The sequence below is a fragment of the Pseudomonas siliginis genome, assembly GCF_024072275.1.
GTDB classification, from domain to species: Bacteria; Pseudomonadota; Gammaproteobacteria; order Pseudomonadales; family Pseudomonadaceae; genus Aquipseudomonas; species Aquipseudomonas siliginis.
In genome coordinates this window covers 1,892,810-1,948,707 of record NZ_CP099598.1, presented here as the reverse complement: position 1 = coordinate 1,948,707, position 55,898 = coordinate 1,892,810, and the positions used below count along the sequence as shown (strand labels likewise).

Sequence of the window (55,898 nt, the reverse complement as noted above, 5' to 3'; positions counted from 1 at the left end):
ATGCTGCGCAGCAACGAACTGCTCGACAGCCTCAAGGCCGGCCATACCGATGACAACGTGCCGCAGCCGTTGCAGGTGATCTTTCGCCCGAGCGTGCAGCCGTACCTGATTTCGCTGTTCCGTCAGGACCCGGCGCAGGCCTTTGCCCAGTTGAAAATGCCGGCGCTGATTGTCCAGGGCAGCAACGACATTCAGGTCGGCACCGAGGACGCGAAGCTGCTCAAGGCGGCGAAACCGGACGCGCAACTGACGGTGATCGACGGTATGAATCACGTGCTGCGCATCGTCCACAACGACATGAAGCGGCAATTGGCCTCCTACAAGGACCCGAATTTGCCCCTGGCCGCCGAACTGGGCGCCGCCGTCATCGAATTTATTGACGGAATTCGTGCAAGTTAACTGCGTTTTACCCTCCAGCCTCACAGAAAACGGCCGATAAGCCTTTGTCGCCAGCGCAACGTCTGGCGGCAAGCAGGGCTTGGACAGGATCTCGCCGTTATGACTGAAACCCAGACTTCACCCGACACCAGCGCTGAAAAAGACGCACCGCCAGCGGTCGAACTGCCGTGGGCGGACGTTCAGGCCGAGCACCACAAGATGCTCCGCCTGGCGCCGCTGCAGACCGACCGCAATACCGGCGGCCGGCCGTTGCGCTTTGTCGAATTCGGTTACGCCGAGCGCAACAGCAAAGAGCGCAGCCTGATGCGCATGGCGATCAAGCTGCCCAACCAGCGCGTGCGCAAAGAGCAGAATCATCTTGATGTGTGGGTCGACCACGCGAGCAAACGGGTGAGCTTCGGTCCCGATAGCGGCTTGCAGATTGAACCGCTGAATCGCGGTATCGGCCGCTTCATGGCTGCGCAAGGCATCAATTGGGCGAAAAAGCGCTGGCCCGGCTACACCGTCGACGGCATGGACCTGAACAACAAGGACGCGCTCAACGAAGACACTCGCTTGCGTCGCGACCATTTCCTGCGCGTGCACGGTTTCGATGTGGCTTACGCCGATGCCCAGCATTTGAAAGGCAGCATCAAGGCCGTGCAGGTCGGTGATCTGCTGGGTGACTGGAACAGCGAAAAGCTGCAGATCGTCGAAATTCTTGAAGCCGCGCAGATGCTCCAGCAGGCCGAACAGAACCTGGCCGAGCAGGAAGTGAAACTGAAGAAGCAGGAAGAAAAAGTCAGCAAGTTCAAGCGTGAAGACGCCGGGCTGCGTTTCACCATTACGTGTCTGGTGGCATTTGCGGTGTTTCAGGCGGGGTTGTTGATCTGGATTGCTACGCACCGCTGAGGGCTTGAGCGCGTACTGATCGTTCCCATGCTCTGCGTGGGAACGATCTGTCACAACCTTAGACGCGGGACGCGAACAGGGCCTGATGCGCGCGGCACTGCTCGGCTGTCAGCATGAACACGCCATGCCCACCACGCTGGAACTCCAGCCAGGCGAAATCGACTTCCGGGTACAACGCCTCGACGTGCACCTGGCTGTTGCCCACCTCGACAATCAACAAACCTTTCTCGGTCAGGTGATCCGCCGCTTCGGCGAGCATGCGCCGGACCAGATTCAGACCATCATCACCGCAGGCCAGACCGAGTTCAGGCTCGTGCTGATACTCGTCCGGCATGTCGGCGAAATCTTCCGCATCGACGTAGGGCGGGTTCGACACGATCAGGTCGAAACGCTGACCCGGCAAGCCATCGAAGCCATCACCCTGCACCGTGTAGACGCGCTCATCGACGCCATGGCGCTCGATGTTCTGATTGGCCACTTCCAGCGCCTCGAACGACAGGTCCGCGAGCACTACCTCGGCATTCTGGAATTCGTAAGCGCAAGCAATGCCGATGCAGCCGGAGCCAGTGCACAGGTCGAGAATCCGCGTCGGTTCGTTGCCGATCCATGGCGCAAAGCGGTTTTCGATCAGTTCACCAATCGGCGAACGCGGGATCAACACGCGCGGGTCGACGATGAACGACATGCCGCAGAACCAAGCTTCACCGAGCAGATAGGCGGTGGGAACGCGATCCTCGATGCGGCGCTTGAGCAAGCGCTGCAGATTGACCAGTTCGTCATCTTCCAGCGCGCAATCAAGATAGCTGTCGGCGATTTCCCAAGGCAGGTGCAAAGCGCCCAGCACCAGCTGACGCGCCTCGTCCCAGGCGTTGTCGGTGCCATGACCGAAAAACAGATCCTCCCCATGGAAGCGGCTGACGGCCCAACGGATGTGGTCGCGCAGGGTACGAAGTCGGGAAGTGATCACGGCGTAGAACTCCAGAAAAAACGACTGGCGATTCTAGCAGCCAAAACGCGCGACGACGACGCAGGAAAAACCACGCGGTTCCGGTAGGAGTTTTCTTTTTTTTGCATCAGGCATTGAACGGAACGTGTAACTTGACAAGGCTGCAGGCCAAGAACGACGGCGCCTACGATGGTAGCGATTCACAGAACCGCTCAGCCAGAGGACAATGTCGCAAAAGCCCCACCCCGAGGAGCCCCAGAATGTCCGTTCCAAAAACGATGTTTCAACTCAGCGGCCGCGGTTACGCAGCGGCCACACTGAGCCATGCCACCGTGGTCATCATCGATGCCCAGAAGGAATACCTCAGTGGCCCGCTGGCCCTGAGCGGCATGGACGCGGCCGTCGCGAACATCAAACAAGTGGTTGCCGCAGCCCGTGCCGCCGGTCGGCCGATCGTGCACGTGCGTCATCTCGGCACCGTGGGTGGCCTGTTCGACCCGCAGGGCGAACGTGGCGAGTTCATCCCTGGTCTGGAACCACAGGGTGATGAAACCATTATCGGCAAACTGCTGCCGAGCGCGTTCCATGGCACCGAACTGCTCGAGCGCCTGCAGAACCTCGGCTCGCTGGACCTGATCGTTTGCGGTTTCATGAGTCACTCCAGCGTCAGCACCACCGTGCGCGCGGCGAAAAACCTCGGTTTCCGCTGCACCTTGGTCGAAGACGCCTGCGCGACCCGCGATCTGCCGTTCAAGGGCGGCGTGCTCAGCGCCGAACGCGTGCAGGAAGCGGAAATGGCGATCATGGCCGACAACTTCGCCACGCTGGCCAAGACTCAGGACCTGATCTGATCCTGCCCTTGCGAGCGGTGCGTTGGCGCCGCTCATCCGCTATATCCGCTGATTTGCCGCAAATGCCATAGCCTCAGGAACAACCCGGTCAACTCCCGGTCGAAGGGCCGATACCATTGAGGAAGGTCGGAATGAAGTTATCCGATGGATTTGACGCACGCCGTTTGCGGCCCAAAGGCCAAAGCAACTGGCGTTTTCGATTTGGCGCGGCGATCTCGGCCATTCTGGCGACGTTCGGCGTGCTGCTGGCGATGGCCGGGGCAGCCAGCCTGCTCGGCCGCCCGCCGGCGCTGGGTGACCTGAACGCATCACCGCTGGGCTCGGCAATCATGCTCGCCGTCGGCTTGCTGTTTCTGTATTTCGGCGTTGCCCTGTGGCGCCGCTGCCGCCGTCGCGCACGGCAATCGCGGGAACTGAACATGGCCCCGCATCTGATGAAAAAACACGACTGACCCAACGGCCTGGCTTTTTGCCGGGCCGTTTTCTGTCGACTTGGGTAAACTGGCCGCCCTTCGCGGAGGCTGACATGCAAGACGACGATTTTTCTCTGTTCAAAAGTGCGATCCAGGGCGTCAAGCCGATCAAGCACGACCGCGCCGACACCGGCAAACCCAAGGCTGACCGCGCGCAGATCGCCAAGCTGCGTCAGTCCGCCACCGTGCGCAGCGACACCACTATCATTGATGGCTTGTCCGACCAGTTCGTGATCGACGTCGGCCCGGAAGACGAACTGATGTGGTCCCGCGACGGCGTGCAGGAAAGCCAGATGCGCAAGCTCAAGGTCGGGCAGATCCCGTTCGAAGGCAGCCTCGACCTGCACGGCATGAGTGTCGAGAAGGCCCGCGAAACCCTTTGGGCGTTTCTCGCTGAGGCGACCAAATTCGAAATCCGCTGCGTGCGCGTGACTCACGGCAAGGCCGTGCGCCTCGATGGCAAGCGGCCAATGATCAAAAGCCATGTCAACACCTGGCTGCGCCAGCACGCCCAAGTCCTCGGCTTTTGCTCCTGCCAGGCCCGTCACGGCGGCGCCGGCGCGGTTTATGTGATGCTGAAACGGACGATGATGGAAGGTCGCGACGAATAATTGCGTTACACCAAATTTGCGGGCTGCGAAAACTTCCACAGATAGTTCGATAGATCTAGAACAGAATCATACCCCGGTTCTAGAAAGCCAAGGCAATAGTAAAAAGCCCGCATATCTGCGGGCCCGGCTAAAAAAGTACTAACTATTTATCTTCTGCGATATCTTTCATTATCAACGGAACCAACGTCGTCTGCGCAGCATAAACAGAAGCAACTGGAGATAGATGGCTATTATCAAATGTAGTCATTCCAGTTTTTCGATCAGAACCTAAATAAGTTCTGCATCCTTTATCAGTACACAACAGGTCAATCATCGAAACATACTGAAATCCACCCTGCCCATCGCCATACTTGCTTTTGAGCACAGCTTCGGAATCAAGAACATGCTGGACGACGCCATCTTTTAAGTAAGTCGGCGTGGACTCCCAATGTCTCTGTAATATGATCTGATTAAGCCTCCCGTCCCACAACGGGACTGGGCCCATAACAATTACATGCTTGACGCCGTAGGAGGTCAATGCAGTCGCGAGTTGAGGGAGACTGGCGGAGACATCGTGCCAGAGTACCTGACCTATAATTACCACATTAGGCCTTTGATCCTTTATCGTCTGAATCGCAAACTTATTGGATTTTTTGCAATATTCAGTAGTTGAAGCGTCGATTTCCGGAAGGTTAGGCAAACAACCGGAAGTAGCCACACTGAGAACCCCAATCTCTTTAGGTAACTCGTGTGTCACTCCGTAAATATATTGTTGCGCGTGTGAATCCCCCCAAAAAACAAGCTTCTTGGATTTGTCTGACTTGAAACATTTTTCTGCAATATTGGAAACTGGAATATTTGTGGCTGAACCTTTGAGAAAAGCATCCATATTGTACCAGTCACAATCGTACCTGAACTTACCAGGAATGTCCTGTTTCATAAAATATTGCCAATCAGGTTTTACATTTGCAAAGTACTCCGCGAACTGCTCTCTTTCGTCTTGACGAGATGGAAACCCATTTTTAGAAATGGTCGCCGCACCAATACTTATAAACACCAGAGCCCCGCAGATCAGAAGTCTGAACGCTGTGCGACCGGATATTTTTTGGCGCATAGGTATTTCGATAAACCTATAGGTCAACCATGCGAGAACTACAGATAAAACTACCATAGCACTGCGCAGTGGGAAGTCGGGTGTGCCTGAGAAAAAAATGTAAGTAAAAGAGAATATCGGCCAATGCCACAAGTAGAGCGGATAGCTGATCAAGCCAATAAAGACCAAGAAGCGTGACGACAATACTTTTTTATTAATCCAAGCGTCAGGCCCTGAAAATATTAATAGTGCTGAGCCTATGACGGGAAGCAGCGCCCAATAACCAGGAAATTGTTTATTTTTATCAATAATAGATACTGCTGTAACGACGAATGTTATACCCACAAACGAGGCCGCATTACGAAGAACCTGAGATCGAATTTTACACGAATGGGGCGATCCGAACACCGTATTGTAAGCTAACAAGCTACCAAACAGTAACTCCCAAACCCGGTATTGAGGTAGAAAAAAAACGCCCGCTGGTGTGTCGGAGATATAAAGCAAGCCGAATCCAAATGAACATAGGCCAACGAATGTTACCGCTATTGCATACGCCAACCTAGATGCGACTTTGGAAAGAACGATTATAGAAATTGGGAAAAAGAGATAGAATTGCTCTTCGACGCCCAATGACCACAAATGCATGAGAGGTTTAGTCTCAACGGTTGCGTCAAAATAACCCGACTCGGAATACATCATTAAATTCTGAACAAAACTTAAACCAGCGATCATATGCTTGCAGAGAACTTTAAACTCTGCCCCCATCATGATCACCCAGGCTGCGATAAACGACGAAAGCAGAACTATCAGGAGCGCTGGGAATATACGCCTCACACGCCGCACGTAGAAATCATAGACACTGAAACTATTTGTCGATACACCCTTGAATATAATATTGGATATCAGATACCCGGAAATCACAAAAAATATATCTACACCTACAAACCCACCCGCAAGCACGGTCGGGAACGCGTGATATATAACTACAGCAAGAATTGCGAGCGCTCGCAGCCCATCGATATCGGGACGATAACTTAAAGGTCGAACATAAAGATTATTCTCCCTCTCCGACAAAGCCTCCTTTGAACTCAAATTTTGCGCAGCACTAGAACCCATTAAATTATTTCCTTGTCAAATAATTAGCAGCACATCGCGCTGTAAAACGAAGGCTAAAAAATTGGCGAATTGTACTTTCCGAACGAAATAAATTCCAATAAAATTCAAGATAAACCAATTCCGAACGGCGCCCAACCGCCCTGCACATGATTGCAGACGCTTGAAGCACTAACTTCCAACACCCGCGTGAGCTTCACTTTGCTTTTGATAGTCGGCCGATTATTAGACACCTGTCCATCGATCACCTCGCATCTGCGGCGAAATATGATCACAGGAGCGGCTTGCACGAGCAAAATTCATAGTGCTGTTCCTCCACCCACTGAGCGCGCTCGGTTTCGAGCACAGACCTGCGGACATTCAGCTCCCCGAGCGGCTTTCTCTGGATGCGCTGATCTATTTTGACAAAAATGAGGACAAACCACCAACTCTTCTCTCAGGCCAGTTTTTGGCCACCTGCATCGGATCCTGCGTACGGAGAGAAACATTTCATGCACTGCTAAGCGACGATTCGTCCTCCCTCAGAAAGAAAAGCTCCAGGCAAAACTTATGGTAGGTCGATAAATCCGAAATTTATGCTGTAGAATTTACCAGCACATGCCCAACACCTAAAAGCTCGAGCACGTTACAGAGTTTAAAATTAAAACATCCGGAAATTAAGAATGGACACTGGCAGTTACAAGAAACCACATACTTCTAAAATCAAAACCATGCTTAAAGCCTTTAAGCACCATGAAGAGCTTTCTGCATTTTTTTTAACTTTACTTATTATTTTCACCACCCAATTCTGCATAGGCGCTATTAAATTCGTTGGCGATGCTAACGCCTACTGGCATTACAGCTCTTTCATTCTAGACTTGGATTTTCCAAAAACCATGCGAGGATATTTTTATCCTCTGGTGCTCGCCATTCCAAGATTTATAGCGAATTCGTGGCCCTCGTCCGGCTACATTGGATTTTATGTCATACAAGCGCTACTGTTCTCCTACATTTTTTCCACATTGTTACCCTATGTATTCACACGACTTATCGGAGGGAAACTCTCGATCTCCCGCCGAATACTTCCACCACTTCTCGTTGCGATATTTTTTCCAGGTCTAATGGCCTATCCGCTAAGTGATCTCCCGGCGCTATGCATGATCGTGACGAGCCTTTACCTAGCCTTAAGAGCGTCTAAACAGAAAAACCTGGCCTCATCGTTTCTATTTTTGTTTTTAGCAGGCATCACCGCTTATGGCGCCTACAACATTAGAACAATATATTTGTTCCCATTACTAATTTTAATCCCAATCATCCCGGCATTATTACTGAAGAAAAACAGTCACATCGAAAAACTTCTGCTAACAGCTTCTTTTATTGCCGGAGCGACTTTTGCTTCGTTGCCACAGATAATAATCAACTTTAAACACCTGAACTCGCCGTCACCATTTGTCATAACGGATAACAAAAATACTTCGCTGTACGCCAATCAGTTAAAGTGGGGAGTTACCATACAAAGGTATGAGACTGGATACAACTCAGAAACCGGGGGTATATATCCGATTTATTACATAGACCCTTTGGGCGAGCGTTTATTTGAAAATGCAAATCTTGGCGAAGGCGTTATTACTGTTCCAAAAATCCTTACTGCCATTGTCAATCACCCGCTTTCGTTTTTGCAAATTTATACCAAGCATTTCATCAATGGTATGGATGTCAGAGATCCGGACCCGTACACATCAACATCATCAAAGGATAGAAATTTCCGTTCTTTTACGAGCTTGTCATTGTCTGTACTAGGTGCATTTTTCTTAGTACTCGTGGTTGCCAGATCTGAAACGGGCCGAAATCCTTGGCCTCAAATACTGTCAAAAGTCACTTGGCTCGTTTTATTGTTGCTACCTGTTTTGGCGATCACACCAGGCGCGATAGAAACCAGATTTTTCCTACCATTTCACTTGATAGGCTATTGCGCCATTTCTTACGGTTTCTCAAAAAATCTGAAGAATAAATTTAGCACTAAGGAAGCATTGCTCGCTGTAGTAATATATTTGACATTAGTCTTGTCTTTTTATAACAGCGCTAGAGAGTCAGTGCAACATCCGAATTCAGCTATCAAAAAGGAATATTTTGAATAACGTATTTCTTTAGCCTCTATGTTCAATTGAAGCGCCGATCACATCAGTTGACTGATTCCGTTAAAGGAAAATCGTGGGAACTGAACAACGAGCCGGGCGCACGCTCGCGAGCGCGGTCCTTTTACCGAGAGCCGCAATCCCGTCGTAAGACTTCCCAGACCTCAAGAGGGCTGCCTCAATGATTGTCAGCGGAACGTGGCACAGTTCTAGACAAGGCCAACCTTTATTCAGGGGCTTAGCTTCGTCAGAATTCATCGCTTCGAATACTCCGCCGTCGGTATCCTGGTGCGTCTCCCTGCCCTGAAAGGTGACACTCACGAATCGGCTAAAGCTCCGCAGGGATTGCAATTTCGACCGAGGGCGCAACGCAATGCGCCCCTGGCAGACCTAGTGCCCCCCATGTGCAACAGCCACCTCTTCCACAAGGGGTCGCGGGAACCTCACACGGATGTCCGCCCCCGGCTTGCGCCGCTCCAGTCAGGTGCATGACGACACGCTTCTCCGACAAGCCGATCGTGGTCATTGAGGCGCAAATATCCAATGTCCCACCTATAAGCGCTGAGTGATTACCGTGTTCGGGCTGCCAATCAAGATTTTTGAGTTTGTCTAACACGCAAGAATGACTGGCAACAGCAGCCAAGCGGCCCCTGCTGCACTCAATATCAGGGCCAACTGGCAATACAACTACGTGCATACTTACGCTACCATAAGCCCCATGACATGCATGAACCTCGATTTCATCCCGAATCAGTTTGGCCGTAGCGTGCAAATGCCGCTTCGACTTATGCCCGTTGGATCAATCACATTCATGACTGAAGCGAAGCCGGGGCGCTTGACCAAATCCTGATTGGTACTGACAGGAACCGTCCCTCCTCTAGAACCCATACGGAATAAAGCTCTGTGACACTGGAACAGAATTACACCGCCATGTTTAGGGGTATTCAGTAGGTTCTCAGGGTCAATGAAATCAGGGAGTTAGCACCGAGGAAAACCCAGAATTTCACGCTGATACCGAGTCATTGGTACAGAGATTGGTACGGGATTCATATCCGGCATACGTCGAAAAAGCCCCGCATTGTTTGACATGATGCGGGGCTTTTTCATTGTTGAATCATCGCTTGACCGTAAATCGAATGGCGGCTATCGGCCAGAAGCGGACGTAATGGCGTTTGTGTAGTATCTGCCTCTCTTCCTACCTATATGAGATGCCGATGTCTAGCCGACACTCCCCATCCCCTACAAGAGCTGTCCTAGACCTGCAGAACGCACGTTCGCTTTTGGGAAAACGGCTGAGCGTGCTGCTGCACGACCAGTATTATTTCAACGACGAGAAAGGTCTGGGAGACATAGGTTCTCTAGAGTGGCGTTTTGGCGAAGGAGAAGTTCTATCCATGTATCTCTTGAGTGATGGCGAGAGAGTAGGTGCGGACTTGTTTCCTTCTGATACGCCGGCTCCCTTCGAGATAGAGCCAAACGTGACCTGCTCCTGGAAGAGGGAAAACCTGCTTGCGGATCTGTCAGCAACCCACCTTGAGAACACAAAAATTTGCGCAGTTGAGGGAATTCTTGACTCTTTCAACGGACAAGAGCCTTGGCTGGCCGGATTCAGAGTTACGTTCGAGACCGGTGACTCGTTGATCTACCTTAACCAGGGCGACGATGCCGTCGTATTGATTAATGCGCTACCGCCAGTAAGTGTAGGCCTAGAAACCCGCTTCGTTACCTCAATTTAATGACAGCTATGGGTCGATCTCTCTCCTTCACGAAGGGCAGCTTTTGGCCGAAAGCGGCCGCTGGCTGGCTCCGATGATGGATTGGGCGTAGCCCCTCGTTTGCCCCGCGGCCACGCTGGCTCATCCCTCGAAACCACAATGCTTTGTAGCAATTTCTAAGCATGCATCGTTTACCGCCCACAAAGCGCAGTACCGGTACTATGCTCTTTCTTTTTCGACAGGAGTCGATGCTATGGCAGACGAATATTCGTTATCGGACGTGCTGGAGAGGATGTACCAGAATCAGCTCGGTCTGGAAGCAGCCTTGATGGAGCTCACGCTTCATGCTGAACAGCAAGGTTTGGCCGAGGTCGGCGACAACGTCCGGGGGGCCTTGTGGGCGATTGGAGAGAATGCCGGACACATAAAGCAGGGCTTGGCAAAGCTCCGAAGCAAACGTCTCTAAACCGCCACACTCCGATTGTGCTGGAGTGTGGCCGTGTATCTGTGTGGAATGCCTGCAGCAATTGGCTTTAACGGGCGCTAACGACCACTTGCATAAGTGCATACTTGGCATTGAACGGCATAGTTTGGCCTATGGTTTGCCCCATTTTTGCCCAAACTCTATCGACCACTACAGAGAGGCCAAAGCCTGCCCTCACCAGCACAAGGATCTACAAGCACCATGTACGACGTTTCTGCAATGGAGTCGGAACTCCAGGATTCGATGGCTGTTGTTAAGAAGAAAATAAGAACCACATTTGCTGCCGCATTCAAAAATGTTTACTGCAGCGATTTAGTGCCCGACCAGTTTTCAGACCAATCCCCCCCTATTGACTTGGTCTCCCTCGTCAGTATTGCAGATCTTAAACATGTGTTTAGGGGCGCGGGCTTCTACGTCATCCTTTCAGATCGTGCCGTAGACGGAAACATCTGCAGCCTACAACGAGGGACACTTCGTGCGATCTACCGCGGCGAATGCGGAGGAGTACGAAGGCGTGTTCAAAGCCACTTATTCAACGCGCAGTACAACGCGGACTACAAAGAGCGCTCCTCCAATTACCTTGCCAAGCCGAAGAACGAAGGAAAGTCTTTCTATGAGCCTCACTGGCCTCATTGCTTGAAGCTCGATAAAGGTGGGCCGAGCGGGGTCAACATTGATGAGGCACCTCACAGCGGCCACAGGTGGTTTGTACTTGTGCATCGAATGGAGGGCAGCTCCCAACCGTTACGGCAGATTGCGGAGCTCGCATTCGACGACGCTTTCGGGCATCCGGCTGGAAGTCGCGACGTGCGGTAACTGGGATGATGTAACGAGTGATATAGATAGGGATTCGAACCCGACCTGCTCACTCCATAGCCCGCTAGAGGCCGCAATTACCGGCAGTTTCGAGGCGACTGCAAGGCCAGAAACGGCCCATAGCGGGCTACGACTTGCCCTAAATTTGCCCTAAACCTTGCAGCCGATCTCGGAGTACATTCATGGCGCAAATTAAAGCAGCGTAGTAGCCTGAGGCCACCCTTACCCGAAGAGAGCTACGATGACGACACCTATCAAGCTTGGCGAGTCCCCCCTTTTCAGGGCAGCCCTTCTTGTGCCAATTATGTCTGGCGCGCTGCTATTTGTTGCGTCATCTATTTCAAACAATAATTTTACCATGTGCTTTTCATCAGGCTGCATTAACAATTTCTTCGAATTATATAAATTCCCTTTATCAATCCTAGGCCTTTCTGTTCCACTAACAGCAATCGTAGCAGCACTTCATCGGTCAGAGGAGGCGCATCTACAAATTGAAGAAACACTCAAACAGAACACATTCAACAACCACATAAAACACCAAGAAGAATTTTTCAAACTATTAGAAAAAATCGAATCAAAATGCTCTTGCCGATTTACCGACCCACTAACCTTATATCGACGCATATTCCCAAAAAACAACTATTCATATTTCACGTTCACTGCACATTCTAAAAAAGAAACCGTCGACCCCAACACCAATAATTTTCTCGAATCATTACGAATACAGACATTCGACTTCAAGACAGTCTTGTATAATCCTGCCACGGATGAAAGTGCGTTGATCGCCCTCTTAATCGATATTCAAGAACTGGTACAAACCTTACACATTCAACCATCGGCTGAAACACTAGAGCAGTTCAAAAATACCAAATACGTATGGCCTGAAGACGCCGCACGAAAAGCCACCGACAACTTAAAAACCATACAAAGAGAACTCTACGCATTTGGATTTTATAAATCTAACGCTCGCAACGATAGAGAGGCGCTAGCGACGTACATTCGACTACCAAACTCTCACAATACGTATATGAACAATACTAAACACGCAGCTCAACTCGCCCTAGAAATTGAAAAAGATATTTAGGCACTTGTACAAGCATCGAAATCAGAACATTCCCCCTAAAGCGGAAGGCCCTCAGTTCATAATCACCAACTCGCCACGCACCTCGGCCTTACCCTGGCGCTGATTGGAGTAGCAATAGCAGATGCCCATCGTCTCGAAACGGAAGCCATCGAACAAACGAAGACTGCCCGGATGATCATTGGTGCTGACCATTACCTTGCCTCTGCTGCGCCGCATGAAGTCGGCCATACTCCGATTGTGTTGGAGTAATTCAGCTTTTAGGCCCCTGCCCCTCGTCTTTACTGGGTTAGGACGCCAATTTGGTTCGCATGCATTTATGCATGATTGGCACTGAGTGGCATTGTTTGGCGTACGATTTGCCCCATTTTTTCCCCATTTCAGCCGGACGATGATTGGGCGTCAGAGCACTACCCATCGACGGACCTCCCGCACTATTGCAGAACACACGTTCAGGAATTAGCATCCACCCCATTCCAAGGTGCAAGCCCGCCAAGCCCCACAAGGGTGATTCTGGGCAGATCTTCATCTTCTCCAGATCGATCTCTGGGTTGCTTTGAATCAACCGGGAACTCAACTTCAAAAACTGATTTGGGTACCTACTAATGTTGAAGCACCTCGCCGATTGCTTAAAAATTATTGCTACATCGCCTCAGCTACGACTGCTTTTGTTCCCAATATCATTCTCCGTTCCAGTCTTAACCTTCGCTTTGCTGATCTGGGTGTGCCACCAGGCGTAGTCACAAGCAAAACGCTATTTCATCAATTGATGAGCTTCCCCATCCTGCAGCTGTTACAGCGGGGGTTATTGACTCTGATTCAAAAATTTCCAGATCGCTGTGAAATTTCGCAGCCTGGGTCAACCAGCTAGGGTAGGATTGGATCAGGGCGATTCTCGCTAAGCGAGTACGTCCTAGGGGGGTGACTCTCCTGACTGCGACTCCGTCAAGTCGCTTAAGGTGATTGTGTGCGAGCCCGTTCCCGGCTGGGCCGATCGGATACCTCTAACACTCGAGCCGATGCTTGCGGCCATTCGCGGTAAGCCAAAAGCAAGCGCCCGGCAAGGCGCTTTATAAATAACCAACCCTTAAAAGTTGGCAGCGCTGTCAGCACTTCGCAGGGCTATTGCCATGTTTAAGTTGCAGACTAAAGCAGTACGGGTGGAAGTCAGTCTTTGGGCGCTAGCTTTTATAGTTGGCGGCCTTTTAGACAGATTTGTTTCCTAGGCTGACGGGGGGAGGGATACCTCCCCCCTGATCCTGGCAATCTAGTCTAGAAGCTCTTTCGCAGTTGCGACACATCGGTCCCTGCATCTGCGCAGGTCATACTCAAAAAGCGATTTGAGCCCCCTCAACCGGTAACAGCCATTCACAAACGATCTACATTTGCCTACGCAGCGGACTCGGTAGCCAAAAATTCGGAATCCTTACAATTCCCTAGGAATTGCTTCCATTCGAAATTCGTGTTGAACCAAGCGCATCTTGAATACTGGAATACCAGCTACTGCGGCTTCTTGTATTATGAGACTCTCGTCGCTTTCGCTTATTTTTGATCCTAGATATACAGCCTTTAGAGGCGCTCTATAATTTCTTGGTGGCTCCGAAGCGCTATCGGCTAAGACAAGCCGCCATTCCTCTTCATAGGACCAATCTGGTGATTTATGAAGTGCCGCGATTACTCCGAACAAATTATTGAAAGCACTTTTCGTTTTGACTCCAACCAATAAATCCGAAGCTCTAAAAACACCACTGTACCTTACCGGCCAAAGTGCCAGCCCCAGCAAACTTTCCAATGGTAGGCTTTGGAAGTCATATTCCATTGCGAAACCAGAATGGTTATTTGCATAATGAGCCCATAAAGGTAGCGAGTCTAAGCGCTCAGTTAGAGAGCAAATTTTATAAGAATTTTGAAGTTTAATGTTTAGCTCATTAACAGTTTTAGCCACAAAACCTGCATGACTTTCCTTAAACACAGCAGCAATAGCCAGCAATTCCTTTCCATCTACTTCTGCCAATTCATCCGATCTACTTAGAAGAAGTCTCACCACTTCAAGAACCGGGTCTGCAGCGTCCAAGATAGCGGAGCGTTCACTTTGGGAAATATCTTCAATTCCGTCCAATAACAGCTCAGCGTGGGTTGATCCGAAATGAGGATCAAAGTCCACAGCGGAGTCATAAGGGTCATTAAAATTGCTAGCAAATGTGAGATGAAGGGTAGCGTCCCTTAGATTATCAAGTGAATACTTATTCACCTCGCGAAACTTGTATAGCCTCGTTGGAAACTTTGAGTATTTCATTTCCTGAGCCGCACGTATATTTTCTAACGGAAGCTGTGGCACACACATGAGCCGCATCAAATCTTCGATCCAATCCTTCGACATTACGTCCTTCCAAATCAAAGTCAGTTAAATTTTCTAACGGGCGATTATTATCTTAATCACAATGGCTATATCATGCTGTCTAGCTCATCATGGTGTATTCACATCGTTTCCGCTATCCGCAAGTGACAATCCATAACTGATCGAGCCTAGTTGTGTAACTTTGACTCATCATCTCCCGCCGCATGCCCCAATCTGGGTTGCTCGGCACACTCGCGGACCGGAGCGTACCCCTACCCCACCGTCCATTGATCTCGTCCAACACCGCCATCACCCTTGTTGCCTCAGTGGGTTGAGAAATGGCAAACAGATCATCCGTGTATTCACCCGGCTGGCATAGACTCAGCAATAGGACTTCCGCCTTGCTGTAACTGAATCCAGGACGGAACACGCGATCAAGTGCATCGACCGCTGCCGTCGTTAAGAGCCGAACGTCATCCGTTGGGTACGGTAGATCGATCACCACACCGTTTGCGTATTTAGCCTCATCGGGATTGAACATGCCGGTGCGAATGCTGACGCGGATCTTCTTGCACAGCGACTTCTGTGCCCGGAGCTTCTCCGATGCCCGCATCATGTAGGTTGCCACGGCTTCCTTGATCGGCGGCAACTCCTTCAGTCTTTTGCCGAACATCCGGCTGCAGCAGATCTCCTGCTTTGGCGGATCCGGCTCGTCCAGCTCCAGGCACGGCGTGCCGGCCAGCTCCCGCGCGGTTTTCTCTATCACCACGCTAAAGTTTTTTCTCAACGTCCACGGGTCGGCCTTGGCCAGATCCATGGCGGTCTTGATCCCCATGCCATCCAGGTGCATTTTCATGCGCCGGCCTACTCCCCAGACCTCAGCGACATCCGTGTTGCGAAGCACCCAGTCGCGCTTGACCGGATCGCAAATATTCACGACACCACCGGTTTGCGCCTGCAGGCGCTTGGCGGTGTGGTTGGCCAGCTTGGCCAAGGTTTTGGTGTGAGCGATGCCGACACCGACCGGGATGCCCGTGCAGCGCAGCACCTGGCTGCGGATCTTGCGGCCGAGGGCGTCTAGGCCATTAATGCCGGTAAGGTCGACGAAGGCTTCGTCGATGCTGTAGACCTCAACGGCCGGCACCATCGATTCGATCAGCGTCATGACACGCTCACTCATGTCGCCGTATAGCGCATAGTTCGAGGAGAACGGGACGATGCCATGCTGCTTGAGCTTGTGCTTGATCTGGAAGTACGGCTCGCCCATTTTCACGTAGGGCTTGGCATCGTAGCTCCGCGCGATGACGCAGCCGTCGTTGTTCGACAGCACCACGATAGGCACCTTCGCCAGGTCAGGACGAAACACGCGTTCGCAACTGGCGTAGAAGCTGTTGCAATCGATCAGGCCGAATACCGGCAGCGTCTTAGACATGGCTGCGCACGCTGCTGGTGATCACACCCCAAATTGCCAGCTCATCACCCTCAAGGACATACCGTGGCGGATACTTGGGGTTTTCCGACATCAGTATTACGTCGCTACCGCGAAGGCACAGACGCTTGCACACGGGTTCGTTATTCAACAACGCAATAACTATGTGGCCGTGAGCTGGCTCGATTGATCGATCGACAATGGCCAGGTCCCCTTCGTAGATCCCGGCACCCTGCATGCTTTCACCGGTGAGCGACACCAGATAGACATGCGGCGCACGAATGTTCATCACCTCATCCAACGATATCTGCGCTTCGATGTGATCCGCTGCCGGCGAAGGAAAGCCGGCCGGGACTCGGAAGAGACACAGCGGCACCTTCAAGCCGCCCTGACTGATGGGACCTAGAATTGAGTAACTCATGACGCACGACTTCCAGAACTGTACGAATATACAGTTAACTTTCTGAATGGCTTGCGGTCAATTTTTGTAGGAAATATCAGATAGGCGGGCGGGCAATGTGCGGACGACTTTCGCAGTACAGCGGCATCCACGACTTCGTTGCCGCATTGAGCATGCCCAACGCGCTCGTCAACCACATCGGGGATTTGCCGCTCGAACGCTACAATGCAGCTCCCACAACACAGCTTGCGCTCTTTCACCAGGAGGAAGGATTTCTGCATGCAGACATGGTCCACTGGGGATGGCGGCCCCATTGGGCGAAAGATCGTGCAGCCCCCATCAATGCTCGGGTAGAGAAAGTCGCGCACGGCCCATTCTTTCGTGCCATCTGGCCGCATCGAGCTATCGTCGCGATCAATAACTGGTTCGAGTGGGTGGATGAAGGAGGACCTAAAAAGCAGCCGTACTTGATTCGCCGCCGGGACCGGTCGCCCATTCTGTGTGCTGCGATTGGACAATATCCAAGCGCCGGGCGGGAACCTACCGAGCATGACGGCTTCGTAATCATCACCGCTGACAGTGCCGGTGGGATGGTAGATATCCATGACCGGCGTCCGGTAGCGCTCTCACCCGAGCTAGCGCGTGAATGGCTGGATCCAGCCACACCCAAGGAGCGCGCCGAAGAAATGGTGCTCCACCAAGGTGAACCGACAGATGTATTTGAATGGTTCAAGGTGGATCGAGCGATTGGCAATGTTCGCAACCAAGGGGCTGCGCTCATCGCTGCAGTGACTCCAACGCCGGGCTAACCTACTCTGCGCACGTTGACTGCTAGCAACACGATTTACAACTTTCGTGTAAATAACAGATTAACTGTTTAGACGTGGCGATTACTTGCGAAGCCAGTAATAACAAGCACTTCGCTTTACCACGACCGGAAAAAGACCACGCCTTACTTACATACGTATGTACGTAATTTCCACTTTGCGTGTAATAAACAGATGTAGGACCAACTCGAAAAATAGGTCAGATCATTGATATACACCCATTGCCCGACACCAGCTTGCGATATACACCCATTGCCCTAATCCCCGACCGCCATATACACCCTTAGCCCTAGCACCATGAAGGTGATGGGGGGTCCATACACATTCAGCCCTACTACAACTTCCCCGAGTGAATTCGCAGCAGCAGACGTAATTAATCTCGATCAACCATTGACGAATACCGCTATAAACATCTAGTTTAAAAACAGATCGACCTACTCCTTTCCGCTACCGCGCCCATAAGCGCGGCACGTTTCTTTGCGAGAATAAAAAATGAATGTTCTGATTCTTCTGATGGCGACTGTCGAGTTCCTTATAAAACTCACCGAGCTGTTGCAGCTGTGGGGTATTGGATGCCCCGTATTCGCACCCTGGTGATCAGAACAGCCCACCCAACGCTGCCGGCTCAAAATTCATGATCACCAGCTCGCCACTGACTTCGGCCTTCCCCTGTCGCTGGTTGGTCGTGGTGTAGCGAATGTCCAAAGTCTCGAAGTGGAATCCTTTGAACACGCGGCGGATATCGGGATGGTCGTTGATACTGACCATCACTTTGCCTTTGCAGCGGCGCATGAAGTCGGCCATCCGCTCGTAGTTCTCGAATGGAAAGTCCACGCCATATCCGGCGGTCTGCCAATAAGGCGGATCCATGTAGTGGAAGGTGTGGGCACGGTCGTAGCGTTCGGCGCATTCAAGCCATGGGAGGTTTTCGACATAGGTGCCGGACAGGCGCTGCCACGCGGCCGAGAGGTTTTCTTCGATCCGTAGCAGATTGATGGCCGGCGCGGTGGTCGCCGTGCCGAATGTCTGACCGGAGACCTTGCCGGCAAAGGCATGGTGCTGCAGGTAGAAGAATCGGGCGGCGCGCTGGATGTCGGTGAGGGTTTCGGGGCGGGTCATTTTCTGCCATTCGAACACCTGACGGGAGCTGAGCGCCCATTTGAATTGGCGCACAAACTCTTCGAGGTGGTTCTGCACGACGCGGTAAAGCGTGACCAGGTCGCCGTTGATGTCGTTGAGGACTTCGACCGGCGATGGCTGGGGCTTCATGAAGTAGAGCGCGGCACCGCCGGCAAAGACTTCAACGTAGCATTCATGTGGCGGAAAAAGCGGAATGAGGCGATCAGCCAGGCGGCGTTTGCCGCCCATCCAAGGGATGATGGGTGTAGACATTGAGAGCAAGACCTTTACTGTATGAATAAACAGGTGCTAGGCTCGCCGCGCTTTGTGCACGGAGCAAGAGCCTTGGCTGGACTTGCAGGGACAATCTGCAGGGACGGCGGTCGGACTGGATGTTGACGCATCCAGCACGACCGCTCTTTTCACTTCGGTGATTTCAACGGTTGCTAGCTCGTTCTTGCTAATTCTCATGAGTGTCCTAGCCTTTTACGGCCATCACTCAGGAGCATCAGAAATGTCGAACGGAATATTTGCAGTGGAATTCAGATCCAACCTGCCAGACAACGGAACTGGCGTAATCGTCATCAAGGACGGATCTGTTAACGGAGGGGATGAAAACTTTCTGTATCGTGGTCACGTACCCACAACTTCAGGAAGGTTCTCGGGTCAATTTCAGGTTTCCAAATGGAAGGATGGAACGACCAGTGTCACAGGGTTCGACAACTACACCCTTGAGGCCACTGGGGAAATTAACTATGAGAGTGGCGAGGTTTCTCTTAACGGGAGCGTTGCCGGCCACCCAGGCAGCCGCTTGGAACTGACTGGGCGAAAAATCGCTGACGCGTTTTAACATTTCTATGAGAGCTGTAGCTCATTGCATATGGGCTTGCAGTCAGCTCTCATCTCATTCGCGAAACTTCATTTGCGTATGCCTGACAGGCCGCGAGGGCAATCAGCCCCCGGTCGCCGTCATCGGTGACGCCGATAATTCGTTGAGCATGCGCTGGGTCAAGTTCGGCTCTTGTGGGGCCATGAACCACGCCGCCGGTGGCGGTGGAGGCTGACACCGATCCGTTGCCGGCGCCGGCGGTGGCATCGAGTAGGACTGACAGGCGCAGATCAGCAGTGGCAAGGCGGTCGCGCAGGCGACCTTGATCACGTTGGGCATCGCTCAAGGCTCGGTAATGGGTTTGTTCGCTGGTGGCCAGGCGCTGCTCGAGCGCAAGGCGTTTGTCCCGCTCGGCACGCTGCTGCGCAACCGTGGCCAGAGCCAACTGATTAAGTGTTTCGGTGTGGAGTCGGGCCTGCTCTGCGAGCTGTTTGCCGTAGCGCCAATCCTGTACTTGCCAGGTAATGGACGCAGAACTACCGACTAAGACGACCAGCAGCACGCCTTTTGCCAGCAGCCGATACGGCACAGGGATCAGTTCGCCGAGACGCATAGCACCGCCCTCGCCCGCCCCCACAACTCCAGCCGATCCTGCAGGCCATTGAGGCCGCCGTTGATCCTGCGGGTGATCGTGTTGAATTCGTTTTGATCGGCCAGCGCGTTCAGCCCATTCACTGACCAGAACCATGCGGCCGACTCGGCGGCCCACTGCGGCAGCTCCAACAGTTCAGGCGTGCGCAGCAATCGCTCATCACTGAAAAGCGCCAAGCTGCAGCGCAAGTAGTTGTCGTGACCGGTGACCTGGATCAGGCCTCGACCGCGATAGCGCTGGCCATCACCATCCGCTGCCGGCGTGTTGCCGAGTTTTGCAGCCAGGTTGCCGGTGTCGTACTTGCTCAGGTACAGATCGCCGCCCAGTTCCCGAACGTACTGCAGCTGACCCGACTCGTGACCGACTTGCGCCAGGAACGCGGCTTGGCGTTTCGGCGTGTTGATCTGCCGATTGGCCATGGCTGCGTTAAGGGCGGATACAAAAACGCCCGCTTGGCGGCGGGCGTTGGGCATGATGCTTTGCAGCTGTTGTTCAGTGATGCACATATAAACTCCAGACATAAAAAAACCGCACTCAGGCGGCGATGGGGTGCGGCTATTGCTTCTCGATGTTCACCACCTTGAGCGGTGGTTTTGGCCCTTTCTTTTTCTTGCCCTTGGATTTACCGGCTTTGCCGGCATTGCATTCGACCGTGGTCGACCAGCCGGACTGGGTGAACACCTGCTCGACCGAATCCGCCAGGTATTCACCATCAAGCCCTACCTTGAACCCTTGAGCGATGATGGGACGCTCGGCGAAGATGTCCGTGCGACCGGGCATCTCAAACCGCACATCGGCGGTCGAGCGGTTGAACGCTGAGAGACGGGCCTTGGCGGCCGCTTCAGCAGCCGTCTTGTTTGGATAGATATGGCGGTCGGTATGCACTGCCGGCAGCCCGTCCGGAGCATCGTCGTTGTCGATGGTGACCACCGCCAATTTGCCGTTCTTTTTGTCCTGATGCTTAGTCGCCACCGCCTTGTGTGAGTTGCGATCACCGAGACTGAATTGCCAGCGGCTAAGGTCACTGCGGGTCAGCGCGATAGCGCCAAATGCTTTGCCGCTGGCAGTCTGACCACCTTGGCGCGGCATCACCAAAAGCTTGCCGTCAGCGACCTTGGCCGTGCAGTCGTACTGCTTGGCCAGACGCGTGATGAAATTGAAATCGGACTCATTGAGCTGGTCGACCCGAGCGACCTTGGTCGATACCGGACACACCGGCGTCCAGCCATTGCGCGCGGCGACGTCAGCCACGATCTTCGACAGCGGCACGTCTTCCCAGCTTCCGCTACGGATGGTTTTGCCGCTGCCACGCATGTCGCTGGCCTTGCCCTTGATCACGATGGTATCCGGCGGCCCTGACACCTCGACCGTGTCGACGGTGTAACTGCCCATACGCCTCAAGGCCGTTTCGGCATAACCCAGGTAGATCTCGATGGTGCTGCCACGCCGTGGCAGTTGCACCTGCCCGTCACGGTCGTCGATACGCAACTCAAACTCATCGGACTCCATGCCCGGCTTGTCAGAGGTACGCAGCTGCAACAACCGATCATTGATCTTGGCCGTGACGTCGGCCCCATCGGCGACGATTCGAAACATCGGAGTCATGGATTTTTTCCAATAAAAAACCCGCACAAGGCGGGCAAGAAAAACAAGGTGTCGTTACGCGTAACGCGACGCGGCCCCGGCGAAGGCATCTCCCCGGGTCAATCCCACAAGCTGACGCCTTCATTGGTCGGGCTGGGCAGATCCGGCAGGACGATAATCACGCCCGACCGGAACGGCTGAGGTTCATCGGCCAGCCCTTGATTGGCATCGAGCACGGCTTCGACGCTGCCGTTCAGATGGCCGTAAACGTTGTTGCAAATGACATCGAGCATGTCGCCGTCAGACGTCCTGCATGTCGTCGCCATATCGCTCAAACTCCAAAGTGAACCCCTGTTTGCGAGCAATCCCGCCGTGCAGCAGTGCGGACTGTTCCTCGTTGATGTTTTTCAGGCACCACGTCCCGATCACCTCGCCATAGCCGGTGGTCAGGGTCAGCGGTTGCAGCCTGGCCCCAATGGAACGCAGCGTGTCGAGCTGCTTTAAACCGCCTTTGAAGCCCGGATAGATCGTGCCCTTGAGCGTCAACTTTTCATCGCCCATACCGATGGCCTGCTTCGCCGGCCGGCGCGTCAGCCGCTCCTGCGAAGCCCAGCGGAATTCGGTCGAACGGCTCAGCTCGTCGAAAGCCGCCGTGTCCAGGTTGAAGTAATACGGCTCAATCTTCGGATCGCGCGGCTGAATGATCATCAGATGCGGGAATGGCTTGACCGCCTCCGGCGCCGGCGTGGCCTCCACGGCAAAGGAACTGGTGGGCACGATGTTGGCCAGCGACGGACTGACCTTGCCGGCGACATTGTTGATCGCCGTGGCCGCCTTGCTCGCCTGCTCCTTCAAAGTACCCAGCCGATCCTGCACTTCAGCCGCCGCGCGGGTGGCGCGGCCGTACACCGCTACCACCTGACCGACCTTGGCCTGAGCCGCGTCGACGCCGCGCATCACTCGCTGAAGTTTGGCGCCGATTGCCGGGCCAACAAACGGGATGTTTTCCAGCTCGGATGCGGCGCCGGTCAGTTCGCGGATCGCGCCGTTGACCGGGGTCAGCATGCCGTCAGCACTGCGCCGCCCGGTTTCCGCTGCCTCGACCAAATACTTCAGGCTCGATTGCATTTGCTCCATGTAAGCCATGAAACCTCCTTACAGGTGGGGTTCGTCGTACAGTTTGGCGGCGTTACTCTTCGCCGCATCCGCCATCATTCGCTGCATGTGCGGCATCAGATCCTGCGCCAAGGCTTGTGGGTCCTTGACGTCGCCCTGCACTGTGACCGGCATGTTCAGCGAGTACTGAAACTGCTGATCCACCTTGGCCGGAACCGGTTTTTCTGGCTCCTTGGGTTGAATGGCGAGCGCCGCCGACTTGAGCGGCGCCGTCACCGCCATCGAGCGCGCGACATCCCCCAATACCGGACCTTGCTGGCCCGCCGACGCCATCATGAGCGGCGTGACTGGCACCGGCGCCTTTGCCGTTTGTTCGGGCTTTTCATCCTCACCACCGAACAACGACTTGCCCAACGACCCGCCCAGCGCCGCACCGCCCTGACTGCCCAGGTAAGCACCGATCATGCCGCCGATAGCCGTGCCGATGATCGGCACAACCGAACCGATGGCGGCGCCTGCTGCTGCACCGGCCATGGTGCCGGCCAGGTTGCCCGCGGCCGAACCGTAACCTTCGGCTTTTTCGTCCTTGGTTTTGGCGTTTTGAAAGGTTTCAAAAGCCATCGCGCCGGACTCCAGCAGCGTGCCGCCAGGAATGACTTTGGCCGCCTTGCCGAACTTACCGACCTTACCGACGGTTCCTGCGACGACGCCGAGCTTGGACAATGCCCCACTTTGAACGGAAGGGACTGATGGCGATGGGAGCGAAACAGGGGAACGAGGCACAGACGGGCGAGGACCTCTCGAACTCGGCAACGTCCGGCGCCGAGCGCTGCGGCTTGACCCACGTCCACGTCGGCGTGATTCGCCCGGCGCTTCCACACCGCCACCCATAGCGCCCGTATTGACGACGTAAACCTTTTGCACGCCGTCGTAACCTGCATCACTTGCAGTACCAAGGCCACCGCCTGTTGCCGCTTCCTTCACCCGAGAAACAACATCCAGGCCAGTCCCGCCACCGCGCGACCCACGCGCAAGGTTGAGCAGCCCCTTACTGATCTTGATCGCGTTGAAGATACCTTTTAAGGCGATCAGCCCCGCCCCGACCGTGGCGATACCGGCAACCACCCCGGGCGCGCTATCCGTAAGCGACGTGATGCCTTTAGTAACCTTGGTCAACGACTCGGCCACGGTGTCCGTCACCGGGCGCAGGGCATCGCCGATGCTGCGCATGGCGTCATCCATCGACTGGGCCATTTCCGCCCATTTCTGCGATGACGACTCGCGCCGCTCGGCGAGATTCTTGTCGAGGATCCCGGTCGCGTCACGCGAATCGTTTTTGAGCTGGCTGTACAGCGCCTTGTTCTGCATGTAGGCCGACAGTGCAGCCTTGACCTGCATGTCGGCGAACAGGTCGCCGGTGCGCAAGGATTCTTCCAGCGAGGCCATCATGGCCTTGGCCTTATCGGGATTGGCTTCCTTGCTGATTTTTGACGTCGCCTCGGCCATGGCCGCCGCACGCTTAGGATCGGTCGCCTGAATGTATTTCTGAGCCAGCGCCATACTGGTCTCAAGCGTCGACATACCGTTTTGCAAACCGGTCTGCATCGATCCCTTGTAATCGATCCCGGCTTTTTCGTAGGCCTTGACCGTATCGGTCGAACCGATTTTGCCCATCCAGTTTTTCAGGTTGTTGGCCGCTTCATCCGAACTGCCGGCCTGCTTCATCTGCACCTGCAACATGGCACCCAGTTGCGTCACCGCATCCAAGCCGGTGATGCCGTTGCTGGCCATGTTGGCCAACAGCTCCGGAAACCACTTGGCCATGTCGGCCGCTTCAAAGCTGCCCGCCTGCCCTTGGTAGGCGATCGCCTCCAGCGCCTGCTGCATCTGCTTGGGGTCGGTAATCTTGGCGTTCTGCCCCAAGGCGTTAATCATCTTCGCCGTGTCGACACCGCTGGATCCCTGCCCCACGACAAACTTGGCCGCGACAGGCGCGTATTCCAGCGCCTTGCTCAAGTCCATGCCGGCGCCGACCAACTGATTGACCACGTCGGCCACATCGTTGCGCGCCATGCCGGTGTCGCGTGAAGTGTCGATGATCTTGCGCGACATCTCCTGTTCTTGCGGCTTGTTGGCAATGCCGGCCTTGATCGCGATGTCACGCACAATCGCGCCAAAATCCGCGCTGACCTTGGTCGGTACCGCCATGGCACCGACACCGACCACCGCTGCACCGACGGCGCCTTTCATGCCCTTTACGCCAGAATCAATCTGCTGATGCCCCTTGGCTTTCAGCTCGGCTTTGTTGGCCGTCTGCCCCATCGAGCGATAGGCTTTTTCCAACCGGCCGACCTCGACCCCCTGCTTTTTCAAGCTGTCGAGGTTCGAGTTCAAACGGTTGAGTAATTTGGACGCGCCGGCAGCGCCGGTGTCGTGAGCCTTTTTCCATTCTTCGCGCAGGCGGATGGTGTCGCCAATAGTGCGCTGCAGCACGCGCGCTTTATTGCCTTCTGCCTCGAGGCGCTTGATGCGCCCGGTCACGTCCTTGAACGCGGCGCCGACCGTGGAACTGACGGCGCCGCCGATCACCAGCCCGAGGGCGAGTTTGTTTGCCATGTCATGGCCCCCATGTGCCCAGCACTACCAAAGGTGGCTCAATCCGTGAGCCACCACACCATATCCGCGAACGGCATCGACTGGATCTCAGCGGCGGAAAATCCGGTTTCCGCCGCCAGACGTTTCGCCGCCGACTTGATTACGCTGGGGTTAAAGCCTGTCTTCGTTGTCCATGCGAAAATAGCCGGCCTGCAAGCGGTTAAAATCCACCAGCTTCAGCCCCTCCAGATCAGCGACAGGCGCACCGGACAACGCAGCAAACAACACCAGCTCGCGCTGCTCATCGTCGCCACCCACCTCACGGTTGGCCGCCCGCACGTCGCCCACGGTCGGCGAACGCAAGGCCAGCTTGTCGACGGTCACGCCGTTGATTTCACTCGGACACGACAGCGTTACCAGCACTTGATCGGTGGTCAGCGACAACCATGCCGGCATCGAGTCCGAATAATCGGTTTTCGGTACCAGGTGCGAATACGCCGTCTGCACGCGGCGATAATCCGTCAGCTTGAGGCCTTCCAGATCCTTCAGTCCGACCTCGGCGAGACCTGCGAACAGCATCAGTTCGCGCTGTTCATCATCGCCGTTGGCAGCACGATCAGCCGCGCGCACTTCACGCACGGTCGGGTTACGCAGGTTCAACGTCTCGACGTCGATGCTATTGGCTTGGCTTGGGCGGGTCAGCGTTACGACGGCACCGACTGCACTGAGCGAAAGCCAGGCCGGCAGGTTTTTAGCAATTGCTTGAGTCATCTGGATCTATTCCTTACAGGCCAAGTGCCTGGCGCACTTCAAGCAGTTGGTCTTTGCCGTCGATCACCTGAATACCGGCGACCATGTCGATCTCGTACATCAGGCGCCCGTCGATTTCGAGCTTGTAGTACGTGACCGCAACGGCGTGTTTGATCTCGGCCGCATCGCCGGCTTTCCAGTCACCCAGATCGACCTCTTTGAGCCGACCGCGCAGGGTGGCAACGACTGCCGTTACCGCTCCCTTCTGGCCCTTGAAGGCACCACGGAACGTGGCGTTGAACGCGGTGCCGTCAGCCAGGCCGAAGTATTTGAGCGACTCGCGGCGCACGCCCTTGGTGACAAACGAGGCTTCCATTTTTTCCAGTCCCTGATCCATCTCGATGGGACCGGCCATGCCGCCCCCACGGTACTCGTCGGTCTTGGTGGTCAGCTTGGGCAGCGTCAGGCTCGGCACGTCGCCGGAGAAGTTCACGCCGTCGACGAACAGGTTGGTGTTGTACAAAGTCTGAGGAATCATTGGTTACGCCCCCTTAGGCTGCTTCAAGCACTTCAGTCATCCACTGATCGGTGACTTCAAAAAGGAAATTCGGGTTTTCTGCAGGCGGCACGTCGGTGAAACGGATGCGCCAATACACCTTGCCCTGGGCGATCTGGCTGGCCGTGTTCCGTTCGGTGTCGGGGAACACTTCAAAGTTGATGATCGCGCCCTGCGCTTTTAGGTCGCGCATGAATGCATCCAGACCGTTGGTGACATCCGTCACGTATGTCTTGGTGATCGAGCGGTCAACCGCCCACTTGTGCCCGGCCTGCACCGCGTCCATGAGGATGAACAGCGTGCGAACGCGGGTAACGAACGCCCACTTCGGATCGCTCGACAGCGTGCGGTTACCCCACAGGCGATAACCGTCGTCGCGAATGATCGTGGTGATATTGGCGTTGTTGAGCAGGTTGGCCCGGCAGGTTTCGTCGCCGTCCAGGTACTCGACCGCGCGGCCGGTGCCGGTGATGCCGGTCAACTCCTTGTTCGAAGGCGAAGCCCAGAAACCGTATTCAGCATCCGTCCACGCAAACAGGCCTGCCGCCCAAGCCGAGCCGGGTGCATCGACCGTCGAGCTGGTGACGGTGTCCCAGTACTTCACACCCGGGTCGACCATGAACAGGTTGCGACTGCCGAAGTTCTCGGCGTAGGCAATAGCAGCCTCGTCGGTCGTACCCGGCCCGTCGATGATGCCGATGGCACGCAGCTTCTGCGCCACGCTGTCGATGGCCGTGGCCACCGCCTGAGTCGCGGTGTGGCCCGGGGCGATCAGCAATCGCGGCTGGGCGTTGAACAAGCTTTTGCCGTCGAGCAGCGCCTGTAGGCCAGTACGCTGCCCCGACTCCAGCACGCCGCCGATGATCGCCGAGGTTTGCAGCGCAGGGTCTTCCAGCTTGGCTACACCGATGGCGACGATCACCGCCTTGGCTTTGACGTAGATGGCCTGACAGGCCTTGGTGATCGCCGAGTCGGCGCCGAAGGCGGCAATGGCTTCGCGCTCGGTGGTGATCAACTTCAGCTCGCCCGCCTTGGCCGTACCGCCGCCGAGGACACCCGGGGTGAAGGTGTCACACAGACCGATAATCGACGACGACGGCAGCGAGATGGTGCGCGCGCCAGTGTCGACCGAGGTGGTCGTGACGCCGTGGAAAAAACTCATAAGGGTCAGTCTCCAGAAACGAAAAAGCCCCGCATAAGCGAGGCTGTGAGGGTGTTGGTGTTACGCGATACGGAAACGAAACGCCCCGTCAGTGCGGGGCGTTTATTGGGTTTGCTCTATGAGCCAAGGCGGCGCGATCGGGCGATGGTCGACTAGCGGGAACTCCCCCGCCTCCGGCCAATTGCGCAAGGCGCGGCGGTACACCTGAAGTTCGGTGTATTGATCGGGAAATAAAGTCGTTTCCACGCTCGCCTCCAGCTCGTCCCGGTGGCGAGCGACAACGCCGTCAGTAGCGGCCAGCTGCACGTCGCGCCATGACCGTTCAACTTCCGCGAAATACTCAGAAGATGGCACGGGCGGATCGATGAGCAAAGGATAGCCATCGTCACCCCAGCCGATGACTTTTCCCTGACCCTGCCCGGCCATAAGCGCGGCATGCGCTTCGGCGGTGATTTCCACCACATCCCCGGGCATTGATACGTGAATAGCTGAGTCGTAAAACCCGCCTGTAGATTTCGAAGCAAACATAAGGCCTCCCTAGTAGCCGACGGCGATCCAAGTAAATTGATCAGGGTACGTTGCCGCGGCGTTTCGATACTTGAACCCGGTTGCCGTCAGGTAGTTGTTATGGAAGCTGACACTTCCCTCATTCTGCCCAAAGACCAGCGACATCGGCCCAACCGGGAAGGCGATCGGAAAGGTGACCAAGTAATCAGCCGCCGCTGCCATCGCGGAACCCCATTGAATAATCAGACCGCCCGGCAGCTTCTGATAGCCGTTAGCCGCAAGAGCTGACAGGCCTGTGCCACCGACTGCGATCCAACCTGTTCCCGAAGAAACGAACTCTGACGCAACACCCTCGCTAAGCACGAGAGTGGAAAACCCAGCCGGGGCGCCATTAGGCCCGGAAAAGTTGCCGTTGACGGACGCCACCGTAATCTTCCAGCTGCCCGCTGATGCCTGAATATAAAACTTTGTCCCAGCAGGCAGTAACGTCAGATCGGGCAGCGTAAGGGTAATGTTCACCCCGTTTGCATAGATGTACTTACCCGCATCCGCAGCCGTCAAAATCGTGCTTGCCGAGTAAGCAACGTATCCGGCCAGACTGCCCGACGCCCGACGCACAAACTCGGTCGTAGCGAGCTTCAGGGAGCTATCAAACTGGGCCGGCGTATTCGCCGTAGGATTAATCAGCGCCGGCGAATTGATGGGCGCAAAGCCTTGCGTGACGTTCTGAAACACTAGCGCCGTGGTGCCCAGCACAATCGCCCCGTCGGTGATCAACTGCCAGCGCGTGTCGGCCAATGTTGCGCCCTGCTCGACCGATACCAACAGCGCCGAGGTTACCTCTGTATTCGAGTCTGCATCTGCCGCACGCGACCAACCGGCCGCCGCCGCCACCCAAATGCCATTGTCCTTGGCGGCGTTCTGGTTTTTCACCAGTACCCGGTCACCGACAGCCAGTGCCACACCGTCAATGGACTGAAGCCCGGTCAGCGCAATGTTGGCCGTTGTCGCGACACGCACCGACTGCTTGCTGTCGAGTTTGTACAGCTCTTCCAGAATCTTTGCGTCGACATACTCACGCGTCGCCAGAACCACCGACGGGTCAATCTTGAGCTGAATGTTGCCGGTGCTGGTGACAATGAAGTTCATCCGCACGATTTGCGTGCGGCCCGAGCCTTGCGACAGCAGCGGCTTGAAGCTTGGCGCACAGTTGGCCACCGCCACCAGATCGCCGTCCGCATCATAGAGGCCGATTTCGCGGATCCACTTACCACCCTCATCGGCCGGGATGATCTGCTCGGCGATGATCACCGCTGGGTTGACCGGGTCGATCTTCAGCTGGTTAAGCGGCTTGCGACGCCACTCGTTGATCAGTTTGGTTTGGCTGGCCGATGGGACCGGATTGGGCGGATCTGCCAGCCCGTTCGGGTTGGCATCACCCACGCCCATTTGTGTAATCAACCAGGGAATGCCGAGCGCGTCGGCGTTCGCCTGCTTGGCCATCCCCACATTCGTGAGGATCGCGAAAAACTGCGAATTCGCATCAATCATAATAAACGTCCAGGGTATCAATGGTGTGTTCGCGGCCGACCACGCCAAAGCTGCCAGTGACCTCGATGTCACGCATAACGGGCGGGTAAACGTCGATTTCGTCGCCTTCGTAAAGGGCCACGGCGATATTCAAATCGCCTTGAGTTTCCAGGCTGATCGCCAGCCCGGTCAGTTGCCGGGTGACGGGTTTGGCATCGTCGATCAGGCGCTCAAGCTCCTGATACATTTCTTCCGTGATGCCGGTATCCAGCACCCCGACCTTCAGCGCGAAGGTGCCCGGCACGCCTTCCGGCACGGTCTGGAACCACTCGACAATCTCGATCAGGTAGCCAAGCGGCTCGACTACCCGGCGCAAAGCGCCGATGGTGCCCTTGTGTTTGTGGATGTAGAAAGACGCCTTGATGGCCGCGCGCTTGGTCGCCTCAGACCATCGGTAGTCCCAGCGATCGACCGACCACGCCCACGCCAGATGCGGCAGCAGGTGCACCGGGCAGGTGTCGGAGTTGTAGAGGTCGCGCAGTGGGACAATCGTCTTTTCGAAAAACGCGGCCTCCATGGCCCGTTCCAGTTGCGTGCTGTTGAGCGGCAGTAGACTTTTCATATCAGCCCGCCAGCCTCACGCTGTAGCGCGTACAGAACGCCGCTTGCGCCTTGGTCGGGGCCAAGTCCTGCCAACCGACCAACTCAACCCGGGCAACGCCGGCAACGTGCAACTGAGCGTCAACAGCAGAGCGTGCGACCTCGACGCCCAGCCGCTTGCGTGGATTGATCCAACTGGCCAATCGGCTTTTCGCTTCGGCCAAACTGGCATCCGCTTCCGGGCCGGCGCCGGCCATGTGCAAGATGGCAACAATCTCGTAGCGGATCACCTGCGCGCTCTGCACGGTCACCCGATCACCAACCGGGCGCACGTCATCGTCATTCAGCGCAGCGGCCACCGTCGCCAGCAGCTCCGGCGGCGCTTCACCCTCCCCATCAAACCCCAGCACCGTTACCGTAACGTAGCAAGGCGCCGGGCTTTCAGCCGTGGCATCTGCCACCAACCCCGAGGCATTACGCGCGTGCAGGATGTAGCTGTTACGCGGGCCGGCCGTGGTCAAGCCCTCATAGGCCAACTGGATGCGCTCGCGAAACGGGTCGTCGTCTTCCATGACCTTGGGCACCGGCGGCACCGCCAGCAGATCCTCGGCCTGAATGACTAGGCGCTGCAGATTGACGTTGGCCCCCAAGTGATCGAGGTCGCCGCGAATGGCGTGCGCCAGCAATAGCGCCTTGCCGGCGTCATTGACCCGAGCGCGGTTGCCGACCTTGTTGTAAGCCCCGACCTCAAGCACTTTGACCACTGGATCGCTTTCCAGCGCGGCCGTCCAGTTGCCACCCATGTACCCGCGAAACACGCTCAATCCGTCCTGATAAACCTCTTCAAAGTCCAAAGGCTCCAACACGGTCGGCGCCGGCAACGACGACAGATCAACGGTACTCATGCGGCCACCTCCAACGTGACGCCGTCGCCCAGGTACTTCCCGACGATTTGCAGATTGATTTGCCCACCAATGACGGAGAGGACACGCACCTGGTCGAGTTTCAAACGTGGCTCCCAGCGCCCCAAAGCGCGGGCGACCTCAGCCTGTACGGCGCTTTTCCAGCCCTCGTTAACGGGCAAATCGACAAACCGCCGTAGCTTGCTGCCGTATTCCATACGGTGCCGGCGACTGCCCAGCGGCGTGCTCAAGATGTCGGCAATGGATTGCCGCAGATGCTCGATGCCGGATATGGGTAGGCCGGTGTGGCGATCCATTCCGATCATCGATGTCACTCCTTGAACGGCTCGTATTCTTCGCTGGCTTTCAGGAACTTGACCGCCTCGATGTCGGAGGCCGGCACCACGACCGTCGCCTTCTCCACCGGATAGGATCGGTCGGTACCGGGCACGATCACCAGTCGCGACGTGTAGAGCTTGTCGCGGAATTTCAAGGACTCAGGCGATGAGTAAGTTGAGGATGAAAATGCCGGTTCCGAGGACGTTTGCGCCTCGGTTGAGGTCGTATCGATCTTGGCCATGTGGTTCTCCAGGCATGAAAAAGCCCGCACTGGGCGGGCTTTGGTGAGTTGAAATTAATGAGTGTGGTGATTGCTGTTGCCGGTGGCATCAATGATTGCGCCGGCGCTGGTGATGCCCTTGGTGACATGCAAAGCGCCATCGATCACCACCGCCGCTTTCAGATTGATGTTGCCGGTGGTCACGTTCACGGCGCTATCGGTTACAACCGCTTCCGTGCTGGCCACCTTGATGGTGACTGTGCCGCTCGGGAGCGTGATGCTGTAGCTCTTGGCCTGCCAGTCGTAGATCAGCGAGCCGCCATCATCAAAACGCCAGACCTCGACATGGTCGCGATTATCCGGCGGCGGTCCGGCATTGCCATACAGGCCCGGGACAAACGTGCCTTGTGACACGTCACCGCTGGGACTGATCAAACTGCCCTGCTCCCCCAAAGACGGCGCCCGCCAGTGCCTGGCTTTGCCCGCTGCGATGCTGTGCCACCGCACCCAAGCGCTGACCCATTCACTGCCATCCGACACGCGACATACCGGCGGCGAAGCGGAGAGATCCACCGCGACCACGTAGCAAGCCTTTACCGTCCCCGCGATCATCCGGTCATGCTGGGCGCTGGCATAACTCATGGCAGATCCTCGGGCTTGAATGGCCCGTCACCCGGATCAACGTCCAACACCAACGTCCCCGGCGGTTCGTCCCGCCACGGCCATTCCTCAAGGCCGAGATAAACCTGCTGAGTCCACTCCACCAGCCACACCGTGTATCCATCCAGGTGCGGCTGGGTCCAGTCCTGCAGCGATTGCACAAACTCGGCGGGCTCAACTGCCAACCCCCACGTCTGCGAACGCAGCAGCACCGCCAACTGCGTCGCCAAGTGCACGGCCTGTTGATGATGGTGCGGCTTGATCGGGTCAACAATGATCCGAGCCTCGAACTTACAGACCAGCGAGGTTTCGCCGGTGCCGATATCGGTACCCGGCTCGATCTCGGCCACCTCCAGAAACACCGCTGGCAGCAACACGCGATCCTTAATGTCTGGCCAGGCTGTGACGGTTTGCACGCCAGGCAAGTGGGTACGCAGATACTGTTCTACCGCCCGATAAAACTGGTCCAGACTGAACGGTTCTTCAGACATTGCCGATCCTCTTAAGGTATTTCTGCAGCTCAAAGTTGAGTTCTTGATTGAGAATCTCCAGCAGACGCTCATCTGCCTTTTTGACCCAGCTGTCGAAATGCGGTCGGGCTTGCTCCAGCGACACCTTGGCCTTGGCCAGCGGAAAACGACTGCCGTTTTCGGCGACCCAACCCGAACTCGGCCCGCGACCAGGTGACACGGTGCTGTCGGGGTAGTCGTCCGCGTTGAAATGCTTGGAGGCTGTGCGAATCCAGATGTCGGGCTTGTTGCCGTAGACCTTCTTGAGGAAAGCCCCTTGGTAACGCCGCCCCGCTACTGACACGCCGCTGCCGCTTTGCCGCGCCCGGCCGATCCGGCTGGACTCGATGGCATTCAAACCGAACCACAATTTGCCGCTCGCAGCCCCGCCGGAAACTGGATAGCTGCGCAACCGCTGACGCACCGCCGCAACAGCGATGCGTTCTGAACGACTGACCGCTCGGGCGATGTGCGTGCGCAACCAGCCCAACGTCTTGTTGATCGCGCGCCGATGGGCTGCCGCAGCCGCTTTCGGTACCACCTTCGCAAAGTCCTGGAATGCCTGAAAGTCTGCGGCCGAGGACTGGATGGAGATCATCCCGCCCCCCGCCGAGGGTTTGAAATAGCTGCCGACACTCATGGGCGCAACCTCAGAATCAGAGCGACCAGGCCGTCACCGCTCGGTTCGAGCTGAATCAGGTCGTAGTCACCTCCACCATCCAAGGCAGGCAAATCGACGCTGACCAGCATGCCCTGCTCCAGACCTTGCGAATCGCTGACACGGATCTCGAAGCGTGGCTCGCGCAACCCGGTGTTGAGCTTGCCGAACTTGGGTTGCAGCCAGGGTGCAGCGAACATGCCGAACACCGGCTCTTCGCGACCTTCGATCCGCGCGGTATCGCCCAGCGTTTCGAACACCACCGCGTCGACCTCGGCGATCAGATCGCGAAAGCCCACGATCAGAGTTCCAGCAGGACTTGTGCACGCGGTCGCGTGCACAGATGCAGCGGGTTGGACTGGGCTTCACCGGCCATGCCTTTGTTGAAGGGCAGCGGTTCAATCATGCTGTAGTACGGGATGCCCTGGGTGTTGACCGTTTCCATGTAGTCGGCCGGTGCAAACACGGAGATGTACAGATCGGGCACGCCTTCCGGAACCAGAAGCGCCTTATCGTCATGGACAAAAGACACGCCGGCGACCTTGCCACGGTAACGCTCCCAGATGATGCCGCCGAACTCGAAGCTTTCCCGGGCGTCACCACGCAGTGCTGCCGCTTGCTGACTGTTGAGGTAGGTCTCTTTGACCGACTTGTGAACAATCAGCTTGTTCCAGAAGTTCTTGCCGCAGAAAGCGCGCGAGCCGGTACTGGTCACGCTGCCCAGCGCATCCTCCTGCATGTCCAGCGCCTCGCCGCACTTGACCCGCAGCTCGGTACCGGCATCAGCCAGCCCCATGGGCAACTTCTGACGCTGCACACCGAAGCGCTCATACAAATCCAGCAGAACCGTCGAGCCATCAGCGTCGAGGATCTGGCCGTTGAGTGCGCCCATGCGCTGGAACTCATGCGTGGCGTCCAACTGTCGACGCGCCTTAGCCAGACGCGCATTGACCACGTCCTGCACCGCCTGCAGCTCGGTGCGAGTGCCGAAGGCGCGGATGCCTTGGATCTCATCCGCCTTGATGGTGAAACGCTCCGGCAGGTGCACGGTGTTGAACGGGATCAGGTTGCGCTTGCTGGCCGCAACTACCAAGCCTGAACCACCGCGCTCACCGGCCGGCACCAGTGCCAGGGTGTCACCGTCCTTTTCAATCTGCACGGTCAGGGTGGTAATGCCTTCCTCGCGGAACAGGCCCAGGGCGCTGATGCGGCCCGGCAGGTAGGGTTGATCATTGAGTGCAGCGGTCAGCGAGGTAACGGTAAACGCTTCGTCTTCAAAAATGGCGATATCGGCCATGGGTACTCTCCAGAAACGAAAAATCCCGCACGCGGCGGGATGCAAATTAAAGAGGGAAATGTTTTAGCGGACGATCAGCGAATGTGCGGCCAAGGCTTTCTCAGCGGCTAGATCGAGGCCGGTCAAGTGCGCTTCGCTGACCTCGGCCAGCCGCACCACGGCGCGACCGCGACGCACCACGTCGGATTCACCGAGCGGACCGTACAGAATGGCGACAGCGTTTTCGGTGCCGTCCTCTGCCGTCGGTTCGTACGGTGCGAATTCGCCGGTGGCGGTCACCAGCCCGAGAATTTGGCCCGGCCACAATGCTGGACCCGCCGCGACATTGATCGCTTCGCGCGAGATGGTGCCGGCGCCCTCGGACAGCAGGAATTCACCTGCGTGCATCGGTTCCTGTTTGATGGTCATGCTCGTGCTCCTTTCGCGCCTCGCGCGGTTCCTGTTTGGGCCGCTTGCCGAGCAGCCCAAATCGAGTTGGGGTCAGGTTGTTTGGCCAGCACCTTGGGCGCTGGGTCATCCGTCAGCGGCAGACTGTTGTCGATTTCAAAGCCTTTGCCGCTGGTGACAATCTTGTCGAACAGACGCGCCCGAACCGCCGCCGCATCCAGACCGGCCGCGACATACTCGGCGCTGAATTCCGGCAGACGCGCGGCGACGCAGAGGTCGTTCACCGCCTTGGCGCGAGCCAAGCCGGCGAGCACGATTTCCTCGCTTTCGAGCTGGGTAGAATTGAGCAGTGGCTCGACCAGATTGCTGATGCCCGCCGCCGTGCAGCGCTGAGTAATCATCAGTGCCAACTTTGCCGAGTCGACTACAGGCGGTACCAGGGGAGGATCGACAGGTTCAAGTTCGGGATCCGGTTCAGGTGGCTCGTCGAGCTGCGCCACCAACTCAACCGGAGCGTGCTGGAACCGTTGCAACACCGCGCCTTGACCGAGGCATGCTTTGACCTTGATGCCGTCGCCGACTTCGTCTGCAAGACCAAGAGCCACCGCTTCGTTGGCAGTCAGCCAGGTTTCAGCATCAACCATTCGCCGCAGCTCGGCGTCATCGATGTCCGGCGCCTTGGCCTTATAGGCCGCGATGATCGCCTCCAAGGTTTGATCCAGTACATCAGCGACCCGGCGGAAGTCCTCAGCGCCACCGCCTGCATAGGTGTATGGGTTGTGAATCATCAACATGGCGTTCGCCGCGATGACTACGCGGTGTGCACCGCACACGGCGACACTCGCGGCACTGGCAGCAAGCGCATCGATACGTCCGGTGCAACGCTCGCCCAGACGCGACAGCGCGTTGTGCATGGCCAGTCCGTCGAACAGGTCGCCACCGATACTGTTGAACGCGGCCACCACCGGCGACACACCATCATCCATGGCGCGCAGATCCTGCACGAACTGATTGGCAGTGATGCCCCACGCGCCGATCTCGCCATAGACGAAAACCTCGATCACTCGCTCGGTGGCCTCTCCGCTGGCCTGCAGGGCGTACCAGGTCTTGTCCTGAACCTCGACACGCTTGCCCGCGCGGTTGTAAATGCGCGGTCGCGCTTGTTTGCTCATGGTTGCTCCTTGTCGTCGGTGTCTTCGACGGCATCAAGGGTGTTGTAGTTGAGGCCCAGTTTTGAGGCCCGTGCCAGATCGGCGGCGTTTTCCAGATCGACCGTTTCGGCGTCGTAACCGGTGCGCAGGACCATCTCGCTGCGGGAAGAAAATCCGGCTTGTACTTCCATACGGCGTGCCTGCACGTCCTGCACTGGCTGGATATAGGCCCAGCCCTGAGGCACCCAGCGAGTGCGCAGGTACTGGCGGCGTTTCTGTGCGTAATCGTCCAGCACCAGAACGCCAGAAAGCACCGCCATGTCCATCCACGCCGCCCGTACAGGACGGCAAAGTTGATGGACGTACACGCTGAATTGCAGTTGTTCCAGACGGCGCCTAAATTCGTTGAGCACCACCCGAAGTGCTCGGTCGTTAATCCCCCGCATGTCGCCGGTGAGGATCTCGTAAGGCGTACCCGACCCCGCTGCAGCAGCCATCAGTTGCTGCCGCATGAAGTCCGGGTAGTTGTTGCCGGCGTCTGGCGGTTTAGAAAACTCAACCTCCTCACCTGCCCCCAGTTCCTGCATGGTGCCGGGTTCGAGCGCAACCATCGGCGTGAAGCCATCGCGGTCCAGATCGAGCGGCTGACCGGTCACCGGATCCCTGGGAAGTGGTCCCGAGTCCTGCGCCGGGCGCTTGATGAAACCGGCGAACAGGTTGGCCACTTCCTGACGAAACAGCACCGCGTCGTCGTAGTTGTCCAGACTTCGCAGGCGCTTGAGCACCGGCGACAATCGCGGCACGCCGCGCAACTGGCCAGGCTCGACCGGTTCGAAGATGTGCAGCACCTGAGTAGCCGGCACGCGGACCAGCTGGTTGTAGCCGGCGTTCAGCGAGGCTGCATCGCGCGGATGCGACAGGTACATCCAGTACGCCACCCGCTTGCCGCCGGGGGTGAATTCGATGCCAGCGCGGATGACGTTGCCGTTTTTGGTGGTCTCGAATTTGTCGTGCGGTACGAATTCCGGTGCGAGGATCTGCAGCTGCAGCGGAACTGCTAAGCCTTCATCCAGACCGCGTGGACGCAACCGGACAAAGCATTCGCCCGATGTTTCCACAGTGCGCGCCACCAGCGCCTGCTGGCCGTAGAAGTCGGTGCGATCATCCGCATCCGACTCATCGACCCAATCCCCCCACAGCTCCTGCAAAAGCTTGCGCAAAGCATCGTCGTCGGTTGTGGGTCGAGGGGTGATGCCCGTGCCGATCAGGTTGCTGACGCGCTTGTCGATGACATTGAAGGCATACGGGTCATTGCGAACCGCCGCCCGCGAGCGCGACCGCAGATTGCGCAGGGCAGGAGTGTTGATGCTGTTGATCCCGTTGTCGGGAGCGTCCCAGCCGGTGGAGCGGCGCCCTTCCCCAGCGCCTTCGTAGCTGGCCTTGATGTTGGACGGCAGGACAAATCCGTTTCGGGTCAACGTTGGAAAATGTCGGGCCATCAGACCCCCTTCCCTGCATGGTAAAGCCGGACCACGCGCGAACGTGGCCCGGCAGCGCTGGCAAGTGACGAGCGTATTTCTTCACGCGCCTTGAGCAGTTCATCGACCGTGCGGTATTCCACGGTGCGGTCGGTGTAGCGCACAGTTTTCTCACCGCGAGCAATGGCCGCCTCAACCGCGTCGAGGTGCTTTTTTGTAAAGGACATATCAGCGTCTCTTCAGATAGCCGCTGGCAGAGCTGCGGCGTTGAGGGGGGGCTGCCGGTCGTGATTGTGTAACCGGTGCAGCGGGTGGGGGTGCGGGTTGGGCTTGGCGTACAGCAGCGGGCGCCGGTGTTTGCTCAGCATCAAGTCGCTCGCCCTGAACTGGCTTGATGTTCAAGGCATCATCGAACAATCCGGACTGGGCCAGGGCTTGTCGCACCCTGTCCCAATCGTGTTCCTGATAGCGGTTGATACCGAGGTAATGCGCCATCGCAAGGCAGTACACCATCAGGTCGAGCGCTTCGTTACGCTCAGCCTTGCCTTTCACCCATTCGATGCGCTTGTGTCCGCGCACGTAGCGGACGACTTTGCGTTCGGCGACGCACTGGGCGAAGAATTCGTCCGGCAGGTCGTTTGCAAAGTGCAGCGATCCCGGACCCTCCGGAAATGGATAGCGGTTGTAGATCCAGTCTTTTGCGGTGTCGGTACCGACGAACCACAGCTCGGCGCCGTTACGTTCGGTCTGGCCCTTCCACGTCACGTCGACCATGGACGGGCGCTGTGCAATCACCGGTCGGCCCGGCTTGCTCGCGCCCTTGATGGCGAAGATGTTGCGCCAGCGACGAACGCGACAGAACTGGTAGACCTCATCGGTGTGGTGACCACCGGAGTCGACACCCACGGCGAGAATCGCCAGACCCACACCACAAGGATGCCGGTAACGAGCTTTGAGTTTCTCGTCCAGCACCGCCCAGGTGCGTTCGTCTGCTGGGTCACCCCAGATGATCTGATGGTCAACAACCCACCGTTCCATGCCGACACCGAAGCCCATCACCATCATTTCCAGGCGGTTGGCCTGGACGTCGACAGAGCCGGCCAGCATCAGTACACCGGCCGGCATCGTACCGAGGGTGTAATTCTCCAGCCGCGCCCGAGCGATCAGCACCTCGGCCTTGGTCTGTTCGAGTGCACTGTCCCAGACCTTCGCGAGACGCGTGTTGTAGAACACCTGCATCAGGCTGGTGTCGCCTTGAGCCTGAGCTTTCTTGGCGTCTTCAAACTCCTCGGCAAGGCCGGCCCAATCCATCCAGCCGGTCGGCGAATACAGCGCGTTGAGATGAAAGCCAACAGTTTTGCCGTCGCCACCAGCGTGAGCGCGCCACTCGCCTCGGGCGAGCATGTCGCTCTTGTGGTGTTCCTCAATCAGAACGTCGCATTCAGGTGCTGCGCACTCGTAATGCACAGTGCTGAGGTCCTTGCTGTAGTGCAGCCGCTCCCATTCCAATACCTGCATATGACCGCAGCTAGGGCATGGCACGTAGTAGTAGCGCTGGTCGCTGGACTCAAACAGGTCGGCGATCCGCGAGGCGCCTTTGATCGTCGGCGAGCTGGAGAAGTAGATCTTGGCGTTGCGACCGAAGTTGGTCGCCCGCGTCTCCGCCAGCTTGATGGGATCACCCTCCTGGCCAACGTCATTCTCCCAGCGGTCGACTTCGTCGCCGTAGATATAGCGCGCCGATAGCTCCGAAAGGTTGGCCGCAGAACCGGCGGTGGTGACGTACAGCGAGCCACCCTCGAATTCCTTGGTGTCCATCGTGTTGCGTGCGTCCCGCGAGCGGGTGGCCGCGACCCGCTCGCGCAGAACGGGCGTGGCCTTGATGGTCTTGCTGATCCGCCCGGATACCCGCTTGGACAGACCAAGGCTGGGGAGCAGCGCCAGGATGTTTGACGGCGCCATGTGGATCAGGCCACCCATCCAGTTCAGGGCGATCTGGGTTTTCATCAACTGCGAGGCCACCATGGTGATCACGCGTCTGCAAGGGTGAGCCGGCGACAGGCAGCGCATTGGCTCGCGGGCATAAGGTGTCCGTGAGGTGCGGTATTGGCCGGGCTCAGGGGCACCGGTGTCACGCGGGATTCGCATGTACTCGTCGGCCCATTCGTCGATCCAGAGATCGGGGTCTGGGCGCAGTCCACGGAAATAAGCCTCACGATACACCTCTGCACCGTCAGGAAATTCCGTGTGCATGGGTTCAGTCCGTTGTCATGGCGTGTTCAAGGTCTGCTGAAGAGACGCGCTCGGCTTCCTCCAGCGTTCGACGGAAGGTGGCGATCAGGTGTTTTTCGATCAGCCAGGGATCGGTCATGGCTGCAAGGTCGTGGGACAGCTGCGGTAGCGGACCGAAAAGCTGATCGCGCAGCAAGCGGCCGGCGTTGTAGGCGCCGACTTCGACCGCTTCCTTGGCAACCAGTGAGCCCTGCGCTTTGCCCAGCTCAATCTCGGCCAGCTTGGCCATGTTGTGCTCACGCAGGGCGCGGGCCTTTTGGAAGTCGGGCTGCTTGCCATCGCCAGTGAGAACCTGCGGCGGCGCAGCCGTGGAAGTCGGCTCGGTCTGGGTGGACAGTTGGCTGTAAACGTCACGCTGAATCCGGTCCTGCTGGTGTCGTTCAGCGACGGCGACCTTGCTTGGGTCTGCGGTGTCGCGAATCAGCGCTTCGGTGGCATGTACATCAACCTGTTTACCGTTGGGCGAAAGTACCAAACGGTTGTTATCTTTCAGCCAGGTGATGTAACTCGGCGACCTGCCGAGCCGGGCCGCGAAGGCGCTCTTCGACAGGTAGGTTGGTTCTGTCATGAGCCCTCCTTTTTCAACGTATTTCAATGAATCCTTTCAAGATTTCAATGATTGAAATTTCAGTAAGCTGGCAACCCTGCCGCTAACAGTTTCCCGCGGGTTTCCGACCCCGTACCCTCCGAATAACCCCAGGGTCCCCGGCGGTTTCAGGCTGGCCCGCCGCCATTCGACGGGACGTCGCACACGCCAAGCCGCTTCGCAGCCCAGCGTTCGTACAAGCCGATGGCAACATCCGCGCCCGCCATCGCGGTGAGGCAGCCCAACGCCCCCGCCGTCCACAGCGACATGCCGGCCGCGATCATCAACATCATCGCCGTCACCCCGCAAACAATGCAGGCACCCGACCGAAGCGCGAGTCTGCGCAACAACGCCCAGCCCCGCGCCCCATCCTTGTCTGCTCGCCACATCTCCCCCGATACGCCACCGACCAGAGCCAGGACGATCACTAACCAGATCGGCATTTCTGCCAGTGCTTGTTGCTCGCTTGTCATCGCCTACCCCATGAACGCAAAAACCCGGCGCAATGGCCGGGTTTGGTGGTGTGGTGCCTGCCGCTCTCTGCGGTCGCACCTATCGAAGATGACTACTTTTTACAGGTCGATTCCGGTGGCAGCAACCCTGTTTTAATGCCACCCGGTGAATAAGTGGGTAACGCAGGGTGAACGCCTAGCGAATGTCGGCGAATACACCACCCCGGCATTCTGTTGTTGCTGTGGTGTCCCATACGTCCCACTTTTCGGAATCGAAGTGGGACGCCTGAGAGCGCCTAAATTCGGGGCCTCGCCCCACTGTCCTACTTATCTTTCTACTTTCTCGTGTAAAGGAAGAAATTTAAAGAACACGCGTTCGCGCGTAAGCGCGCACTGCTTGTCCACTACGCTCACACGGGCGGGAGGCACGACTAGGCGGGACGGTGGGACAACCCAACAACGACAAGGCCCGCACCTGTCCCACTGCAACAAAACGCAGCGAGACAAGACGTGCCAGTGGGACAACAACAGCCGGACGAATGCCTGGGGTCACGCAGCCAGCCCCATCATCACGCCGAAGATCTGCAGATGCGCATCATGCAAACGCTGGTAGTACGTGTCCCGACCACAACCGCAATGGGCATACCGCAAACGCATATCCACATCGAGCGTGCAGTAATGTTCCCGCACCACCGTCACCAGCTCCGGCGCTAGATGCTTGTTCACGATCAGCTCAATATCCAATGAGCTTTCCATAGGCGCACGGAACGCACGTCGCCCCCGGATCAGTTGCCCATTACTCTCCATCATCATGGCAACCATATTCCCCCCAGCCAGCCCCCCTTTCGAATGTTCCGAATGCAGCTCCTGTGCCCACAACCTCAGCAGCGAATCGATCTCCTTAATCAAAGCAAGGCTCCTCGAACGCTTCCCGTTGCAACGCCGAAGCACCGCCCCACCCTGTCGGTTTCTTGTAAGCCCAAGGCCGCTGACCGCTTTTCGCCAGCGCAGGCAACCGCACCCGCCGCCAACCCAACCGATGCATGATCGCACCCACCCGCATCTGCTCAGGCTTGCCCCAATGCCCGAAGTCCAACTTCAACGCACTGGTCAGCACATCACTGCCGGTGGTGGTCTCGCCGATCTGCGACTCTTCCAGCCAGCTTAGAATCGGCCCTTCCCACTCATCCACCACAAAGCGCTCGTCCTGCTCCTCGCAGAACATAGCCGCCTCATCCAGCGTCACCCACCAGAGATCGCCTGCGTCGTAACAGAACACCGCCTCGGCCCACAGCTGATCGCGCATCGAGCGCAACAACTCCAGATCCACTTTGGTACACGCGACGGGCCAGTAGCGCCGGTTGCCAGTGGCATCCTTCAGGTACTCGTCTTGGTTGGTCGTACCCACGAAAACACACTGGCGTGGCACGTCCATCGTTCTGCGGCCGTAGCTCTCGCGGTAAGTGTCGGTGGACGCCGAAAAGAACTGCTTGGCCTTCGTACTCTCGGCCTTGTTGAAACTGTCCAGCTCCCCCAGTTCAACGATCCACTTGCCCCGGATCGCCTGAAAGCCGTCCTTGTCGCCCAGCGCAAAAGGCGTGTCCATGAACCACTCGCCGCCGAGAATGCTCATCGCCGTCGACTTACCCGCTCCCTGCGCACCTTCCAAAATCATCACCGAGTCAGCCTTGCAGCCGGGCTTCATCACCCGCGCCACGGCCGACAACATCCAGCGCTTGCCGACCTTCGACGAGTAGTCGGTCGCCGTCACGCCCATCACTTCCGTAAGCCAATTGTCGAGGCGCGGCACGCGATCCCAGTCCAGCTTGCGAAGGTACTGCCGCACCGGATGAAACGCATGGTCATGCGCAACCACACTTACCGCCTCGATCACATGTGAAGCCTTTACCCGTAAGTTGTACTGCTGCGCGAGCCACTTCATCACCCGCATATCGTCAATGTCCGCCCAATCGCCAGTGCCGCCGCCATAGGGCGCCGCACGGAGCTTCACAATCTTCGAACTGAAGGCGCTGTAGCTGATCACACCAGCCCAACGCTCATCGTTAGCCAGGATCAACTCGACGTTCTGCATATGCGCGATCAACGCACCGCTTTCGCTACGGGCGAGCATGTCCTTCCAGCCGCCAGCGGCCGGCGGCTTGACCACCGCCAACACCTGCCGGCGCACCGTCTCCAAACCTTCCGCGACATGCAGATCGTTGAAGTCGGTCCACTTGACTTCCCGCTCACCGGAAAAGATCGGCGCAACCACCTGGCCACCGACAATCAGCGCCGCGTTGTTGGCTTTCTCTTCACCGGGATTCCACGCATCGCCATTCGGCTTAGTGGTCTTCCAGTCATCGTCCCGGCAGATGATCAGCGGGCAACCGGCGAAACGCTCGCGCATGGCCTTGCAAACCACCAACAAGTTGCCCGCATCAAACGCAACGGCCACGGTCAGTGACGTGGCCATATGCAGACTTGCGCCGGTGGCGTATCCCTCACATACCAGCACCGGCTCCCCGGGATCCGGATGCGGACCGATCAAGTGAAAGGCGCCCTCCTTCGACATGCCGTAAGGCCAATAGGACTTGTCCCGGCCGGTGTCTTCTTGGTTGCTCGGAAACACCACCTGCAGGCCGACAATCTCGTCGCGCACATTGCTCATCGGCACCAAGAAAGCGCCGGTGCGCGGCGCATAACGAACGCCAAAGCCGACAATCTGCTTTCGGTCCAGATAGTCGCTACGGCCCTTCTCCGGCATGCGTTTAAACATACCCGCTGCACGCTTCGCCGCACGACGTGCCGCGTTGGCCGAGATCTCTGCCGCGCGGCGTTTGGCCTCTTCCTGTCGAGTGCGCATGACCTCCCGCTCCTCCGGCGACATCCGCCCGGCCTTGACCTTGATCTTCTGCGACTCGCCAGAACGCCAGTCACCGAAAGCACCGAAGATCAGCGTCTCGCCTTTCTCGGTGCGTTGCTCGTGAACGACATACCAACCGTTCTTTTCCTTGCCCTTGTCTTGCGTCGTTTTGCAGCGGGTCAGCTTGCCGAACACCAATGGCTGCGCAGGCTCTAGACCGTAATCTGCGAATTGCCCCATTACCTCATCGAGCATGGCGTGCCCCTTTCAATTCCGCGAGCGAAAGGCAGTCCACGCATTGCGTACAGCCGGGCTGCGCCAAACGGCGGGCCTCCGGGATCGGGCCATCACAGGACTCACAGAACAGAAACGAATGCGCCGCCAAAGCGGGCTTGGCGGCGAGGAGACGAGCAGCCAGCGCCTGATCAATGCGCTCCTGCACCAAGTCATTAGCAAAGTCCACGATATCAACCACGATCAGTACCCCGCGTCGTTTGATTGACGTAGGTAGCGCGGTTGAACAAACCCAACAGCCCCTGAATCCCACGGAACACCTGCAGGCGAATCGCGGCCAGTTCCTCATCGGACACAACCCCGTCGCCAATGCTCTTGGCCCAGGTATCCGCCAGATCCGCCACTTGCCGGAAGTACTCGGCAATCCCGGTGGTCAGCGTCTCGGGCATGTCATTGGTGTACGCCTCAGCCAACTCCTGCCAAGTCGTGTCGCCGACCAAGGCATGCACGGCATCCAGAATGCGGCGATCCTTGGTCAGCTCCAGAATCTCGCCGAACTCTTGAATATTCACAGTGTGGCTGGGGTGGGTTGGGGACAGCTTGTGCTGCAGCGTGGTCGCATTTCGGCCGGTGGTGACGGCAATGGCGGCGGCGCCGCCGGGGTAGTCCCGAGCGGCATGGTAAAGCGCGAGATCGAGCGGCAAAACTTCCCGCTGCGCCCGCTCAACAGAACTCAGAGCGATACGACTCATGGCATTAATCCTTGTAAGTTGCCAGTGCCGCGCGACATGCAGTGGTGATACATTTGCCGCGTGGCTTGAAAGGGCCCAAACGCCGGCTAGATCTTAGGGATCGACACCGGCACCGTGCCGGGGCGAGCAATCCGTTACTCACCCCTAGCGCAACAGCTGCCTAATCTGTGGTGGAAAAGGCAGCAACACCAAGGCTTCCGAGCCTTGGAAAAGCGCGATAAAGAGCGGTGGTTGCATGTGGTGTGCCCGCCTATCTCTATCGCGGCCCGACAGCGCTGTGGTGGTGCGTGCCGGGAGGAACTGGGCGACCTTTGGGTCGCCTTTTTTCTTACTACGCTGCAGCTTTTTGAGGAGCCGAAGCGTTCAGCAGCCAAGCTACTTGGAACGCGTTTCCTTTCTGCTTTGCAGCTGTCGCCAGCAGCTCGGCGTATTTGGTTTCACCTGTGTAATCCGTTCGCGGCAGGCATGCAGCCTGACGCCATTTGTTCAACGCCTGATAGCTTCTATTGCATACCTTCGCGGCGGCCCCGATGCCGCCTACGGCTTCAAACGCGAATGCAATAGCGCTCGGAAAATCTGCGGGGTCCAGCATGACAATCTCCACTTATCAACTTCCAGTTGATGTTATAGATCAACTGACTATTGCGCAACCTTTGTGAGACTCTCAACTCATGGTTGATAAAAATTCTCTCCGCGCAGCTTTTAGCGAGCGACTACACGAAGCACTCGACGATGCCGGCGTACGCAGCCGAGGTCGCGGAGTGGATATCCATCGAAAGTTGAAAACATTGGGGATCGTTAGGACAACGCAGGCAATCAGCAAGTGGCTTAATGGCGAAGCAATGGCTGAAGCCGACACCATGGCTGCGCTTTGTTCTTGGTTGAACGTGAGAAGGGAATGGTTGGAATATGGGGTATTGCCTAAAGAACGAGCGGGAGAGTATACCCCTCGAATTTTCAGTGCCGGTGATGGGAGCAATGTCACTAACATTACTGAGCGCTTTGGAAAAGTACCTCTTATCTCTTGGGTTCAAGCTGGTGCCTGGTGTGAAGCTATCTTAAATTTTGAGTCTTACGATGCAGACTCATGGCTTTCCTGCCCCGTCGCAATCAGTAGCCACGGTTACGCGCTGAGAGTACTGGGCGACTCAATGACAAATCCCGGACCTGGCCGCAGCTATCCTGCAGGATGCATTATTTTCGTTGATCCAGAGGCGGAAACTAAAACTGGGGATCGTGTTATTGCTCGCCTACCAAGAACAAATGAGGCGACTTTTAAGGTCTTGGTTGAAGACGCCGGCCGCCAGTTTTTACGGCCAATCAATCCTCAGTATCCGATTATTGAAATCTCCGAAGAAACACATATCTGCGGAAAAGTTGTCGGGGCATTCATGCCTGAATGACCCGCACACCGAGGTTATTCTACACCATAAAGATCCTTAACCCTTTTGGCGTTCAGAGCGCTCTCACCGGCAACTTTCCTTAAGGCTTCATACACAGTCCCAAGAAAATCGTCATACTCTTGCTTCTGGGCACCTGTACCGTTGTAATTTTTAAAAAGAAAGAGACCATTTTGTATCTTCCTGTACAGATCCTCAGGATTAGTCTTCATCCAACTATAAAAGTCTTCAACCGTGCGTTTCTTCAGAAATGAATAATCCTCATCATCCCAAAATCTTTTAGATGCCATACGGTAAGTAACTTCGTCAATATCCTTAACCCGCACTTCAATAGCTACAGTCTGGAACGCCTCTTTCAACCTTTCATTTCGAATATCAAAAGAACTACCGTACCACCCTGACTTTATATCCTCTGCATGTTCAGCTATGAATCTCTCTACAACATCATCAACATCCTGACCAACATCCTCTAAAAAATCTAAGGCCGTAAGAAAATCTCCAAATCGATTTTTTGGAGAACCTTGTTCCAGAAAAGTTTTCAGAGCTCCAGTGATTACATTCAAATCATCCCCGAATGAGTTCTTGTATAAATCCCAAGTACTATTCCATTCAGAAGATAAGCGACGCACGTGATGATCTGCTTCGAGCTTTTTTATACATTCAAGAAGCTTTGATTTATCAGGATAACCCTGCTCCAGGTATTTTATTATTGGCCCTATGAATATTGAATCAACTAGCCTTAAATCGCTAGCCGTCGCAACAAAATCCCTGAATTCTTGAGTATCGCCCTCAGATTTCGACTGTAGTAATGAGGCCCATGACCCACCTGCCATACGCGCCTTGATTTCGTGGCAAGACGGATGAGTTCCTACTGAAAAATAAGCCCACGCTAATACTGCAGCATGAACATTAAATTCGTGAACTACTGTAGAGCTCGCAGCATTAAAAAAATCTGAGTGATGCGCATATAACTGTTTTATTTTTTTTATGACTCTTACGTTGACAATATCAAAAGCTCTTACAACCTCTCTAGCCGCCTCCCAACCAAAATCTCTTTCACTAAAAACATGATCTAAATTATTCTGCCACGTCGGCCTGTAAAGAAGTTCAACGTCTACTACTTTCTCACGATAAGACTCAAACTGCTTTAAGTCGTCAGCCTCATCGAAAGACTTTTCATTAAAGATGAGCACCACTTTGCAATTTTTTCTTTTGGCCAATTCATCAACTAGCCCCATAAGGTCTTTTATCTTTAGACCCTTCCCCTTTCTTTCAATATCATCAAAACAGACAATATATTTCGATATAAATGCATTTCCGAACTTATCAATCAAACTAGATATCTTATTAAGATAAGGTAAATCCTTCGCCATTCCCAGATTCTTCCGAGCCCAACCAGCGCCTTTCTTAACAGCTTCCTTGACTTTTGAGGACTGGGAACCAGCCAAATCCATTAGATAAGAGGATACACTATTATTCTGGAGCGCAACCGCATCAGCATATTCATCAATTTCTTCATCAGAAGCTAACTTTACGGCGCAAGAAAAAATTTCACTTTGTATTTGTTCAATAGAATTCTTGCCAAAAAGGGATACATAGCTATATGCAATTTGGGTGAACAGCTTAGCCTCTTTTCTATCTTTGAAATATGAGTCCCAAAAATGCGTCTTACCTACCCCCCATTCTCCCTTTATGACAACGACGTTTGAATCATTTAAAAAAAAATGATCTAGCGACTGATTCAAGTGTTCCATACTTATCTCTCAACGTTAGGTTTAAGAAAGATACTGAAACGCCACTACAAAGTCTATGTGTCATCATCGTACAAAATCAACCAACAGTTGACAATTGACAACCATCGATTGATATTTACCTCCTCTTCCACCACAGAGCGAGGCAAAACCATGCACACCACAGCAACCCTGCACGTCCACCCCGCCGCTGCCAACCCCTTGCAAATCTTTGAGATCCGGCGCCTAGCCCGCGAGTACGGATGCGCGTTCGCCATCAGCAAACCGAAGCTGACAGTGCGCACCACTCCTGCCCCAGTCAATCCGAATGGCGGAGGGCATGCAGTATGATCAAATACAAAATCGACAACCGCACCCTCCAGCTGCTCAATGCCCAGGTCAACCTGACCGAAACCTTCAACCACGTACTTCGGACAGCGCCCAAGCGTGAGTGCCTTGCGTTTCGCCTCAAGGTTGAACGTGGCATCTCAGAAAGCACCTTCGTCGTGGAGCTGGGCAGCGAACGCCACACGCTGACCCTGTCGAACGATAAGAAGATGCATCTCAAGCTGGCAGACTTCATCGAAGAGATCGCCAACGGCCCGTTCGATGCGAGTAATACCAGCGACCTGCTGCATCAACCACACGCCAGCCGCGAATATGGCCGCTTTGAGGTATCGGATAAGCAGCGGGTTTTCGAGCTGGTGCGCACCGGCGGCGTGCTTAACCTCGACATGGGTTTCGACTACCCGCTAATTGTCGCGCTGCACCGCACTCAATCTCGATCAGGTGTCACCACCATCCTGAGCATCGGTAACAAAAGCCCGCACACCCGTTGCTTCACCGTGTACGGCAGCGAAGTCGAGATCTTCGGCAAAGTCAGCGAGTCCATCAACCACCTTGCAGCAGTGGCAACACCAGCTGCGCACGCGGCATGAGGGGCACACCATGGAACGCACCCTCGCCCAAGCCGCAACCCACCTCGGTCTGACTCGGCCGAAGCTCATCGCACGCATGCGTGAAAAAGGTCTGCTTAACGAGCGGAACCTACCGGCCTATCCCAACCGTGATCGCGACTTCCTGCGAATCAAGGACGGCCAGTGGTACCACGATCAGCTCGGCATGCAGTACAGCCAGTCGACCAAGGTGAAACAACCTGGCATCCGCTGGCTAGCGGAACAGTTGGGTATCGATCTGCCTGCAATCCCGGCAGACAACCGTGACGTGGCCTAGGGAATACGCCCGCCAGATCATTGCCATGCGGACACTAGAGGAGCGCAACGCCGCGCTCCTCGAAGTGCCCGAACATCTGCGCGAGCTCACCCAACGGCACTGCCTGAATGCCTGGAACCACCCATCCAGAAAACAACGCAAGGAGGCCCAACAAAGCCATGAGTAACACAGCACAAAACCCGCTGCGCCTGCACCCGGCACCGGAGTCAGCCACCGTCGAATTGCTTTACCGCATCTTCGGCGACGTCCTAATCCCGCTTGACAAAGTGCGCGAGCAGTACTTCCGAAATCTCAACGAGCAATCGTTCGTGGCCGAGATCAGCAGCGGCCGCATCCAGCTCCCCATCACAACGCTGGACACCAGCCGAAAGGCACCGAAGTACGCACACATCCGACACGTCGCCTCACTGATAGACATCCGCGCCTACAAGGCCGACGAAGACATGCAGCGACGTCAGGACGACACCAACGAGTAACAACCACAAACAGAGCGGCTGCCACCACCGGCCGATGATCACCAGGAGCACACCACATGACCGCAATTCAGATCTGCGCACTCATCTTCCTGATCGCCTTCGCCGCCCTCCTCGTCTGGGCCGGCTACAAAATGGGCCACAGCGACGGCAAGTCCGTCGGCATTAAAGAAGGCGACGAAATCCAACGCGCCGAAAGTGCCAAGACCATCCGCGAATTGAGAGCGTCCCTCGATTTCATCAAGGCTGACCACACGCGTTTGACGCAATTCAGCAAACGTCTCCAGCAAGCATCGGCATTCGGCGAACTCGAACGCCAGACCCTACTCGATATCGCCGAGAAGCTCCGCATCGCCGCCGAGACCTTCGCCGCCTTCCGCACAGGCAAAAAACTCGAACGCGAAACCCGCGCAATGCATGACCAGGCCCTCGCCCTCGCCGCCCTTTTGGAACCAGCGAAACAGGGGGACGCAGCATGACCACGATCGACACCCAACCGAACAGCCACCACAACCCGGCTCACGCCTCATCGACGCCGGAAGCACCAACGCGTTATCGAACCTCAGAGGAAAGCGGCATGCAAAAGGCCCAGCACAGCACCCGACCTGCGACCGCTTTGCTCTGCACAGAAGCAAGCGTCGACACACTGGAAACAAACAGTCTCTGCTGCGCAGCAGCAGGCATTATTTATCCTTCCAGCAGCACCACCGAAGCCCTTATACCCCACGAAAAGCTGCGCGAGGCAGAAACTCCCAATGCCACGCTAAACGCTCAACATCGCCCGCCCGCGCAGCCTGCTGTGGGGTATACGCACCCCGACAGCAACTTTGAAAGCCCATCACAAGCAGCCGTCGAAGAGACGCAGATCGACGCGCGCGCTGAGTTCGAGAAAGAGTTCCCAGTCCCCGAAGGCCTGCAGTACTGCGCCCAGCGAGGCACGTACATCACCGCACCTGGTGCGAAGACATCCGACTCGTTCGCCCGTGAGCATTACGCATACCGGGCTGGATTCGCGGCGTGGAAGCGTAGAGCGTGGAAGCACGCTGTACTCGTTGGTCAGCAAACCAAAGGAGTCCACCCGTGATCGAGCGGACATTCCAACACTTCCACATGTGCTGCGGCCACGGGAGTGGCGCCGATCCAACGCTGACTGCTCAGAAACAACTGTCCGTGCAGCTCGGTAAAAACCACTCCCATTTTGTAGATGCTACTGAGGCATCGCTCCCCACCTATCACCTGGACAAAATTCCAGAAGACAAGATGGCCGAACTCGTCGGGACTAGTCGCCGGGCGTTACAAGGAAAACGCGCAAGAGGCGTCATCCCCAAAGGTGTCTGGAACACCATCGATAGCCGCATTTACTACAGCCTAAGGAGATATGAAGCATGGCTCGAGAGCCAATGGGATTGCCCACCGGAGTTGAATTTGCTGGACAGTCCGTCCGCATTCGCTTCACCTGGAACGGGCAACGCCGTTGCGAAACCCTCCCCTATCCCCAAACGCCGAAGGGGATTAAGGCTGCCGCCGACCTACGCGCTAACGTAACCAGCCTGATCAAGCACGGCGTGCTGGATGATCAGCGCTACGCCGAACTGTTCCCAAACTCCACCTATGCCAACTACTCGGCGACTCCCCGTTTCGGGGAGTACGCCCAAGAGTGGCTCAACAGTCGCGAGATCGTGGCCGGGACACGCAAGAACTACCTTGGCTCGCTCAATCTGTACTGGATGCCCTATCTGGCGATGCTACCCATGGACAGCATCACGTCGGTGATGCTGCGCAAGGTAGTAGCCAATACAGAATGGCCGACGCCGGGTGTAAAGCGCGCGGCGATTCAGCGCCTGACCACGGTGTTCGGTTCCGCAGTAAAAGATGGCCTGATCAACCGTAACCCGGTGGAGTCCATCGAACTGCCGGTAAAGGCCAAAAAGCCCATCGATCCATTCACGGTTGGCGAGGCCAACCAGATCATTGATCACCTATATAAAACGCTGACCCATTCGATGCGGATCTACGCAGCCTACTTCGAGTTCGCCTTCTACACCGGCATGCGCCCCAGCGAAATCGCGGCGCTGCGCTGGGAAGAAGTCGACAAGGAAAAGCGACTGGTGAACGTGTGTCGGATAGTCGCGGATTACAAGATCGAGGAGCGAACCAAAACCCGCAACGGACGCCAGGTCATGCTCAACAGCCGAGCACTGCACGCCATCGAGCAGGCCGAACTGTTGGCGAAGCAACGTGCTTTGCCAAGCCGGCGCAAACGCACCGAATCGACCTATGTGTTCCCGCCCACCAAGAACTTCGAGTTCATACAACAATCGAGCGTGACCGACAAACACTTCCAGGCTGCGCTGACTGAATTGGCCATTCGCGCCCGCCGGCAATACAACTGCCGACACACATACGCTACCATGTGCCTCATGGCGGGTATGAACCCTGCGTTTATTGCCACTCAGCTCGGTCATAGCGTTCAGATGTTGCTATCGACATACGCCCGATGGATTAACTCCAGCACCGACTGGGGTGAGCTCGGGAAGCTTGAAAACAGCTTGATTGGTACAAAATTGGTACAGGCAGAAACAGTACCCCTCTGAAACCCTTATGGAATCAGCCCCTGTGACACTGGAACAGAACTACACCGCGATTCTCGGCCAACTGGGCGAGGACGTGTCCCGCGAGGGCCTGCTCGACACGCCAAAGCGTGCCGCCAAAGCCATGCAGTACCTCTGCCGCGGTTATGCACAGACGCTCGAAGAGGTCACCAATGGTGCCCTGTTCAGCTCCGACAACAGCGAAATGGTGCTGGTCAAGGACATCGAGCTGTATTCGTTGTGCGAACACCACTTGCTGCCGTTCATCGGCAAGGCGCATGTCGCCTATATCCCGAGCGGCAAAGTGCTGGGCCTGTCGAAGGTTGCGCGGATCGTCGATATGTACGCGCGCCGCCTGCAGATTCAGGAAAACCTCAGCCGCCAGATCGCCGATGCGGTGCAGCAAGTCACCGGCGCGCTGGGCGTGGCCGTGGTGATCGAAGCCAAGCACATGTGCATGATGATGCGCGGCGTCGAAAAGCAGAATTCGTCGATGATCACTTCGGTGATGCTCGGTGAATTCCGTGAAAACGCGGCAACCCGTAGCGAATTCCTCAGCCTCATCAAGTAATTCGCAACAGAAAAGAGCCGGCGTTGATCGCCGGTTTTTTTTCGCCCGTGAAAAATCGGGTAAGCTGCGCGCCTTCTTCATTTGCACCGTGAGGCTTTCAACGTGTTCGTCAAAGCGCTTCGTGTCGGCCTCGGCCAACTGGTTATCTTCATCGACTTCATCACCCGCCCGGGCAAGACAAAACGCCCCGCTGCTGCTCAGGCGCAAGTCGACGCTGCCGCGAAGGACCTGACGCTGTATCAATTTCACGCCTGCCCGTTCTGCGTGAAAACCCGCCGCGCTCTGCATCGCCTGAATGTGCCGGTGGCGCTGAAAGACGCGAAGAACAACGAGCAGGATCGCCAGACCCTGCTGGAACAGGGTGGCCGAATCAAAGTGCCTTGCCTGCGAATTGAAGAGAACGGGCAGACAACCTGGATGTATGAATCCAAGGTGATTATTGATTATTTGGATAAGCGGTTTGCTGCAGTCTGACATTGATGTGCTGTGGCTGATGGCGCCATCGCTGGCAAGCCAGCTCCCACATTGATCTCAGGTTGTAGACAAGAATTGTGGGAGCTGGCTTGCCAGCGATGAGGCCCGTCAAATCATCACAAAACTCAGACAATGATAAACCGGCCCTCCAGCCGGTTTATTGCTTATCAGGCCGCCCTCTCCATCTGCGCCCGCCGCACCACCGCCGCCAACCGCTTCAACCCCTCATCCAGCCGCGCCGGATCGATGTGGCTGAAATTCAGGCGCAAATGCCCATGATGCTTGTCCGGCTCGGGAAAGTACGGCTCACCGGGCATGAATGCCACATCATTGGCCAACGCCTCATTGAGCAAGGTGCGCGTATCCAGCGGTTGCTTCAGCGTCAGCCAGAAGAACAGTCCGCCTTGCGGCATGTCCCAGTCAGCCAGATCGGCAAAATGGCTTTCCAGCCCCAATTGAAACGCATCTCGCCGCAGCCGATAGAAATCCCGCAACTCACTTAAATGCTGTTGATACTTTTCCGAGCCGATCCATTGCAGCGCCTGCCACTGACCGATGCGATTGGTGTGTAGATCCGCCGATTGCTTGAGCTTGAGCAGGTGCGGGAACAGATCCGCACTGGCAATCAGGTAACCGACACGTAAACCCGGAAGCAGGGTTTTCGAGACGGTGCCGGTGTAGATCCAGCTGGCTTTTTTCAGGCGCGCCGCAATCGGTTTTGCGCTGCCACCATCGAAAGTCAGTTCGCGGTATGGCTCGTCTTCGATGAGAGTGACGCCGAATTCATCGAGCAATGCCGCGACCGCTGCGCGCTTGGCCTCGCTGTAGCGCACGGCGGAAGGATTCTGGAAAGTCGGGATCAGGTAGATAAACGCAGGGCGATGCTGCTCTAAACGATTACGCAATTGCGCCAGATTTGGACCGTCGGCTTCCTGCGCCACAGTCAGGCAATCGGCGCCGAACAGCTGGAAGATTTGCAGCGCGGCCAGATAAGTCGGCGCCTCCAACAGAATTTCCGTGCCCTTGTCGATATACAGTTTTGCCGCCAGATCCAGAGTTTGCTGGGAACCACTGACCACCAGCACCTGACTCGCCTCGCACGCAAGGCCCAGCGCCCTCGCCTGTGCCGCCAGCGCCTCGCGCAAGGCCGGCTCGCCTTCGCTCATGCCGTACTGCCCCAGCGACAGCGGCATCTCGTCCCACTCCACCTTCGGCAACATCGCCTCAGCGGGCAAGCCGCCGGCGAACGACATGACCTCCGGACGCTGGGCGGCGGCGAGGATTTCTCGGATCAAAGAACTTTTAAGGCGCGAGACACGTTCGGAAAAAGCCATGGAGGTCACCGTAGCAAGGCATGCAGGAAATGAGTCAAACTTGTTGACTGAAATTACGACAGCTTGAGCGAGTACGTCAACATGCTTGACCTTAAGAACCCCTCCACTCAGCAACAGGCCATGGAAGCGTTTTTCTTCGGCTATCAGGCGTTCACTGCCAAGGCTGATGAAATGCTCGAGCGTCGCGGCCTCTCGCGGGTGCATCAGCGCATCGTGTTTTTCATCGCGCGCTATCCGAACCTCAGCGTAAAAGAGTTGCTGGCCCTGCTGGGCGTGAGCAAACAAGCGTTGAACATGCCCCTGCGCCAGTTGCAGGAAATGCACCTGGTCGACAGCGTCGCTTCGCAGACGGACAAGCGTAAGCGCCTGCTTGAGCTGACGGCGGAAGGCGCGAAGTTCGAGCAAGCGCTGCGCCGTGAGCAGGTGAAATTGCTCGAGCGGGTATTTGCCGAGGCTGGGGAAGCGGCGGTGAATGGGTGGTTGGCGGTGAATCTGGCGCTTGGGGGGAATCAGCTGCAACTCGATTGACAGGACCGCCCTCTTCGCGAGCAGGCTCGCTCCCACATTGGAACGCATTCTCCTGTGTGAGCGAGCCTGCTCGCGTAGCCATCCTGATAGCCATATATCCCTATCGGCAAAAAAATCGCCGACAAAACAAAAAACAATATTTGCTTTATTTGTACACAAAAGCATAATCCACTGCGTGCGAGTTCCTGACTATACGGTCAACAAATTCGCGTATGCCTCAAAGG

63 protein-coding genes (1 of these 63 cut by a window edge) are annotated in these 55,898 nt (G+C 56.3%); 22 read left to right on the top strand and 41 right to left on the bottom strand.

Annotation, left to right across the window (positions count from 1 at the left end):
* On the top strand, nt 1-399 hold the 3' end of the coding sequence (locus tag NF676_RS09265) for an alpha/beta hydrolase (RefSeq protein ID WP_041479390.1). Its footprint begins 555 nt before the window's first position; only the last 399 of its 954 coding nucleotides appear in the window; its start codon lies off the left edge, out of view; its stop codon occupies nt 397-399.
* Nucleotides 400-498: 99 nt separating this feature from the next.
* Complete coding sequence (locus NF676_RS09260) at nt 499-1,290, top strand: hypothetical protein (protein ID WP_125918579.1); 792 nt, start codon at nt 499-501, stop codon at nt 1,288-1,290.
* Nucleotides 1,291-1,348: 58 nt separating this feature from the next.
* Here the strand turns inward: NF676_RS09260 and prmB are convergent, their stop codons facing one another.
* Entirely contained in the window at nt 1,349-2,257 is a 909-nt protein-coding gene (gene prmB / locus NF676_RS09255) for a 50S ribosomal protein L3 N(5)-glutamine methyltransferase (protein ID WP_252887591.1), read from the bottom strand.
* Between the two features lie 239 nt (nt 2,258-2,496).
* Here prmB and NF676_RS09250 point away from each other — a divergent pair, with 239 nt between their 5' ends.
* The 3 genes from NF676_RS09250 to NF676_RS09240 all read left to right on the top strand — a co-directional run bounded on the left by NF676_RS09250 (nt 2,497) and on the right by NF676_RS09240 (nt 4,171).
* A complete protein-coding gene (locus tag NF676_RS09250; protein WP_016773772.1) occupies nt 2,497-3,087 on the top strand; it encodes a cysteine hydrolase family protein in 591 nt (196 codons plus the stop codon).
* 131 nt (nt 3,088-3,218) lie between these two features.
* The gene (locus tag NF676_RS09245) at nt 3,219-3,539 is read left to right on the top strand and encodes a hypothetical protein (RefSeq protein WP_041479344.1); all 321 of its coding nucleotides are present in this window, start codon (nt 3,219-3,221) and stop codon (nt 3,537-3,539) included.
* Between the two features lie 74 nt (nt 3,540-3,613).
* Entirely contained in the window at nt 3,614-4,171 is a 558-nt protein-coding gene (locus NF676_RS09240) for a Smr/MutS family protein (protein ID WP_016773770.1), read from the top strand.
* A gap of 142 nt (nt 4,172-4,313) precedes the next feature.
* Here the strand turns inward: NF676_RS09240 and NF676_RS09235 are convergent, their stop codons facing one another.
* A complete protein-coding gene (locus NF676_RS09235) occupies nt 4,314-6,359 on the bottom strand; it encodes an acyltransferase family protein (protein WP_095180811.1) in 2,046 nt (681 codons plus the stop codon).
* A gap of 659 nt (nt 6,360-7,018) precedes the next feature.
* On the opposite strand from NF676_RS09235, the gene NF676_RS09230 reads away from it, so the two are divergent.
* The 5 genes from NF676_RS09230 to NF676_RS09210 all read left to right on the top strand — a co-directional run bounded on the left by NF676_RS09230 (nt 7,019) and on the right by NF676_RS09210 (nt 12,569).
* Nucleotides 7,019-8,473: a hypothetical protein gene (locus tag NF676_RS09230; protein ID WP_252887590.1), complete on the top strand. Its 1,455-nt coding sequence runs from the start codon at nt 7,019-7,021 to the stop codon at nt 8,471-8,473.
* 1,295 nt (nt 8,474-9,768) lie between these two features.
* Nucleotides 9,769-10,206, top strand: a complete 438-nt coding sequence (locus NF676_RS09225; RefSeq protein WP_252887589.1) for a hypothetical protein — start codon at nt 9,769-9,771, stop codon at nt 10,204-10,206.
* A 232-nt stretch (nt 10,207-10,438) separates the two neighbouring features.
* Nucleotides 10,439-10,651, top strand: a complete 213-nt coding sequence (locus tag NF676_RS09220) for a hypothetical protein (protein ID WP_103369846.1) — start codon at nt 10,439-10,441, stop codon at nt 10,649-10,651.
* Nucleotides 10,652-10,870: 219 nt separating this feature from the next.
* The gene (locus tag NF676_RS09215; RefSeq protein WP_252887588.1) at nt 10,871-11,485 is read left to right on the top strand and encodes a hypothetical protein; all 615 of its coding nucleotides are present in this window, start codon (nt 10,871-10,873) and stop codon (nt 11,483-11,485) included.
* A gap of 241 nt (nt 11,486-11,726) precedes the next feature.
* Nucleotides 11,727-12,569: a hypothetical protein gene (locus NF676_RS09210; protein ID WP_252887587.1), complete on the top strand. Its 843-nt coding sequence runs from the start codon at nt 11,727-11,729 to the stop codon at nt 12,567-12,569.
* A 51-nt stretch (nt 12,570-12,620) separates the two neighbouring features.
* On the opposite strand, the gene NF676_RS09205 is transcribed toward NF676_RS09210, so the two are convergent.
* From NF676_RS09205 to NF676_RS09190, 4 genes are all read right to left on the bottom strand, one after another.
* A complete protein-coding gene (locus NF676_RS09205) occupies nt 12,621-12,785 on the bottom strand; it encodes a hypothetical protein (protein WP_423519803.1) in 165 nt (54 codons plus the stop codon).
* Nucleotides 12,786-13,992: 1,207 nt separating this feature from the next.
* Entirely contained in the window at nt 13,993-14,946 is a 954-nt protein-coding gene (locus tag NF676_RS09200; RefSeq protein WP_252887586.1) for a DUF2971 domain-containing protein, read from the bottom strand.
* Between the two features lie 112 nt (nt 14,947-15,058).
* Nucleotides 15,059-16,336, bottom strand: a complete 1,278-nt coding sequence (umuC, locus tag NF676_RS09195; RefSeq protein WP_252887585.1) for a translesion error-prone DNA polymerase V subunit UmuC — start codon at nt 16,334-16,336, stop codon at nt 15,059-15,061.
* Nucleotides 16,329-16,754, bottom strand: a complete 426-nt coding sequence (locus tag NF676_RS09190) for a LexA family protein (protein ID WP_252887584.1) — start codon at nt 16,752-16,754, stop codon at nt 16,329-16,331. The genes umuC and NF676_RS09190 overlap by 8 nt, the downstream gene beginning before the upstream one ends.
* Nucleotides 16,755-16,849: 95 nt before the next feature.
* Between NF676_RS09190 and NF676_RS09185 the strand changes: the two genes are divergently transcribed.
* Nucleotides 16,850-17,542, top strand: a complete 693-nt coding sequence (locus tag NF676_RS09185; RefSeq protein WP_252887583.1) for an SOS response-associated peptidase family protein — start codon at nt 16,850-16,852, stop codon at nt 17,540-17,542.
* Nucleotides 17,543-18,157: 615 nt separating this feature from the next.
* Here the strand turns inward: NF676_RS09185 and NF676_RS09180 are convergent.
* A complete protein-coding gene (locus NF676_RS09180) occupies nt 18,158-18,952 on the bottom strand; it encodes a DNA adenine methylase (protein WP_252887582.1) in 795 nt (264 codons plus the stop codon).
* A 241-nt stretch (nt 18,953-19,193) separates the two neighbouring features.
* Between NF676_RS09180 and NF676_RS09175 the strand changes: the two genes are divergently transcribed.
* Nucleotides 19,194-19,529 carry a GrlR family regulatory protein gene (locus NF676_RS09175; protein WP_252887581.1) on the top strand — a complete coding sequence of 112 codons (336 nt, stop codon included), beginning with the start codon at nt 19,194-19,196 and terminating at the stop codon, nt 19,527-19,529.
* Nucleotides 19,530-19,578: 49 nt separating this feature from the next.
* Here NF676_RS09175 and NF676_RS09170 read toward each other — a convergent pair whose 3' ends face one another.
* The 32 genes from NF676_RS09170 to NF676_RS09010 all read right to left on the bottom strand — a co-directional run bounded on the left by NF676_RS09170 (nt 19,579) and on the right by NF676_RS09010 (nt 45,932).
* The gene (locus NF676_RS09170; RefSeq protein WP_252887580.1) at nt 19,579-20,121 is read right to left on the bottom strand and encodes a lysis system spanin subunit; all 543 of its coding nucleotides are present in this window, start codon (nt 20,119-20,121) and stop codon (nt 19,579-19,581) included.
* Complete coding sequence (locus NF676_RS09165; protein ID WP_252887579.1) at nt 20,103-20,666, bottom strand: glycoside hydrolase family 19 protein; 564 nt, start codon at nt 20,664-20,666, stop codon at nt 20,103-20,105. Before NF676_RS09165 ends, NF676_RS09170 begins: the two co-directional genes overlap by 19 nt.
* A 49-nt stretch (nt 20,667-20,715) precedes the next feature.
* Entirely contained in the window at nt 20,716-21,765 is a 1,050-nt protein-coding gene (locus NF676_RS09160; RefSeq protein WP_252887578.1) for a phage late control D family protein, read from the bottom strand.
* Between the two features lie 98 nt (nt 21,766-21,863).
* Nucleotides 21,864-22,070: a tail protein X gene (locus NF676_RS09155; protein WP_123377010.1), complete on the bottom strand. Its 207-nt coding sequence runs from the start codon at nt 22,068-22,070 to the stop codon at nt 21,864-21,866.
* Nucleotides 22,045-22,890: a phage tail protein gene (locus NF676_RS09150; protein WP_064364597.1), complete on the bottom strand. Its 846-nt coding sequence runs from the start codon at nt 22,888-22,890 to the stop codon at nt 22,045-22,047. Before NF676_RS09150 ends, NF676_RS09155 begins: the two co-directional genes overlap by 26 nt.
* Before the next feature lie 9 nt (nt 22,891-22,899).
* On the bottom strand, nt 22,900-25,476 hold the full coding sequence (locus NF676_RS09145) for a phage tail tape measure protein (protein WP_252887577.1): 2,577 nt from the start codon (nt 25,474-25,476) through the stop codon (nt 22,900-22,902).
* Between the two features lie 150 nt (nt 25,477-25,626).
* Complete coding sequence (locus tag NF676_RS27625) at nt 25,627-26,226, bottom strand: phage tail assembly protein (protein WP_353956310.1); 600 nt, start codon at nt 26,224-26,226, stop codon at nt 25,627-25,629.
* A 13-nt stretch (nt 26,227-26,239) separates the two neighbouring features.
* Nucleotides 26,240-26,743: a phage major tail tube protein gene (locus NF676_RS09130; RefSeq protein WP_073473004.1), complete on the bottom strand. Its 504-nt coding sequence runs from the start codon at nt 26,741-26,743 to the stop codon at nt 26,240-26,242.
* 13 nt (nt 26,744-26,756) lie between these two features.
* Nucleotides 26,757-27,923 (bottom strand): phage tail sheath subtilisin-like domain-containing protein, encoded by a 1,167-nt coding sequence (locus NF676_RS09125; RefSeq protein ID WP_252887576.1) that lies wholly within the window; start codon nt 27,921-27,923, stop codon nt 26,757-26,759.
* A gap of 102 nt (nt 27,924-28,025) precedes the next feature.
* Nucleotides 28,026-28,451, bottom strand: coding sequence for a phage tail assembly chaperone (locus NF676_RS09120; protein ID WP_252887575.1), 426 nt, complete (start codon nt 28,449-28,451; stop codon nt 28,026-28,028).
* Between the two features lie 9 nt (nt 28,452-28,460).
* Nucleotides 28,461-29,981 carry a phage tail protein gene (locus NF676_RS09115; protein ID WP_252887574.1) on the bottom strand — a complete coding sequence of 507 codons (1,521 nt, stop codon included), beginning with the start codon at nt 29,979-29,981 and terminating at the stop codon, nt 28,461-28,463.
* Nucleotides 29,974-30,582: a phage tail protein I gene (locus NF676_RS09110; protein WP_252887573.1), complete on the bottom strand. Its 609-nt coding sequence runs from the start codon at nt 30,580-30,582 to the stop codon at nt 29,974-29,976. The genes NF676_RS09115 and NF676_RS09110 overlap by 8 nt, the downstream gene beginning before the upstream one ends.
* 1 nt (nt 30,583) lies before the next feature.
* The gene (locus NF676_RS09105; RefSeq protein ID WP_252887572.1) at nt 30,584-31,465 is read right to left on the bottom strand and encodes a baseplate assembly protein; all 882 of its coding nucleotides are present in this window, start codon (nt 31,463-31,465) and stop codon (nt 30,584-30,586) included.
* Nucleotides 31,462-31,788: a GPW/gp25 family protein gene (locus tag NF676_RS09100; RefSeq protein ID WP_252887571.1), complete on the bottom strand. Its 327-nt coding sequence runs from the start codon at nt 31,786-31,788 to the stop codon at nt 31,462-31,464. The genes NF676_RS09105 and NF676_RS09100 overlap by 4 nt, the downstream gene beginning before the upstream one ends.
* A 5-nt stretch (nt 31,789-31,793) precedes the next feature.
* Complete coding sequence (locus tag NF676_RS09095; protein ID WP_252887570.1) at nt 31,794-32,042, bottom strand: hypothetical protein; 249 nt, start codon at nt 32,040-32,042, stop codon at nt 31,794-31,796.
* 54 nt (nt 32,043-32,096) lie between these two features.
* Nucleotides 32,097-32,663: a phage baseplate assembly protein V gene (locus tag NF676_RS09090; protein ID WP_252887569.1), complete on the bottom strand. Its 567-nt coding sequence runs from the start codon at nt 32,661-32,663 to the stop codon at nt 32,097-32,099.
* Nucleotides 32,660-33,172 (bottom strand): hypothetical protein, encoded by a 513-nt coding sequence (locus NF676_RS09085; protein WP_252887568.1) that lies wholly within the window; start codon nt 33,170-33,172, stop codon nt 32,660-32,662. The genes NF676_RS09090 and NF676_RS09085 overlap by 4 nt, the downstream gene beginning before the upstream one ends.
* On the bottom strand, nt 33,165-33,830 hold the full coding sequence (locus NF676_RS09080; protein ID WP_252887567.1) for a hypothetical protein: 666 nt from the start codon (nt 33,828-33,830) through the stop codon (nt 33,165-33,167). Before NF676_RS09080 ends, NF676_RS09085 begins: the two co-directional genes overlap by 8 nt.
* Entirely contained in the window at nt 33,827-34,147 is a 321-nt protein-coding gene (locus NF676_RS09075) for a head-tail joining protein (RefSeq protein WP_186622938.1), read from the bottom strand. Before NF676_RS09075 ends, NF676_RS09080 begins: the two co-directional genes overlap by 4 nt.
* A 2-nt stretch (nt 34,148-34,149) precedes the next feature.
* The gene (locus NF676_RS09070) at nt 34,150-35,145 is read right to left on the bottom strand and encodes a major capsid protein (RefSeq protein WP_252887566.1); all 996 of its coding nucleotides are present in this window, start codon (nt 35,143-35,145) and stop codon (nt 34,150-34,152) included.
* Between the two features lie 63 nt (nt 35,146-35,208).
* A complete protein-coding gene (locus NF676_RS09065) occupies nt 35,209-35,553 on the bottom strand; it encodes a head decoration protein (protein WP_137215300.1) in 345 nt (114 codons plus the stop codon).
* Nucleotides 35,550-36,704, bottom strand: a complete 1,155-nt coding sequence (locus NF676_RS09060; protein WP_252887565.1) for a head maturation protease, ClpP-related — start codon at nt 36,702-36,704, stop codon at nt 35,550-35,552. Before NF676_RS09060 ends, NF676_RS09065 begins: the two co-directional genes overlap by 4 nt.
* Nucleotides 36,701-38,182, bottom strand: a complete 1,482-nt coding sequence (locus NF676_RS09055; RefSeq protein ID WP_252887564.1) for a phage portal protein — start codon at nt 38,180-38,182, stop codon at nt 36,701-36,703. The genes NF676_RS09060 and NF676_RS09055 overlap by 4 nt, the downstream gene beginning before the upstream one ends.
* Nucleotides 38,182-38,388: a phage head-tail joining protein gene (locus NF676_RS09050; RefSeq protein ID WP_008087653.1), complete on the bottom strand. Its 207-nt coding sequence runs from the start codon at nt 38,386-38,388 to the stop codon at nt 38,182-38,184. Before NF676_RS09050 ends, NF676_RS09055 begins: the two co-directional genes overlap by 1 nt.
* Nucleotide 38,389: 1 nt before the next feature.
* On the bottom strand, nt 38,390-40,414 hold the full coding sequence (locus tag NF676_RS09045; RefSeq protein WP_252887563.1) for a phage terminase large subunit family protein: 2,025 nt from the start codon (nt 40,412-40,414) through the stop codon (nt 38,390-38,392).
* A gap of 4 nt (nt 40,415-40,418) precedes the next feature.
* The gene (locus NF676_RS09040) at nt 40,419-41,021 is read right to left on the bottom strand and encodes a terminase small subunit (protein ID WP_252887562.1); all 603 of its coding nucleotides are present in this window, start codon (nt 41,019-41,021) and stop codon (nt 40,419-40,421) included.
* 146 nt (nt 41,022-41,167) lie between these two features.
* A complete protein-coding gene (locus NF676_RS09035; RefSeq protein WP_252887561.1) occupies nt 41,168-41,512 on the bottom strand; it encodes a phage holin family protein in 345 nt (114 codons plus the stop codon).
* Nucleotides 41,513-42,040: 528 nt separating this feature from the next.
* The gene (locus NF676_RS09030; RefSeq protein WP_252887560.1) at nt 42,041-42,400 is read right to left on the bottom strand and encodes a PA0613 family protein; all 360 of its coding nucleotides are present in this window, start codon (nt 42,398-42,400) and stop codon (nt 42,041-42,043) included.
* The gene (locus NF676_RS09025; protein WP_252887559.1) at nt 42,393-44,609 is read right to left on the bottom strand and encodes a VapE domain-containing protein; all 2,217 of its coding nucleotides are present in this window, start codon (nt 44,607-44,609) and stop codon (nt 42,393-42,395) included. Before NF676_RS09025 ends, NF676_RS09030 begins: the two co-directional genes overlap by 8 nt.
* Nucleotides 44,599-44,829, bottom strand: a complete 231-nt coding sequence (locus NF676_RS09020; protein ID WP_186633594.1) for a TraR/DksA family transcriptional regulator — start codon at nt 44,827-44,829, stop codon at nt 44,599-44,601. The genes NF676_RS09025 and NF676_RS09020 overlap by 11 nt, the downstream gene beginning before the upstream one ends.
* The gene (locus tag NF676_RS09015; RefSeq protein ID WP_252887558.1) at nt 44,822-45,340 is read right to left on the bottom strand and encodes a phage regulatory CII family protein; all 519 of its coding nucleotides are present in this window, start codon (nt 45,338-45,340) and stop codon (nt 44,822-44,824) included. Before NF676_RS09015 ends, NF676_RS09020 begins: the two co-directional genes overlap by 8 nt.
* A 331-nt stretch (nt 45,341-45,671) precedes the next feature.
* Complete coding sequence (locus NF676_RS09010) at nt 45,672-45,932, bottom strand: hypothetical protein (protein ID WP_252887557.1); 261 nt, start codon at nt 45,930-45,932, stop codon at nt 45,672-45,674.
* A gap of 79 nt (nt 45,933-46,011) precedes the next feature.
* Between NF676_RS09010 and NF676_RS09005 the strand changes: the two genes are divergently transcribed.
* Nucleotides 46,012-46,743: a LexA family protein gene (locus NF676_RS09005; protein ID WP_252887556.1), complete on the top strand. Its 732-nt coding sequence runs from the start codon at nt 46,012-46,014 to the stop codon at nt 46,741-46,743.
* Between the two features lie 14 nt (nt 46,744-46,757).
* Here the strand turns inward: NF676_RS09005 and NF676_RS09000 are convergent, their stop codons facing one another.
* Entirely contained in the window at nt 46,758-48,494 is a 1,737-nt protein-coding gene (locus NF676_RS09000; RefSeq protein WP_252887555.1) for a P-loop NTPase fold protein, read from the bottom strand.
* Nucleotides 48,495-48,817: 323 nt separating this feature from the next.
* Here NF676_RS09000 and NF676_RS08995 point away from each other — a divergent pair, with 323 nt between their 5' ends.
* From NF676_RS08995 to NF676_RS08960, 8 genes are all read left to right on the top strand, one after another.
* Nucleotides 48,818-49,408, top strand: a complete 591-nt coding sequence (locus tag NF676_RS08995; protein WP_252887554.1) for a hypothetical protein — start codon at nt 48,818-48,820, stop codon at nt 49,406-49,408.
* A gap of 10 nt (nt 49,409-49,418) precedes the next feature.
* Nucleotides 49,419-49,703: a phage antirepressor KilAC domain-containing protein gene (locus NF676_RS08990; RefSeq protein ID WP_252887553.1), complete on the top strand. Its 285-nt coding sequence runs from the start codon at nt 49,419-49,421 to the stop codon at nt 49,701-49,703.
* A gap of 158 nt (nt 49,704-49,861) precedes the next feature.
* Nucleotides 49,862-50,179 (top strand): pyocin activator PrtN family protein, encoded by a 318-nt coding sequence (locus tag NF676_RS08985; RefSeq protein ID WP_252887552.1) that lies wholly within the window; start codon nt 49,862-49,864, stop codon nt 50,177-50,179.
* A gap of 56 nt (nt 50,180-50,235) precedes the next feature.
* Nucleotides 50,236-50,655 carry a hypothetical protein gene (locus tag NF676_RS08980; RefSeq protein WP_252887551.1) on the top strand — a complete coding sequence of 140 codons (420 nt, stop codon included), beginning with the start codon at nt 50,236-50,238 and terminating at the stop codon, nt 50,653-50,655.
* Complete coding sequence (locus NF676_RS08975; RefSeq protein WP_252887550.1) at nt 50,652-51,260, top strand: hypothetical protein; 609 nt, start codon at nt 50,652-50,654, stop codon at nt 51,258-51,260. The genes NF676_RS08980 and NF676_RS08975 overlap by 4 nt, the downstream gene beginning before the upstream one ends.
* 301 nt (nt 51,261-51,561) lie before the next feature.
* The gene (locus tag NF676_RS08970) at nt 51,562-52,770 is read left to right on the top strand and encodes a tyrosine-type recombinase/integrase (RefSeq protein WP_252887549.1); all 1,209 of its coding nucleotides are present in this window, start codon (nt 51,562-51,564) and stop codon (nt 52,768-52,770) included.
* A gap of 22 nt (nt 52,771-52,792) precedes the next feature.
* Complete coding sequence (gene folE / locus NF676_RS08965; RefSeq protein WP_205970537.1) at nt 52,793-53,338, top strand: GTP cyclohydrolase I FolE; 546 nt, start codon at nt 52,793-52,795, stop codon at nt 53,336-53,338.
* 102 nt (nt 53,339-53,440) lie between these two features.
* A complete protein-coding gene (locus tag NF676_RS08960) occupies nt 53,441-53,812 on the top strand; it encodes a glutathione S-transferase N-terminal domain-containing protein (protein WP_041479340.1) in 372 nt (123 codons plus the stop codon).
* A gap of 167 nt (nt 53,813-53,979) precedes the next feature.
* On the opposite strand, the gene NF676_RS08955 is transcribed toward NF676_RS08960, so the two are convergent.
* Nucleotides 53,980-55,146 (bottom strand): aminotransferase-like domain-containing protein, encoded by a 1,167-nt coding sequence (locus tag NF676_RS08955; protein WP_252887548.1) that lies wholly within the window; start codon nt 55,144-55,146, stop codon nt 53,980-53,982.
* A gap of 81 nt (nt 55,147-55,227) precedes the next feature.
* Here NF676_RS08955 and NF676_RS08950 point away from each other — a divergent pair, with 81 nt between their 5' ends.
* The gene (locus NF676_RS08950) at nt 55,228-55,674 is read left to right on the top strand and encodes a MarR family winged helix-turn-helix transcriptional regulator (protein ID WP_056786765.1); all 447 of its coding nucleotides are present in this window, start codon (nt 55,228-55,230) and stop codon (nt 55,672-55,674) included.
* The last annotated feature ends 224 nt before the right edge of the window (nt 55,675-55,898 follow it).

Excerpts from the sequence above, each read along its gene's own strand:
- NF676_RS09210 (WP_252887587.1), top strand. The coding sequence starts at position 11,727 with ATGACGACACCTATCAAGCTTGGCGAGTCCCCCCTTTTCAGGGCAGCC.
- NF676_RS09115 (WP_252887574.1), bottom strand. The coding sequence starts at position 29,981 with ATGATTGATGCGAATTCGCAGTTTTTCGCGATCCTCACGAATGTGGGG.
- NF676_RS09170 (WP_252887580.1), bottom strand. The coding sequence starts at position 20,121 with ATGCGTCTCGGCGAACTGATCCCTGTGCCGTATCGGCTGCTGGCAAAA.
- NF676_RS09235 (WP_095180811.1), bottom strand. The coding sequence starts at position 6,359 with ATGGGTTCTAGTGCTGCGCAAAATTTGAGTTCAAAGGAGGCTTTGTCG.
- NF676_RS08995 (WP_252887554.1), top strand. The coding sequence starts at position 48,818 with ATGATCAAATACAAAATCGACAACCGCACCCTCCAGCTGCTCAATGCC.
- NF676_RS08980 (WP_252887551.1), top strand. The coding sequence starts at position 50,236 with ATGACCGCAATTCAGATCTGCGCACTCATCTTCCTGATCGCCTTCGCC.
- NF676_RS09100 (WP_252887571.1), bottom strand. The coding sequence starts at position 31,788 with ATGATCGGAATGGATCGCCACACCGGCCTACCCATATCCGGCATCGAG.
- NF676_RS09230 (WP_252887590.1), top strand. The coding sequence starts at position 7,019 with ATGGACACTGGCAGTTACAAGAAACCACATACTTCTAAAATCAAAACC.
- NF676_RS09050 (WP_008087653.1), bottom strand. The coding sequence starts at position 38,388 with ATGTCCTTTACAAAAAAGCACCTCGACGCGGTTGAGGCGGCCATTGCT.
- NF676_RS09090 (WP_252887569.1), bottom strand. The coding sequence starts at position 32,663 with ATGAGTTATGCCAGCGCCCAGCATGACCGGATGATCGCGGGGACGGTA.
- NF676_RS09040 (WP_252887562.1), bottom strand. The coding sequence starts at position 41,021 with ATGACAGAACCAACCTACCTGTCGAAGAGCGCCTTCGCGGCCCGGCTC.
- NF676_RS09015 (WP_252887558.1), bottom strand. The coding sequence starts at position 45,340 with ATGAGTCGTATCGCTCTGAGTTCTGTTGAGCGGGCGCAGCGGGAAGTT.
- NF676_RS09025 (WP_252887559.1), bottom strand. The coding sequence starts at position 44,609 with ATGCTCGATGAGGTAATGGGGCAATTCGCAGATTACGGTCTAGAGCCT.
- NF676_RS09000 (WP_252887555.1), bottom strand. The coding sequence starts at position 48,494 with ATGGAACACTTGAATCAGTCGCTAGATCATTTTTTTTTAAATGATTCA.
- NF676_RS09060 (WP_252887565.1), bottom strand. The coding sequence starts at position 36,704 with ATGAGCAAACAAGCGCGACCGCGCATTTACAACCGCGCGGGCAAGCGT.
- NF676_RS09010 (WP_252887557.1), bottom strand. The coding sequence starts at position 45,932 with ATGCTGGACCCCGCAGATTTTCCGAGCGCTATTGCATTCGCGTTTGAA.
- NF676_RS08950 (WP_056786765.1), top strand. The coding sequence starts at position 55,228 with ATGCTTGACCTTAAGAACCCCTCCACTCAGCAACAGGCCATGGAAGCG.
- NF676_RS09185 (WP_252887583.1), top strand. The coding sequence starts at position 16,850 with ATGTGCGGACGACTTTCGCAGTACAGCGGCATCCACGACTTCGTTGCC.
- NF676_RS09005 (WP_252887556.1), top strand. The coding sequence starts at position 46,012 with ATGGTTGATAAAAATTCTCTCCGCGCAGCTTTTAGCGAGCGACTACAC.
- NF676_RS09180 (WP_252887582.1), bottom strand. The coding sequence starts at position 18,952 with ATGTCTACACCCATCATCCCTTGGATGGGCGGCAAACGCCGCCTGGCT.
- NF676_RS09200 (WP_252887586.1), bottom strand. The coding sequence starts at position 14,946 with ATGTCGAAGGATTGGATCGAAGATTTGATGCGGCTCATGTGTGTGCCA.
- NF676_RS09160 (WP_252887578.1), bottom strand. The coding sequence starts at position 21,765 with ATGACTCCGATGTTTCGAATCGTCGCCGATGGGGCCGACGTCACGGCC.
- NF676_RS09085 (WP_252887568.1), bottom strand. The coding sequence starts at position 33,172 with ATGTCTGAAGAACCGTTCAGTCTGGACCAGTTTTATCGGGCGGTAGAA.
- NF676_RS09035 (WP_252887561.1), bottom strand. The coding sequence starts at position 41,512 with ATGACAAGCGAGCAACAAGCACTGGCAGAAATGCCGATCTGGTTAGTG.
- NF676_RS09240 (WP_016773770.1), top strand. The coding sequence starts at position 3,614 with ATGCAAGACGACGATTTTTCTCTGTTCAAAAGTGCGATCCAGGGCGTC.
- NF676_RS09250 (WP_016773772.1), top strand. The coding sequence starts at position 2,497 with ATGTCCGTTCCAAAAACGATGTTTCAACTCAGCGGCCGCGGTTACGCA.
- NF676_RS08985 (WP_252887552.1), top strand. The coding sequence starts at position 49,862 with ATGAGTAACACAGCACAAAACCCGCTGCGCCTGCACCCGGCACCGGAG.
- NF676_RS09065 (WP_137215300.1), bottom strand. The coding sequence starts at position 35,553 with ATGACCATCAAACAGGAACCGATGCACGCAGGTGAATTCCTGCTGTCC.
- NF676_RS09260 (WP_125918579.1), top strand. The coding sequence starts at position 499 with ATGACTGAAACCCAGACTTCACCCGACACCAGCGCTGAAAAAGACGCA.
- NF676_RS09215 (WP_252887588.1), top strand. The coding sequence starts at position 10,871 with ATGTACGACGTTTCTGCAATGGAGTCGGAACTCCAGGATTCGATGGCT.
- NF676_RS09220 (WP_103369846.1), top strand. The coding sequence starts at position 10,439 with ATGGCAGACGAATATTCGTTATCGGACGTGCTGGAGAGGATGTACCAG.
- NF676_RS08990 (WP_252887553.1), top strand. The coding sequence starts at position 49,419 with ATGGAACGCACCCTCGCCCAAGCCGCAACCCACCTCGGTCTGACTCGG.
- NF676_RS08970 (WP_252887549.1), top strand. The coding sequence starts at position 51,562 with ATGGCTCGAGAGCCAATGGGATTGCCCACCGGAGTTGAATTTGCTGGA.
- NF676_RS08955 (WP_252887548.1), bottom strand. The coding sequence starts at position 55,146 with ATGGCTTTTTCCGAACGTGTCTCGCGCCTTAAAAGTTCTTTGATCCGA.
- NF676_RS09095 (WP_252887570.1), bottom strand. The coding sequence starts at position 32,042 with ATGGCCAAGATCGATACGACCTCAACCGAGGCGCAAACGTCCTCGGAA.
- NF676_RS09175 (WP_252887581.1), top strand. The coding sequence starts at position 19,194 with ATGTCGAACGGAATATTTGCAGTGGAATTCAGATCCAACCTGCCAGAC.
- umuC (WP_252887585.1), bottom strand. The coding sequence starts at position 16,336 with ATGTCTAAGACGCTGCCGGTATTCGGCCTGATCGATTGCAACAGCTTC.
- NF676_RS09125 (WP_252887576.1), bottom strand. The coding sequence starts at position 27,923 with ATGAGTTTTTTCCACGGCGTCACGACCACCTCGGTCGACACTGGCGCG.
- NF676_RS09110 (WP_252887573.1), bottom strand. The coding sequence starts at position 30,582 with ATGAAAAGTCTACTGCCGCTCAACAGCACGCAACTGGAACGGGCCATG.
- NF676_RS27625 (WP_353956310.1), bottom strand. The coding sequence starts at position 26,226 with ATGACTCAAGCAATTGCTAAAAACCTGCCGGCCTGGCTTTCGCTCAGT.
- NF676_RS09045 (WP_252887563.1), bottom strand. The coding sequence starts at position 40,414 with ATGCACACGGAATTTCCTGACGGTGCAGAGGTGTATCGTGAGGCTTAT.
- NF676_RS09150 (WP_064364597.1), bottom strand. The coding sequence starts at position 22,890 with ATGGCTTACATGGAGCAAATGCAATCGAGCCTGAAGTATTTGGTCGAG.
- NF676_RS09080 (WP_252887567.1), bottom strand. The coding sequence starts at position 33,830 with ATGAGTGTCGGCAGCTATTTCAAACCCTCGGCGGGGGGCGGGATGATC.
- NF676_RS09130 (WP_073473004.1), bottom strand. The coding sequence starts at position 26,743 with ATGATTCCTCAGACTTTGTACAACACCAACCTGTTCGTCGACGGCGTG.
- NF676_RS09055 (WP_252887564.1), bottom strand. The coding sequence starts at position 38,182 with ATGGCCCGACATTTTCCAACGTTGACCCGAAACGGATTTGTCCTGCCG.
- NF676_RS09105 (WP_252887572.1), bottom strand. The coding sequence starts at position 31,465 with ATGAGTACCGTTGATCTGTCGTCGTTGCCGGCGCCGACCGTGTTGGAG.
- NF676_RS09070 (WP_252887566.1), bottom strand. The coding sequence starts at position 35,145 with ATGGCCGATATCGCCATTTTTGAAGACGAAGCGTTTACCGTTACCTCG.
- NF676_RS09165 (WP_252887579.1), bottom strand. The coding sequence starts at position 20,666 with ATGTGCATCACTGAACAACAGCTGCAAAGCATCATGCCCAACGCCCGC.
- NF676_RS09190 (WP_252887584.1), bottom strand. The coding sequence starts at position 16,754 with ATGAGTTACTCAATTCTAGGTCCCATCAGTCAGGGCGGCTTGAAGGTG.
- NF676_RS09145 (WP_252887577.1), bottom strand. The coding sequence starts at position 25,476 with ATGGCAAACAAACTCGCCCTCGGGCTGGTGATCGGCGGCGCCGTCAGT.
- NF676_RS09245 (WP_041479344.1), top strand. The coding sequence starts at position 3,219 with ATGAAGTTATCCGATGGATTTGACGCACGCCGTTTGCGGCCCAAAGGC.
- NF676_RS09120 (WP_252887575.1), bottom strand. The coding sequence starts at position 28,451 with ATGTTTGCTTCGAAATCTACAGGCGGGTTTTACGACTCAGCTATTCAC.
- NF676_RS09205 (WP_423519803.1), bottom strand. The coding sequence starts at position 12,785 with ATGCGGCGCAGCAGAGGCAAGGTAATGGTCAGCACCAATGATCATCCG.
- NF676_RS08975 (WP_252887550.1), top strand. The coding sequence starts at position 50,652 with ATGACCACGATCGACACCCAACCGAACAGCCACCACAACCCGGCTCAC.
- NF676_RS09155 (WP_123377010.1), bottom strand. The coding sequence starts at position 22,070 with ATGGCGACGACATGCAGGACGTCTGACGGCGACATGCTCGATGTCATT.